The sequence below is a fragment of the Melioribacter sp. Ez-97 genome (assembly GCF_051488665.1).
In the GTDB taxonomy this organism is placed as follows: Bacteria; Bacteroidota; Ignavibacteria; order Ignavibacteriales; family Melioribacteraceae; genus Melioribacter.
The window spans coordinates 1-56351 of record NZ_JBPSEG010000016.1 but is presented as its reverse complement, the minus strand read 5'-3'; the positions used below and the strand labels follow the sequence as shown (position 1 = coordinate 56351).

The window sequence follows — 56351 nt, the reverse complement described above, 5'->3', positions numbered from 1 at the left end:
AACAAGACTCGAAGCAATAGAATCGGCAAGTTGTGATTTGCTTTCAAATTTTTTCTTTGACATATTAAAACCAAGTCTATGCTTCATAAAAGAATATTACTCAAGTTGTGATTTGCTTTCAAATTTTTTCTTTGACATATTAAAACCAAGTTTGTTGTTAAAATTTCTATTGTAAATATAGTTGTGATTTGCTTTCAAATTTTTTCTTTGACATATTAAAACCAAGCAAAACTGATGCACAAAAATCAAGAGACGGTTGTGATTTGCTTTCAAATTTTTTCTTTGACATATTAAAACCAAGAAATCCGGAATGGAAAAGTTTTTGGAGCGCGTTGTGATTTGCTTTCAAATTTTTTCTTTGACATATTAAAACCAAGAAAGATAAAGACAGGTATTCGAAAGGTTATGTTGTGATTTGCTTTCAAATTTTTTCTTTGACATATTAAAACCAAGAACCAATATGCAACGGGCTTTCTGTATTTAGTTGTGATTTGCTTTCAAATTTTTTCTTTGACATATTAAAACCAAGGTCTTGCTTATCAAGTGCTGCCGCTTGTTGTGATTTGCTTTCAAATTTTTTCTTTGACATATTAAAACCAAGGGGCTGATTATCTATGGATGACCAAAGGTCGTTGTGATTTGCTTTCAAATTTTTTCTTTGACATATTAAAACCAAGACTCCGTCAATGCGCCAGATACAGTTTTGAGTTGTGATTTGCTTTCAAATTTTTTCTTTGACATATTAAAACCAAGTAATTATCGTTTCAATGATCATATTATTGGTTGTGATTTGCTTTCAAATTTTTTCTTTGACATATTAAAACCAAGGTACCCCGAGCTAACTCGTTGTTATTCAATGAGTTAGCATGATTTTAGGATTAAAAAAATCAGACGGGAAACAGGAATGTCATTAAGCCCTCTCCATTTACAAAAAGAGAGGGCTTTTTTAAAACAATTCGAGCTGATGAGGTTCCACAAAACCGCTTTCTTTCTTTTTCCCATAAAATATTTCCATCATTCCGAATTGTTTGTCCGTAATTTTAAGTATTCCCACATGTCCTTTGGGCGGAAGTATCTTTTTAATACGTTTAATATGAACATTCATATTTTCCCTGCTGGGACAATGGCGAATATAGATCGAAAATTGAAACATCGTAAATCCGTCTTTCAACAATTCCTTTCTGAATCTGGCGTATGCTTTCTTTTCGGGCGCGGTTTCAGTGGGCAAATCAAAAAAAACAAGAATCCACATGACTCTGTATTCGTTAAATCTCATTAACTGCCCCCCATTAATACAGCGAGGGTTCTGTAATAAATCATATGCGTTTTTGCTTTGTTCATATCCTCCGATTTTTATTAAAGAATTATATTTCAAGTTCGGGATAAGCAATCTTTCTAGCCTTTCCTTCAAAACAACGCGCTAGAGAAGAGGAAGTTCTCTGCGCCGCAATCATAAGCGGGCTTCTTTTTCCTCCGATAATTACATCCAAAGTTCCGATATCCAGCAATTGCTTTTTTATTGAGCTATCCAATTCATAAAAATTTTCGCCGTTACTCACAATCGAATAAACCACATTGTCGACGAACGGTCTGAAAGGCTCCATAACATCGTCGGCCAAACAATATGCGTTATATTTATTGGAGTGATGAATTCCTAAAGTCGGCAGCATACCCGATCCCACAACAGCCCTGGCTATAATGGCGCGAAGAATTGCATAACCATAGTTAAGCAAATTATTCGGAGGCTCACCGTATCGGTCTCTTATAAAATCCGGTATCATCGGGAAAAAGTTTTTCCAGTAGTAAGCAGCCGCTCTCCCCTCGTAATTATCGGGATCGCCGGATCTTACTTTTTTAGACCATGTAATCATATTATTAATTTTGACGTTTCTCTTTTTCAGTATCACAGCTTGATTGCGGATTTTTGCCGCTATTGTCTGAGCCCAGAGTTGCTTTTTAAGAGGAAGAGACGATTCAATTTGCGCTTTGATTATCTTTGTTTGTTCGTTATTTCCTTCCAGCGGCATAAACAAACCGCTGGGCATATGGGACTTATTACAGGTTACAATGGCGGCGTTGTTTTCCAAAAGAGAATCGAGCAACCCGTGAGTTAAAGTAATTTGACGGTGATCAAGCACAATAATGCCTATATCCTCTATGGGGATTGTACGAGAAAAGGAATCCGCCGCCTTCATTCGCTTTTCGAGCCACCCGTTATCTATATCGGAAGCAGCTGCGGTTCCGTAATTTTTGCTTTCGCTTTCCTCTAAATTTTCTTTATATCTTATCGTTAACTGATTATTCTTCATTGAAAGATATGCCGGATTGCCAATATATAACGTTCTTTTTATCATTTTCTGACTCACATTAATGGTTTTATATTACCCAATCTGTCGACCTGGATTTTTATGCAACAATCCGCAATATTAAATTTACCGTCCATTGTTTTGGGCGATTTATCATGCCAATCAATTTCTCCTTTTATTTTTTCTTTCGGATTAGAAGGTATAATAGCGCTTGCAATACGATGCTGAATGAATTGACAGACGCTTTTTGAACTGCTTACCATTCTGTAAATTCTTTCAGAAATTTTCTTCTTGTTATCCCAGTCTATAGGCGAAGGATGGTTTGCTTTAATTTTGTCTTGCTCCTCTTCAGTAGGGACGTAAACCAAATCATTTGGAGACAGAATAATAGTTTTAAATCCCTCTTTTATCTCCGCGATTGATTTTCCTTCAATCAATCTTTCTATTGCCTTGTGAGTTGCCAACGAATACATTTCAGGACGTTCTTTTGTCATTTCGTTTTCGTAAATAATAAAATAGGCTATAGCTCCCTTATCAACTTCCACGTATTTATTTCCGAATTTATCGTCGGGAGATTTCTTTTCATAAATAGTTACTTTTTCAATTCTCTTGCCCGCCTTCTTTGTTAAAGCTTCTAACCCTTCTCCGGAGAAAGCCTCTGTAGCGTTGTCATTATAACGAGAGAGGTGTTCGTGCAATAAATCGGCTAAAGGCGATTTTCCCTCTTTAGCATATGGAATTTTATTTATTTTGTCATGGGTGAATGATTTATCCAGCGATACTCTTTTAGCGGCATATTCAACAAATTCAGCAATTTCAATATTCTCAAATTCATAATTATCTAGTATGTATACAGTTTTATATTCATTTTTCCCGTTCTTTTTAATCTTGCCGGTGTCAACCTTTTTAGAGTTCTTCTTCAAGTATTTTTTAACCTCTGTCAAAAGTCTTCCCGAATCTTCTATATCGCCGCCAATTTTATCAATGATATTTTTAATTAATCCCCGCGCCAATCTATCATATACATAACCGGCTAATCTTCTTTTTTCAGGATCGCGTTCAACTTTCATTCTTTCTATTTGAACTTTGAAAGCTTCCAAAACAGACACGTTCCGTTTTTCTTTTATCCATATAATACCTTGAGGTTCTTTAAACATTGATTTTCGCACAGCCAGCCATCTTCCGTTTCCGTCTTTTATTTGTTTTTCTTTTATTTTTACGGGTTTTCCGTTTTTTATTTCCCATTTCTCATATTTGTTATAAGGTTTTGTAACAATCGGAGTGTTTTCTTTAAATGAAATCACGCATGATTCGAGCGAATCTTTTACGTCCCGGGCAAAATTATTCCACGGCGGTTTAAAATCTCTTATTTTTCTTTTGCATAAGGTCAATCTGTATTTTCTGATTTCTTCATTTGTATCAGAGGCATTAAGCGTGTTTAAATAACGAATATGCTCCCGGGTTGTGGCGGCTATTACTATTGCGTCCAAAGCATGATGTCTGTGATCCAGACGTTTTATGCCGTTTTTTTCTAATTTTTCATTAACGCTTAATTTAAAACCGAATTTTTTATTTCCGTATTCGTCTTCATATTCATAGATTAATTTTTGCCCAAGTATTTTTTCCAATCTTTCAAATCTCGGTTTTAACAATTTTTTCCATACGTCGTTCAATCCCCAATTATCTTTAAGCTCCGAAGTAATGGAGCCGACCGTAAAAATCATATTATTTGAGTCTGCCAAAACAGGACGTAAGAGCTCCCCTAATTTTTTCCCGATATAACGAGTGTCGTTTATTTGTCTTTCGATAAAATCATCGGGAACTTCAGTCGCCAGCAGATTTTTTCTTTTAGCGCGATTGTTTTTAAATGTATCGTCTACAAAATGCTTATATTCATCGTAGGTAAAAATCTTAATATCTTTTCCTTCGTAAGAACAATAACCGTTACTGGCGCTTATAAAGTTTGCGGCAAGTTCATTTCCTTTTGCCTTGTTGACAATACGTTCCGCAATAATCAAATTGCTCATTGCGTCGTTTTTCATTTTTGAACGGGGAATAATGTGCTCAATTTCATATTCGTTTCCGTCGAAAAGTTTGCTAAGAGGAATTATTTTACCCGTATAAGGAGAACGACAATTTTGATTCAGCCAAAGAATATATTTTTTCAATTGTTGTTCGGTAGGTATTTTTTCGGATTTAACTTTGCCGTTCCAGTCTTGTTCATTAACAGAAGCCTGGTCTTTCCACAAACGGAAGCGTTCGATGTCTTTCGGATTGTCAGGATTCGGTTTTACCGTAAATCCCGAAATAATTTTATTGCCTTCTTCGTCATAATGTTCAAACGCTGTTTCGTTAAGCAGCTCGGTTAATATTTTTTTTGCTTTTAATTTTTCGTCAAAATTATTTTTTTGCGCTTTGCTTATTAATTCGCGCTGTTTAGAATTATTTTTTAGTTCTCTGCCCAGTTCCACATGAATTTCGTCTATCCTACCGTATTTATCCCACACTTCTTTTACCAACGAACATGTTTCGCGCATTACCGATTCTACCAAAGGATTGCGCAACTCGCCCGGTTTAAGCATTTTTTGTACCGCCTTTCCATATTCTTTTAGAGAGTCGCATCGAATTTCTTCTTTTTCCGAATGTCTGCCGTATAACAAATAAGCCGCCTGATAAGTGTTCAAACCCTTAATAAGCTCTTCGAACGATTTTTTCTTAATAAAACTTTTTAATATTTGTTTCGGGATTGCTTCGTCGGATACACTTTGGATTTTATTTTCGCTAAAATTTACCGTTCTTAATCTTTCTAATATATGATCGGCCGTATCCAACGCGCTCTCTATCGAATGTAAAAATCCTTCCTTCTCTTTTTTTATTTTAAGTTTTACTTCTTTTGCGCTTTCTTCTTTTAGCCGATTAACAATAGATTGAGGATGACTCCAGTATTTGCCGACACGCATAAACATCAACATTTTACGAACTGCCAATGCGGAATATGAACCGTATTCTTTTTTTAAAGCAGGTAATTTAGAAAGAGCCTCCGCTAATTTTTGGGCTTCATCTGAAGATAATTTAAAAGTTTCGTAATTATCATTTCGGACGTAATTACCTTTGTTATCCGATAAAGACCATCCGAGGGAACTCAATATGCCTTTTCTTACTTTTTCTTTATCGGCTAAATCATGCGAATAATCCGCATGCCACAACTTGAATAGCAACGTTTCGTCTTCTATTTTATAATTCCCGTCAAATTCTAGGTTTTTAAAGAGTTTTTTGTAACGATGTTTTGTCTCGTTGCCTTTTAATATATCTCTGTTTCTGAAAAGGTTTATATAATGCGAATATTCTTTAGATTTTCTATCAATCTTTATGGGTTTGGATTCGTTACACTCATTAATGACCAACAGCAAGTCTTTTTCCGTAACATTTTCTTTATTATTCATCAAATCAAACAATTTCTCTTTTACATTGTCTTTTATGTACGATTTTGTTTCGTCCACTTCCAGAACTCTTCTGCCTTTTTCGTCCGTATATTCTTTTCTTATTAATCTTATATTATGAATATCCTGCCAAATGCGAAATTCCTGGAATACCGGAGACGATTTAGGAATACATTTTAATCCGTAGGTTTCGCCGTCTATTCCTTTTCTTTTTTCATATTGACATTCTCCAATAAGATTTTTTTGCGACTTTAATTCCCTTTGGAAATAGATAATATCTTTACTTATAATATGAAACAAATCTTTAGAAATAAGTTCTTTAGCTTTATGCAAATTGTACTTTGACTGTGTCGGATAAAAGCTCTCAATTATTTTTTTAATCAGGTCTTTATTGTTATTCAATTTTCTCAATTCTTCGTTGAGTTCGCACTGTTTGTTCCAGATAGCCTCCAATTCTTTTTCATATCGCCAACGGTACACGGGATATTGACGAATCTTATAATCTTTGCCTTCTCTGTGCGCGTTGACCAGTTCGTCAAAAAAGAATTCTCCCGGATGCTTGGATGATATTTTATTATCGAGAGCCGTAGTGCACAAAGCCCAGTCGTTTTCCGTAGGTTGTTGCGGAGTATTTTGCTTAAATTTTCCGTTTTCAATTTTCTGCGTTACTATAAAGGCAAATTCGTTTCCCTCCCATTGAGGCTTTTCTTTTCTTTCTACTTCATAGGGCATAATAGATTTATCTTCGAGATATATCTTAAATTTTTTCAGTCCTTTTCTTCCTGTTTCGCTCGTCTCCTCGATTCTGCTTACTTTAGTTATCGAAACAAATTTTATTTCACACTTATCTTTTTTAAATTCGTCTTTAACTTTGAATTCACAAAAGTCGCCTTTGTCCTCTATAATTAATCTTTGTTTGAATTCCGAGCGATCGATAAGCGATGAATCCTCCAAGTCTTTCCTGCCGCTCTTAAATCCTCTCCTTTGATTAAATAAGTACAGTATTCTAACAATTTCATCTTTTGTAAGTTTTTTTGACAATCCTTTTTTTCTTAGATAATACACGACCCAATCTTCGGGCAACAGTTTAATATCATTATTTCTCTTTTTACCTTTATGCGTATATCTGTAGTTTATTTCTTCAATTATTTCATTTAGTTCTTCTTCTTTGTAGCCGAAACTTTTATAAAATTCACGATAACTGTCATCGGAAATCGGGGCATAATCGCTTATTCGAAAGACAAATGCCCCTTGTTCCCTAATTATTTCTTTTATTTTTTTTGTATTATCAAGCGGAAAATCTTCCGGCAGCCAATTCATTATTTTAAATAACCTAATCAACTTGGTTCTTCTTAACTTGTAACGGTGTTTTAATCTTCTGCTTCCTCTTTTTTGTCTGCGTGCGGCGGCTTTTGTTACAACAGGAGCGCCCTCTTCAAATTTCTGAAGATAGTCAGCCTCCGTTGGAATAATTCTGCTTGTACACCATTCAATACTTCCTTCTTTGCCATAATCCTCAAAATGCTCCGGCAAATTCAGCAAAGCGGCTCCGATTGAATTTGTGCCGATATCGAGTCCCAATACTTTTTTCATTGTTCCCTCTATTTTTTTAAATCATTTTTTACGATATTTACAGCGAAGCAAATCACAATAAGGATGATTCCGTAGGAAGCTTTGCTTCATAAGTTTGCCCCTTGTACTTAACAGGGGGCATTTTTATTTCCCGCCTATTTATTAGCCCTAACATTTCAATAATATTAGTTAAAATAATGACATCATTTTTAAAAGTAAATCTTAATTGTCATAAATTGCGGCAGTTCCTGGCAGCCATAAGTATAAGTCTGTTCACTCAATGTTCTACATTGAAATGGCAATAAACGGTTCCGGAGAGCAGCCTCGAAATGTTTAATCGTTGTCGTAATCGCGGAAGGGGTCCGGTTCGCCCGGCTTGACAATTCCGTTTGCAATTTTAACGGCAATTATCAACGCTATCAAGAATAATACTGTTTCCATGTAATTCATTTTAATATCTGTCGGCAATCCAAGCGGGTATAACTATCGGGCGAATAATAGCAAACTTTTCCCGAAACGTCAAATATAATTCGTTTAATCTTTCATAATGCTTTTTACCAAACTCCAAACAAAGACGGTTTTATATCCGCATATCGCTCCCTCAATTTTATATTTCGATTTAATAATATATTTTTGTTGCAAACAAATATCGGATAAAATGAGACCGTTAAAAATAGAACTGCATAAACAGGATTATCTGGAAATCGAGTGGGACGACGGAAAAGTTTACAAATACCCTTTGAAATTTTTGAGAGACGAATCGCCCGACGCCGGAAATAAAGGCGAAACGATTTTATGGAAACATTACGCTCCTCCTCCCAAAGGACCGGAAAAACCCGGCATGTACGAAATCGAAAGCATTACGCCTGTCGGTAATTACGCAATTCAATTAAAATGGAAAGACGGATACGATTACGGTATCTACTCGTGGGAAGTATTGCGTAAGTTCGGCGAATATCTCGAATTGAAAGACAATCTGCATCAGGATTTTGACAATCACTGACTATTTAGAAGTCTTTCGTATTCCCTCTTGATAATATTGCGCGCCTCATCGACGTGCCTTTCTTCCTGACGGATTCCCGAAACTACGAGTCGTATTGTGAATTTGTCGTTCAAAACCGTGTGGGTAAGAAATAATTCGCCGGTGGAATTTATTCTCTCCAGTAAAAGTTTGTTGAATTTATTCAATTCATCTTCTTTTAAGCCGGATGGAACCGCTCTGAAACAAACGGTACTGAACGGAGATGGCGCCAGCAATTCGAATCCGGGCGACTCTCTTATCCAGTCGGCAAAAGATTGAGCCAGACGAATATGCTTTCTCAAAATTTCCTTCAATCCTTCGACGCCGAAATATCTGATTACGAACCAGAGTTTAAGAGCGCGGAATCGTCTGCCCAGCTGTATTCCGTAATCCATCAGATTTTCAACTTCGTCATCGACTTCGGTTTTGAGATATTCCGGCACAAGTGAAAACGCCCTTTTCAATATTTCGGGACGTTTTGTATAAAACACGCTCAGGTCTATCGGAACGAAAAGCCATTTATGAGGATTCGACACAATCGAATCGGCGTTTTCGATTCCTTTAAAATGCTTCTTCATTTCGGGCAGCATGGCTGTTACACCGGCATAAGCGGCGTCGACATGGAGCCACAAATCGCGCTTACGGCAAATCGAACTTATTTCGTCGACCGGATCGACGCTCGTTGTCGAAGTCGTTCCGATTGTGGCAACGACGCAAAAAGGCTCAATCCCCTTCCCGATATCTTCATTAATCGCTTTTTCAAGTTCCGCCGGAATCATTCTGAATTCGGAATCGACTTTGATTTTACGAACGCCTTCAATTCCGACGCCGAGAGCTATTGCGGCTTTTTCTATCGAAGAATGCGCCTGTTCTGAACAGTATAATCCGAGAGGCGGCAGCGAACTCATTCCTTTCGTTCTCGATTCGGGAAATTTATAATCCCGCGCCGCGGCAATACCGTGAAAAGAACTAATCGAAGCCGTATCGTAAATTATCCCTTTAAAATTGTCGGGCAAACCGAGCATCGAACGATACCATTCGAGCGTCTTGGCTTCCACTTCGGTCAAAGAAGGAGAAGATTTCCAGACCATGCCGTTCGAATTGAATGTGGAACTTACGATATCCGCAAGAATTCCGGGCGCGCTTGCCGTCGAAGCAAAATACGCCATGAATTTGGGATGCTGCCAGTGCGTAATTCCGGGCATAACAATTCGATCGACGTCTTCAAGAATTTTTTCAAATTCTTCGCCCTGTTCGGGCGGCGAACCGGGGATTAGTTTTTTAATATCTCCCGGTTTGACGTCGGGCAGCACCCGATACGTTTCAATATTTTTTAAGTAACGTTCCGCCCACTCGATTACCTGTTTGCCGGCGGCGGAAAATTCTTCCGGAGTCATATCGGAAATTCTTTTGGGCATTTTAAAACCTCGCTTTAGTAAGCCAGTTGGAAATTATTCTCGCCAGTTCAATTCTTCTGTCCGCAAACGAATGTCCGCAATCGAGAGTCATTTCTTCGAGTTCTGCGGCGCCCGCCATCTGCAGCGACGCAATCAAAGGCAGATGATGAATTTCAAGCGGCGCGGTAGCGTCGTATTTTGCGCCTATTATCAATAATCTTTTTTGCGATAACTTGCTCGAATATTTCAACAAATTCCATTTGTCCGCATTGGAAATCAACTCGTTGAGCAATTTTTCGGCGCTTGTATTATTTACAATCTTAGCCGCATCTTTAATTTTATCCGCGCTGTAATCGAAAATTTCCTTATTGATTTTCAATAATTCGCCGAACGCTCCGGCGTTAAATCCCGCCATCGAAACTACATTTTTAATTTCATCGTGAAAAACCGAATAATAGAGAGAAGCAAATCCTCCCATGCTGTGACCCGCAAGTATTATCTTACTTGTATCTGTTCTGAATTTTGCGTAGTCTTTATTCGATTTGACGAAAGCTATTGCGGCATCCAGATCGTCCGGCAGGTTTTCCCAGGAATAATCGCCCTGACTTCCCCAGCAGCCTCTGTAATGAAAAACGAGGACATTAAATCCCTGTCTTCGGAATACATGCGCAAGATCGAAATTGACTTCGTTGCCCGGAAATCCGTGAAGCAACATTATTAACGGATGTGGTCCTTTGCCTGCCGCAATAAAATACGTCCCCAGCAGTCTGGAACCTTTACTTTCGAAAGAGACCGGAATCATCGAAGAAGGATATTCCGGATCGTAATGCCTCGGGTCGTTTATTACCAGATCGAAATTCATAACAATCTTTCTGTAATTATTTTATTACTAATATAATAATTGAAAAGGAAATAAACGGGTTCGATTGGCGACGGCTCGATTAAATACCGTCCCCTCCGTCTTATAAAAGAATGCAGCGCATAGAGTCTCTTTGCTCTCTTTCATCAACGGATTTATAAAAATTATTAAACTCCAATTTCCATTTATTTTTTATCTTTGCACTTAAGTTTTTCACAAGGAACGGAATAAAATGAAATTCAGCAAATCGTTTTTGCCCACATTGAAAGAAACGCCTGCCGAGGCGGTTATACCGAGTCATATTTTGATGATACGCGCGGGACTTGTAAGACAGTTATCCGCCGGAATCTATACGTGGCTGCCTCTCGGCTACAAAGCGCTAAGAAAAGTGATGGACATTATCCGCGAAGAAATGAATGCAATCGGCGGACAGGAGTTCCATTATCCGGCGCTGAATCCGAAAGAAATCTGGGAACAGACCGGCAGAGTTGAAGCTTTCGGCGATATTATGTTTCATATTAAAAACAGAGAGTACGTACTTGCGCCCACTCACGAAGAAATTGTTGCATGGCATGCAAAAGGAGCGGTAACGTCTTATAAAGAACTGCCTCAAATATGGTATCAGATTCAGACGAAATTCCGTAACGAGCCCCGTCCCCGCAGCGGAGTTATCCGCGGCAGGCAATTTATAATGAAAGATTCCTATTCGCTCGACCGTTCTTTTGAAGACCTCGACAAATCGTATGAAATGCACGACAAAGCATACAGAAAAATATTCGACCGGTGCGGACTCAAATACTTTGTCGTCGGCGCGTCGAGCGGAGCGATGGGCGGAAGCAAATCCGAAGAATTTATGGTCAGAAGCGACGCCGGAGAAGACACCGTCGCTTATTGTGAAAAATGCGGATACGCTGCAAATGTGGAAGTGGCTCAATCGATTGCCGCTCCCGCAAAACGGCACGAAGAATCGAAGGAAATTTATGAAATTCATACGCCCGGCGTTAAATCGATCGACGAACTGTGCGAATTTCTGAAAATCGACGAGCGCGAAACCGCCAAATCGAGAATTTACATCTGCGACGGAAAACCCGTTTTGGTTTTAATGCTCGGCAACGACGAAGTTAACGAGACGAAACTTCAGGCGGCGATCGGCGGAAACGTTCGTCCGGCGCACCCTGAAGAACTCAAAGATATAACCGGAGCCGACGCGGGTTCAATCGGTCCGGTAGGATTTGAACACAGAATAATTGCGGATAATCTTCTTAAAGACGCGAATAATTTATACAGCGGAGCAAATAAAAACGATTATCACATCGGAGGCATAGATCTGAAACGCGACGTTCCCCAAATAGAATATTTCGATCTGCGTACGGTCGAAAGCGGCGAGAAATGCGTTCGATGCAATTCCACACTCGAAGTCTTCAAAGCCATCGAACTGGGTCATATATTCAAACTCGGAACAAAATATTCCGAGGCGCTAGGCGTGAATTATTTGGACGAAAACGGTAAAGAACATCCCGTTGTAATGGGAAGTTACGGCATCGGAGTCGAACGGGTTCTGGCTTGTTTCCTCGAACAAAACTACGACGAACGCGGAATAATCTGGAAAAAACCTCTGGCTCCTTTCGACATTCATTTAATAGGACTGAACATGAAAAATCAGACCGTGTCGGAAACTTCCGAGCGATTGTACAAAGAACTGTCGGATGCTGACTACGAGGTGCTCTTCGACGACAGAACCGACGCCAGCGCAGGATTCAAATTCAACGACGCAGATTTGCTGGGCATGCCCGTTCAATTAATCGTTGGCGAGAAGAATTTGAAACAAGGCAATGTGGAATTGAAAATAAGAAGCACAGGCGAAAAAATTATTGCGCCGATAGCGGAGCTGAAGAATAAATTAAACGAGATAATAAATTCGTAATTTTACGGCGGGAAGTTTTTTCTTCCCGCCATTTCTTCCCTGTTGACGAATGAAACCCAAATTATATATAGTTTCCACTCCAATCGGTAATTACGAGGATATAACCCTGCGGGCATTGAGAATACTGCGCGAATGCAATTTTATAATATGCGAAGAATATAAAGAAGCGCGCCGTCTCCTTTCGCATTATGACATTCAAAAAGATCTTTACGCGCTCAACGAACATAACGAGAATGAAACTTCTTACGAGTTAATCGAAAAAATCCGGAATTCAAAATCGGCTGCGCTGATATCCGATTGCGGCACGCCGCTCTTTTCCGATCCCGGAACGTTGCTGGTTCAACTGGCGGTTAAACGCGGCATTGAAGTAATTCCGGTTCCCGGAAGCAGTTCGCTTATGGCGGCTCTTGCCGGCGCCGGACTGGAATTAAAAAGTTTCTACTACGCCGGGTGGATTTCTCCGAAAAAAGATTTGCGCCGCCGCGATTTAATGAGATTGAAAGAAATAAAAGAATTGATAGTTCTGATGGAAACTCCTTACCGCCTGATTAAAATACTGGAAGATATAACAAGGCATTTCGGAAATTCCAAACCGGTTGTATTGGCTTATAATTTAACTCAAAAAGACGAAGAATTTATAAGAGGCTCAGCCGAAGAGGCGCTGAACGTAGCGAGATCGCGTAATCTCAAAGGCGAATTTGTTCTGATTGTCGACAACAGAAGATAAATTCTTGAATAGGTGTCCGATTTTTCATATGATTGCAGTTAATGAAATGAGAACTTTCGCACTATTGCGGACGTTTATTTAGTATAAAAAACGGAGAGATAAAAATGTTAATGGTTCAGGACGTCGATTTAACGCCGAATCCGCAAGCGCTTAAATTCATATTGAATGAAAAACTGCTTCAGAAAGAAACGCGCAGCTTCCAGAGCAAAGAGGAAGCCGCCAACGACCCGCTGGCAAAAGGGATATTCGAAATACCGGGAGTAGTTTCGGTTTTTTATATGGATAAATTCATCACTATCGAAAAAGAACCGGCGGCTTCGTGGGGACAAATCCAGAAACCGCTCGTTGAATTCATAAAGAACTTCGACAAATCTTTGATTCCGCCGGAATCGGAATTGCCCGAAGTCAGTTCGGAAGAAGAAACCGAATTACTTAAAAAAATTAACGACGTAATCAATACGCGCGTGCGCCCTGCGCTTGCAGGCGACGGCGGAGGATTGGAAATAAGAGGATTGGAAGGTTATACGCTCAAAATTCGTTACCAGGGCGCTTGCGGCAGCTGCCCGAGCGCAATACGAGGCACTTTGATTGCAATCGAAAACTTACTCAAACGAGAAGTCAATCCCGCAATCGAAGTCGTTTCCGACTGATAAATTTCAAATACAGAATTAATAAAAAGTCCCGCTTTAGCGGGATTTTTTATGCCATTCAATTTTGCCCGAGATTTGACTCGCCTCTGTAACGTTATCGAATTACATAACTACCACTTAGTCGGATCCGGAAAGATACGACGCCTTAACCAAAAGCATATAGTGAAACTAATGAAGTAACTGTCCTTCTGAGGAGTCCCGCTGATAGCGGGACGACGAAGAATCTGCATTGCAGATTTTCGAGATTCTTCACCCGCCGATGGCGGGTTCAGAAAGACAGCGTGGAATATTATCTTCATTAATGTTGGCGGATTCGGAAAGACTGTATTCTTTGCGCTCTTCGCGCGCTCAGCGGTTTAAATTGAGTTTGCCCCCCCCGCATTTTGCGGGGTAGCAAAGACGGTCGTCTTTTCAGAGTTTGCTTTTTTCAGTAGCTGGCGCAGTATAGATTTCTTTTCGCTATTTGTCATTACGAGTCCCGCTGTAAGCGGGCGAAGTAATCTCTGCTTAAATTAATATGAGTTTGCTTCGTCGTTCGCTTTGCTCGCTCCTTGCAAAGACTAAGTTTTTTTTAGAGTTTGCTTCCCCCGCATTTTGCGGGGTAGCAAAGACGAGTTTGTATTTGAAACAAGGGAATACAGGGGCCCGGCACTGAGCGCACGAACCCCTGTATAACTGCAACAAACCCATTCATACTCTATCATTTTACCATCATCAGTTTTATGCTCTTGTTATATTTGTTCGCTTTTATCGTGCATATATAAACTCCGCTCGACAAATCTTTTCCGTTCAACTCTACTTCATAATATCCCGAATCTCTTATCTCGTTTACCAGCTCCTTTACCTCTTTGCCCGTTACGTCATATAACTTTATCGTCACGTGTCCTCTCTCCGGCAATTGATATTTTATTGTGGTTGCCGGATTAAACGGATTCGGATATGCGCCGATCGAATACTCCGCAGGCTTTCCCGATAAACCCGACTTATAAAGCGGCTCGGCGCCGTAGACCGATACGTAATCCGGATCGGAATACGTGCCTTCCACCGAATAATAGCCCCTGACATCGTAGTAGATTATGTCGTCAGTGTAACCCGACGTCAATACGTAATCGCGGTCGGTATATTGTCCCGTTCCTCTGCTTACCGTTGCAATTAATTGTTCGCTACCCATTACTCCGTTATGCTTTACTTTTCTCCATATTTGATATTGAGTTACGTTCGCATTCGGATTATCCGTCCAGTATATTACTATGGGTTGTCCCACCTGCGTTCCGAAATGGATATACTCGCCGTTGTTTGTCGGCTTGCCTCTGTAATTTGCTTTTATTGCTTCGTGCTGACTAATCGAAAACGCATGGCTGAGCGAAGTCGATCCGTCGCTCCAATTAAGGAAAGTATAGTTAATGCCGTTTATGTGGTAATAATATTCAGCCTCGGCTGTTATTGTGTTGCCTTCCACGACCTGAAATTGGGACGTGGGAGAACTGTATTGAACCCCGTTGACTTTAATCGTGCCTCCGTTGCCCACGCTCGTGAAATTATTCTCGAAGGTTACGTTGCAAACCTTCTTAAGATCTGCCATTAATGTTGCACCGTTATCATTATCCTTCACTGCATATGAATAATTACGGGAAGTAGCACCCGCAATTTTAATATTATGGATAAACCAGTAACTGTTATTTGACCCATTTGTGTTCCAAATCCTATTATAACCTTGAGCATCTTCTTGGTCAATCGCTTCAACTGCTATACTTTCATTTAAGGATTTGATAACACTTGAGCCTGATTGTACTAGTAAGCCATCTACTTTAATTATGCCTGAGGAAAAGTTATTTGCTACATATAACTTATATTTTACATAAAAAGTATTTGTAAGAGATGCTGTTTTCACAAAACCTTCTTGTTCGTTAAAAAGCTCATATAATTCCATTGTCCAAGTATATGTCCCGGAAGATAAATTAAAATATTCCGGGAAAGATCCTCTATTAGTACCTTTTACATTTGAATAATAAACCTGCGTACCTGTAATAAGTTTTGCATAAGCTGCGTAAGTAATATTAGGGGGATAAGAACTTATCATCCAAGTCCAAATTAAGTTTATTCTTACCGTTGAATTTGTATCGGGGCATATGTAAACATCTCCGTTGTTAGGTTCAAAACTAATTAGTTGTGAGTATAAATTATTGGAAGAAGCTACAATTAATAATGTAACAAACATAGAAAAAATAACCTTTTTCATATTTCATCCCTGTTTAAAAAGATTAAAAAATTATATACCTTTATTTTGCAAATAAAAATGCCTTAACCAATTAAGGCTTAGGTGAGCAGCCTGATTTTATTTGCATTCTTTGAGAGGGTGCCGCAATCACCCTCTCTTAATTTATTTACTCACGCCTCCTACTTTAGTTTGCCGTGTAATATGTAATTTTTACCATTGAAATAATCAATTCCAATAAAAAAAACGTTGTCCCTGACTATCACTCCTCTCTCTATTGTTAAATTTGTTTTATATATAACCACACAGTCCTTTCCATTAAAATGATAAATCCCATTATTACCTCCTATAAAAAAATCATTTCTGCTTCTCCCGCAAATTATATTACCGTTTATTCCTTTACCACTATTATCCATCCAAAGCGTTAATTTCTTATCTGAATACTTATAAATTTGCGAAGAATGGGAAATAAATATTTCATTGCCGAGTCTTACCACAAATGTCCACCCTCCCAAGGATGAAAATATTTCCTTTAATTCTTTACCATCCCAACAGTATACTTTTGCTATAAATCCTTTTGGATCAAACACCATTCCTCCAATTATCAGAATATTTGAGCCGGGTTCAACTGCAACTACAGTAAATACAACATCCGTTTGAGGAATGTTTATAAAACTCCACTCAATTCCGTTAAATTTCATAATTAGTGCTTTACTATGATATGAATTAATCCTCATGAATCCGCCTACAGCATAAATATTATCTCTTGAAATTCCATCCATATAATTGATTACCATATTATCGTAACTTGATTCAATTGCATATTCTCCGAATTGGTACCATGATCTTCCATTGTATTTCCAAATAGTATTGTTCGCATTACCCAACCACACTTCGTTTGGTAACAGCCCAAATACAGCAAAAGGATCTACTTTTCTCGGAATCGAATCGGTTTCCCATTTAATTCCATCATAATGCCATATACTTGTTGCAGACCAGCTGCTTGAACCGACCGCCCAGACATTATTCGGAGAACTTCCCCAAATTCTTCCCAGGTATAATGATTCATAACCCGGATTAATTTCATCCACCTCCCATACATAATCCCTTCTTCCCGGTTCGGGTTCGGTTATTCCTTCTCCGCAGGAATTTACAAGTAGCATTACTACAATAAGAAATGATTTTATCAGGTTTTTCATCGGATTGCCCCCGTTTTACCCTCGTATTAAACTAATTAACTTTACTTTGACAAGATAATAACAATTAGAAAAAAAAAAATCAACTCTCTCATTTAAATTTAATGCTTTTTTATTCTTTGTCATTTGGTCTGCAGTCCATCCGGCGTTTCGGTTCTCAAGAATTGAGATTCTTCACCCGCCGTTGGCGGGTTCAGAAAGACAGCGTGGAATATTATCTTCATTAATGTTGGCGGATTCGGAAAGACTGTGTCCTTTGCGCTTTTCGAGCGCTCAGCGGTTTAAATTGAGTTTGCTTCCCCCGCATTTTGCGGGGTCGCAAAGACGGTCGTCTTTTCAGAGTTTGCTTTTTTCAGTAGCTGGCGCAGTATAGATTTCTTTTCGCTATTTGTCATTACGAGTCCCGCTGTAAGCGGGCGAAGTAATCTCTGCTTAAATTAATATGAGTTTGCTTCGTCGCTCGCTTTGCTCGCTCCTCGCAAAGACAGGGACATTCCCGGTTCGGGTGTGCGGGTGTGCGGGGGTTTGGGAGTTCTTAGTGCGGGAGCGCTGAAGTGCGGGCGTTAGGAGCGCTGGGGCTCAATGTTCTTTGTAAAAAAAGCGCATTTTATACGTCAAAACTATCGGCTATTGTCTATCAAAAAAAAGAATTTCTGATCACTAATCCCTAACCCCTAATCCCTAATCCCTAATTACACAACACCCTTGAACTCCAAAACCAAGAACGTTGAACCCAAAAACTACGCGAGCAAATCTTCATCCCGATAGAGAATTAAAATAGCCGCCTGAGGAACCACGACTAATTTTTCGCCGTCGATTTCGACTTCTACCGCTTCTTTTCTTAGAAAGACAGCATAGTCACCCTCGCGAGCCTGAAGCGGAAAGTATTTTATCGGCTTGCGTTCTTTCCAGGGTTCGTCGTCTTCAACCGGAACGCCCATCGGATAACCCGGACCGACTTTTATTACGTATCCGCCCTGCACTTTTTCTTTTTCGTGCACACCAGGCGGCAAATAAAGACCGCTATTAGTCTTCGAAGCGCTCTCTTCCGGTTTTATTAAAACGCGATCCCCTACAATTATTATTTTCGATGTATCAATCAATTCGATTATTTTTTTATTTTAACTACGTAAAAATACCAAATAAACCGCTGTTCATCAATTACGGAGAATCAATATGAAAGATTTGTGGGACAAAAGATTTTCATCGGAAGAATATATTTACGGAATAGAACCGAATGAATTTTTTAAAAGCCAACTGGACAAACTTACGCCGGGCAGACTATTATTGCCGGGCGAAGGCGAAGGAAGAAACGCCGTCTATGCCGCTAGCCTGGGATGGAAAGTAGATGCGGTCGACTTCAGTCAATCCGGCAAATTAAAAGCGGAACGACTCGCCGCTGAAAAAAAAGTAACAGTAAATTATATGGTTTGCGATTTGAGCGATTATCAACCCGAACCGGAATCGTACGACGCCGTCGGACTCTTCTTTCTTCATTTCGAAGAAGATTTAAGAAAGGAAATTCATAAAAAGGCTGTCGACGCTTTGAAAAAAGGGGGCAGATTGATAATGGAAGCTTTTGAGAAGGATCAACTTAACTACGATTCGGGGGGTCCGAAAAATTTATCCGCCCTCTATTCCCTGGAAGATATAGCCGAGGATTTCATCGATCTCGACTTCGAATATTTCGCCAAAGAAATTGTCGTACTCAACGAGGGCAAAGGACATCAGGGAAAAGCCTCGGTAATACGTTTTACCGGAATTAAAGTTTGAACCGGTCAGGAATTGACCGGTTCAGCTTTCGACTTTTTCAAATTGTTTAGATATTCGGCGGCGCTCAAAGCCGCGACAGTTCCGTCTCCTACCGCCGTTGTAACCTGACGAAATCTTTTGGCAATCGAGTCGCCCGCGGCAAAAACGCCTTTTATATTTGTCGACATATTTTTATCGACTACAATTTCGCCGTAGTCGTTCAATTCGAGCACGCCTTTGAACATTTCGGTGTTCGGCACGTATCCGATAAAAATAAAAACTCCGTCGATTTCCATTTCTGAAATTTCGCCTGTACGTTGATTTCTGATTTTGACGGCATTCAATCTTTCGTCGCCTATAAACTCCTCGATTTTCGACTCCATAATAAAATTGATTCCGGGATTATTACGCGCTTCTTCCACATAATGCTCGAATGCCTGGAAATGGTCGAATTGATGCACGACAGTAACAGACGATGCGTACTTTGTAAGCGCAACGGCTTCCTCCAGTGCGGAATTTCCTCCGCCGACAACGATAATTTTTTTATCCTGAAAAAAGTCGCCGTCGCACGTGGCGCAATACGAAATTCCCATCCCTTTGAATTTATCTTCTCCCGGAACGCCAAGAGTTCTCGAACGTCCTCCCGTAGCAATAATCAATGCATCGGAAGTATAAACTTCTCCGTTGGTTAACCCGACGGACTTTACTTCGCCTTCGAGTTTAATGTCGTTTATTTTAACATTCGATTTAATTTTGGCTCCGAATTTAAGAGCCTGGTTTTTCATGTTTCTCGCCAGTTGATAACCGCTTATCGAATCGACTCCCGGATAATTGGCTATCTCGTGCGTCAATACCATTTGTCCGCCGACAGCTCCTTCGTTCAGAATTAGAGTGTTAACTTTTGCTCTCGACAAATAGATTCCGGCGGTCAGTCCCGCCGCTCCCGCTCCTATAACAATAACGTCGAAATGATTTTCCATCTTGATGCTCCGGGAAAATTAATTAATCGTTTTTACCGAAATGCTCGTCTAATATAGCGGTAATTTGATCTCTTGTTTGAATGCTGCTTGTAGCTTTAACTACTTTACCGTTTTTATAATAAACCACGAACGGCAAGCCCGCAAAGTTTCTGCATTCGGGTAAATCTCTTATAACGCTGGCGTCGGGAAGATCGAATTCCATATCTGCAAATTTAACGTGCGGATATTCGTTTTCGAGTTCTTCCATTACTTCATAAACAGGTATGCACATCGGACCCATTCGTCCGCAGCAAATCATAACGTTTTCATTTTCCTGCAACAATTTGGAATGTTCGTCTTTCGAAAGAACATGAGTAAGATTTGTGTGAAGCATGATATTCCTCTTATAATTTATTAATTTGTACAGCTAATCTGATGATTTTTTTCTCGAAAGGATTCAAACCGGTGATTTTATAATTATTCATCTTTAGATTTGTATTTTGTTTTTTAACATTAACACAAAATGAAAAATAAATACGACTTCATAATAGTAGGCGCAGGACTGGCGGGGCTCTATTCCGCATTAAAAGCTTCGGAACACGGAAGAGTTGCGCTTTTGACAAAAACGACAATCGAAATCAGCAACTCGTACCTTGCTCAGGGCGGCATTGCGGCGGCTTTAAGCGAAGACGACTCGCCCGAACTTCATTTTGAAGACACATTAAAAGCCGGAGCGGGACTTTGCAACGAAACCGCCGTTGAAATATTGGTCAACGAAGGAATCGACCGAGTTAAAGAATTAATTTCAGCGGGCATGAAATTCGACTCCGAAAACGGTAAAATCAGTTTCGGATTGGAAGGCGGACACTCGCGCAAAAGAGTTCTTCACGCAGGAGGCGACGCAACGGGCAAAGAGGTCGTCAATTTTATTCTTAATTTTATTTATGACAACAACAATATTACGATTTTAGAAAACACTCTCGTTTATAAACTTCACGTTGTTGACGGCGAATGCCTCGGAGTTTTTGCGTACAATCACAGCGACAAAAAAAGTTTTTATTTGAGCGGCAAGTCGGTAATCCTTGCCACGGGCGGTTATTCCGCAATCTATTCGTTTTCAACAAATCCGCACACATCCACCGGAGAAGGAATTAACCTTGCATACGAAGCGGGCGCAGAAATAGAAAGTATGGAATTCATACAGTTTCATCCCACTTCGTTTTATACCGGCAGCGACGAGACTTTTTTGATAAGCGAAGCGGTCAGAGGCGAAGGCGCTTATATCGTCAATCACGAAGGCATTCGTTTTTTGCAGGACCTGGACAAATCCGAACTTGCAACAAGAGATATTGTTTCCGAAGCTATCTATGAAGAATTAAAAAGAACGAAAAAAAAGAGCGTTTTTCTTTTGATGAATCATCTCGACGCCGGTAAAATAAAAAAAAGATTTTCGCACATTTATAACGAGGCTTTGAAATACGGCGTCGATATTACGAAAGATCCCGTTCCGATTGCACCTGCGGCTCATTACACTATCGGCGGTATAAAAACCGACGTCAACGGAAGAACAAACATCAATCGTCTCTACGCAGTCGGCGAAACCGCTTCTACGGGAGTTCACGGCGCAAACAGGCTTGCAAGCAATTCGCTGCTCGAATGTCTCGTGTTCGGCAAACGCGCCGTCGATTTTGCGGTTCAAAACGACAAAGAATTAAAAGACAGTGCGGAACCCGGAACAATCGACTTTGAAATCGACGAAAACAATTCCGAAATATTTATCGATATCAAAAATAAAACAGCCGACTTATTGTGGAACAATGCCGGAATAGTACGTTCCAGAGCTGTCTTAAATTCCGCATTGAAAGAAATTTCAAAAATCGGCAACGAATACGACAAAACGCCGGACGAATATTACGGCAGCAGAATCGCCGGTTTGTTAAATCTTGCAAGCATGATATTAAATGCCGCGCTATTAAGAGAAGAGAGCAGAGGCTGCCACAAACGTTCAGATTTTCCCGACCCGGACGGGAAATTCAAAGTTACGATTATTCATAAAAAGGGGTCAGAACCCGAACTGAGGAAGTTTTAGAAATGAAAAAAACCGACAGAAAAAGCATCGATCGAATCATTCAAGCCGCTTTAAAAGAAGATATCGGCAAAGGCGATGTAACTACAAAAGCAATTATACCCGCGAGTCAAAAAGGAACCGCAGCTATTTATGCCAAAGAGCCGGGCGTAGTTGCCGGTCTTTTCGTTGCAAAAGAAGTTTTCAAAAAACTCGACGGCAATTCAAAGTGGAAAAATTACGCAGCCGAAGGCGACGCCGTAACAAAGGGACAAAAAATCGCCGAGGTTACAGGCAATCTGCGGGCATTACTTTCAGGAGAGAGAACGGCTTTGAATTTCCTTCAACGGATTTCGGGAATAGCTACCGCTACGCGTAAATTTATTGAAACCCTCGCCGATACAAACGTAAAAATACTCGACACGAGAAAGACGGCTCCCGGACTGAGACTCCTCGACAAATACGGAGTGAATGCGGGCGGAGGAACAAATCACCGTTTCGGACTTTATGATATGGTGTTGATAAAAGACAATCATATTGAAGCCGCCGGAGGCATTAAAAACGCCGTTAACCGCGTACGAAAAAAATACGGCGAAAAATACAAAGTGGAAGTAGAAACGACTAATTTGATCGAAGTGCAAGAAGCTATCGACGCCGGCGCCGATATTATAATGCTCGACAATATGACAATTTCTCAAATGAAAAAAGCCGTTAAACTGATAAAGGGCAAATGCAAAACGGAAGCGTCCGGCAACGTTGATTTAAAACGCATTAAAAAAATCGCCTCTACAGGCGTCGATTTCATTTCCGTCGGGTCGCTTACTCATTCGGTTAAAGCGCTCGACCTTAGCATGAAAATATCAAACAAAAAACGGGTTTGAAAATGAAAGAGATTATAAATGAAATCACACGACTGAAAAAAGAAAAGAACGCCGTTATACTCGCTCACAACTATCAAATACCCGAGATACAGGATATAGCGGATTTCGTGGGCGATTCACTGGGACTTTCGCAGCAGGCGGCAAAGACCGATGCCGATGTAATCGTATTTTGCGGAGTTCACTTTATGGCGGAAACCGCTTCGATTATATCGCCCGACAAAAAAGTTTTGATTCCCGATCCGGAAGCCGGCTGCTCTCTGGCTTCTACTATCGACGCAGAACAATTGAGAGCCTGGAAGAAAGAGCATCCAGACGCGGTCGTTGTATCCTATGTGAATACAACCGCCGAAGTCAAAGCCGAAAGCGACTACTGCGTAACGTCGTCGAATGCCGTGAAAGTAGTAGAATCGATTCCAAAAGAGAAAAAGATACTCTTTCTGCCCGACCGCTTTTTGGGAATGTATGTAAGCTCGGTTACCGGCAGAAAAATGGAAATCTGGAACGGAGCCTGCCACGTTCACGAAAAAATAGGCGACGTAAATTTCGACGACGCGCGCGCCAAACATCCGAACGCCGAATTTTTGATTCATCCCGAATGCGGCTGTTCGACTTCGTGCATGCTGAAATCCCAGCTCTATTTCGACTGCAAAAACATTCATATATTTTCTACCGAAGGGATGATCAACTACGTTAAAGAAACCGACGCGGATGAATTCGTTATTGCCACTGAAGTCGGCATTCTTCACCGGTTGAAAAAAATCAAACCGCAATCGGATTATTATCCGATAAGCGACGAGTCGGTTTGCGAGTACATGAAAATGATAACTCTCGAGAAATTATACGAGTCGCTCCTTCACGATAAATACGAAGTAAAAGTGCCCGAGGAGATTGCTCAAAAAGCCCGCATCCCGATCGACAGAATGTTATCAATAGTTTAATAAAATGAAAATTATCGTCGGCTCAAAAAATCCCGTTAAAATAGAAGCGGCGCGAGAAGTATTTTCGATTTACTTCAACAATCAGAAAGTGGAATCGTACGACGCTCCCTCGGGCGTCAGTCCGCAGCCCGTCGGCGACGAAACTTTCCGCGGAGCTTACAACCGGGCGTTTCATCTTTATAGTCTTTTTAACGATAAATCCGAAAGAGCCGATTTTTATGTGGGAATCGAAGGCGGAATAACAAAGCTGTACGGCAAATGGTTTGCGTTCGGCTGTATGTGTATTCTCGATTCAAATAAAAGAGATTCTTACGGACTCTCTCCTTTTTTCGAACTGCCGGATTCAATCACGCAAAAACTTCTCGACGGCATCGAGCTAGGAACGGTTATGGACGAATTGACAAGCCGTGAAAACACAAAACAAAAAGAAGGCGCAATCGGATTTTTTACGCGCGGAGTAATGAACAGAAAAGAATTATACGCAGAAGGTCTTAAGACCGCTATAATACCCTTTTTGCACGAAAAACTTTTTTTCTCTGGCAAGTAACTTTTCACGCCTCTAACGAGTCTAAACAATCGCATACTAAAAACTTTTTAACGGAAGTATTATGAAAAAGTCGATTTTCATTTTCATTCTTTTGTCATTCGTTGCAGTCCTTGCACAGGAAGAAAACGACACAAGCTACTGCGACAGCCGGGCTTTCAATATCGGTTTTAATAACAGCGGCATCAGCTTCGGAAATTCGAAGCATTGGAACGGCATACGTTTTAATACGTCTGACTGCGATTTGGGTACAATTAACGGATTGAATTTTACATTCTGGAAACCAGGCGAGAGTATTACGGGAACCGTCAACGGAATATCAATAGGATTGGCTCCCGCAGCTTCTAAATTAAACGGAATAACATTCGGACTAGCCGCCGCGGTGGCAGAAGAAGGTTTGAGAGGAATTAATTTGAGCGGTATTGCGGTAGCTTCAAACGGTTATATTGAAGGCATTAATTTCGGCGGAATTGCGCTGGCGGCAAACGGCAGCATAACCGGCGTCAATATCGGCGGACTTGCGGCAGTAGCCAACGGCAGTCTAAACGGATTCAATTTTGCATTGCTGGCGCTCGTCAGCCAAAGCGAAATAAACGGCATAAACTTTGGCGGTCTTGCAACGGTGTCGCAGGAAGAGATGCGGGGACTTAACGTCGGGGGTTTGGCGTTAGTTTCTCAGGAATCGATTAAAGGAATCTCCGTATCGGCATTGGCGCTCGTTTCCCAGGAAGATATTTGCGGATTTAATTTCGGCGGAGTTGCAATTGTAAGCCAGGGCTCAGTCTACGGACTTAATCAATCCCTCCTTGCAATAGTAAGCAAAGAAGACGTGGCGGGAATAAACATCGTGGGATATAAAACAGAAGCGGAATCATTTACCGGTTTGAACGTTTCTCCGGGATGGCTCGACGTCGACAATCTAAAAGGAGTTTCAATTGCGGCGTACAATAAAGTTTATGACCGTCAGAACGGATTAACAATCGGCATTTTTAACGTAGCGGAAAATCTCAACGGCGTACAGATCGGATTAATAAACATAGCCAAAAACAATTCTGTCTGGACGAAAGTTCTGCCTCTGATTAATATGCATTTCGACTGAAAACAAACCGGAAGCAAACGCGTCTGCTTCCGGTTTGTTCAAGTCTAATGGTAATTGAGCGTGCTTCCGCCGATAAATTCTCTCAAAACAGAATCGCCCGGAATAGACGAATCGTCCTCGACAGGTTCGATCGATTCGAGCATTTTTCTAACGCGGGAAGCCCGTTCGTAAGCGTCGACGCGCAGCGGATCTCCTTCGTATTTCTTTTCCCATTCCCGGAAATTATCTAGAAGTTTGGGACGATAAAGAGGCACCTCGAACGGCATCGACGTATTGACAATATAATCGGCGGTGTTGCAATACGGAAGAATGTTTCTCTTTTCGGAAGAGCGAACGTAATGCCAGTGGAGAAGTGTTTGCTCGGGATTATAAGCGCGATGAACCGAATCCCTCAGCATCCTCCTTATCAATCTTAAATCCGTCCATCGAATATATTTACCGTCGGGCATTTTCATCTGAAGGAGCGGCTCGAGGTACAATTTAAACTTCTGCGAAGCCGGAATTCCCTTTGCAAATTCAGGGTAAAGCCCGTGCAAACTGTCGATTAAAAGCACTTCGTCTATTTCAATTTTGATCGGCGTTCTGTCGAGATATCGTTTGCCTTCTTTGAAATCGTAATAGGGAATTTTTACTTCCTGACCTTCGGCAAGTTTTATTAAATGCTCGTTGATCAATTCGAGGTCGAGCGCCTGCGGCGTTTCGAAATCATAGTCCCCGAATTCATCTTTCGGATGAAGTTCGAGATCGAAGAAATAATTATCGACGATAAGAGGAACGAACTTCATTCCCATTTTGTTGAGACGCTGCTCGAGCTTAAGCGTAGTGGTCGTTTTTCCAGAAGATGAAGGTCCGCTTACAAAAACCATTTTGAGTTCGGCGCTTCTTTCTTTAATCATTTCCGCGGCTGTATCGAGTTGTGTCTCGTAAGCAGTTTCAGCTTCGTGGACAATATGGGGGAATTCGCCGTTGCGGATTCTTTCGTTAGCAGCTTCGACAGTATGAAGATTGTGTGAAACCGCCCAGTCGAGCGAACGCCAGACTTTAGCCCACGGAATGAACTCGGACGGTTTGGAAAAATGTTTGGAGTCGGCGCGTCTTCTTCTTGCCGCTTCTTCTCTGTATAAAATAAATTCCTTTGCTACTTTTGCGTGTCCGTTTTCAATCAATACTTTTTCCACAATATCCTGAATTTCTTCCACGTGCGGTTTATAACCTTCTTCGAATTTTTCTTCCATCACTTTCACAACTTCTTTGGCAAGGAACTGAGCTCTTTCTTTATCCCTTCCGCCTACGGCAACAGCCGCTCTGTAAATTACATTTGCGATTCTATCGGGATTAAACGGAACGACCGCTCCGCTTCTTTTAATCACGTATTTGAATTTGCTCATGCAAACCTCTTTTTCTTTTTAAATGCAAAAATACTATTTCTTCGGATATCCTACCGTCTGCGATAGAATTATTTTCTGTTCCGGTTTGAGTTTTAGCAGCGAACTCAATTTATCTCTTTCAATCATTCCTCTTACCACAACGGCGAGTCCTTCCGAAGAGCAATAGAGATAAACATTCTGGGCTATAAAACCGCAATCTGCCGAAGTAAACATTGTTTTCATTTCCTCGTCTTCGATGCGGCTTAATTTAGAAAAATCGGATACGTATACAAGATTCAGAGGGGCGACCGACACGAAGTCCTGTACGCCGCAATAACTTCGATAATCGCCTTCCAATATTTTCTTCAATGCATGAGATTGAGCGTCGTAAACATAAACGCCGTTTTTGTCAAAGAGATAGATTGTATATTCCTGCCAATTCATTGCGGAAGGCGCCGTGCGTTTGCCGCTTTCCTGCCGGTTAATTCCGTAAGCAGCCCACAATAAATTCGACACCTGTTGAACCGACAGCGAAAGCGTGTCGAAATTTCTGTTCGACGCACGGTTCTTTAATGCGGTCATTAATGGAACTCCGCCTTTTGTGTCCGGCTCGGGCAGTTTAATGGCGCCGTTATCCTGCCCCGTAGTTAAACCGGCAAAGAGAAATAAAAAAACCATAAACATACTTTTCATCTTATCCCCCGTTTTTCTTACAAATATAAGATATATATCCTCAGGGAAAAAGCAAGTATGTTTATGGTTAATAAGGCAGGTAAAATTAAACTGCTGCAATTCCGAAAGCGGTTTCGAATGAACGCCCCGGTTCCAGAATAATCAAACCTTCGCCGTTATTGAAAGCGTTGACGTTGGAAGTCATCGGCTCGATGGCAATTGTTCTTCTGTCCGGCGGAGTATAAATAACCAGATAATTATATTTTGCCCTGCCTGCTTCCTGCCATATTTTTATGCGCAAATCTTCCCTTTCGTTAATAAGGAAGGTATTAACAAAACCGTTCTCGGGAATCAAAGTAAAACAATTATCGAAAAAAGTATCGCCCAAGTTTTTCAGCGCTCTGAACTCGCCGTATTTGATGCGCGATGCAGGCATTCTGTTTTCGTCGGTTAAAATCATTTCGTCCGAGTCGAGTTGAAGTTTTAGATTGTCGATCTTTTCATTCAGATCGAAATAAGGATGCCAACCGTCCGCTACGGGTATTCCGGTATCAGATAAATTTTCAATCTTTGTGACGCATGAATATCCTTTCCCTTTTTCAATCCGATGAACGATCGTGATATTAAAATCGAACGGGTAGCCTTCGTTTTCTTTCCTGTACTCGTATACGAGAACAATTTCCGCGAAGTTACCGTCGTTCTTAGTCTCTGCGACTTCGAAGGGTTTATCGAAAAGCAAGCCGTGCGAAGAGTTGCCTTCTTCCGGGTAATTGACAGGCAATTGATATTCGCTTCCGTTGAAAACATATTTGCCGCGGTCGACCCTTCCGACATAAGGACACATTTTCGCGTTGGTAAATAAATCGTCCCGGCTTTCAAGCGAAGACGGATTAAAACGCCGCAATACCTGATAGACCTTTTTACCGTTCGAAAGATAGAGTTCGTATAACCTGCCGCCCAATTCGGGAATAACGGAAAAGCCTTCGCGGGTTGCGTCGTCTACAATCGCGCAAACCGACAGCGATGTTCCGTTATTCTTTCCGGACGGTAAATTAGATTGAGGAATTTCTTCCCGGGTGATAATAAAGTTATTATTACTCATGACAATAGACCGTATTTATTTTGTTAATAATATCTTTCCGATACCGAAACGTTGTGCGCCCGCAGAGGCAGGTTCGTTAACGATCTGAAGGAAGACCAAATTTTTGATGTTATCTTTTAATGGTTTTGACGTGCGTATGCCTTCTCTTTCGAGAGGCAAAAAACGCGGATATGAATTTGGCAAAAGCAATGCATCCGACAATTTAAAATCGGCAAGCTGTATTATGTATTCCTTCTTTCCGCGGCTTAGAATTATTTCATATGAATAAACCGATCCGTCGTTTGCAAGCAAATTCACTTTTATCGTATTTCCGGTTGTATCGCCGGAACTTCCGTAAAGTATTAAATAATTATAATCCGCCGGGTCGCCGGTATATTGTTCTATATTATTCTGGAAGCCGAAACTGCGGGAAGGGTTCTCCGAATAAGTAACATTAATGTTTAAATAGGTAAACGGGATTCCGGTTTTATAATCGAGTGAATACCTCATATCCCTTGAAAAATGAGGGAAGACCAGATCTTTACGGTCTCTGAGCGGATCGAATAAAATCGCAATGTCGTTATCGGTAATATCGAGCGTCCAGAGATTCGAAGGATCGAAATCCCAGTCTTCGGGAATTTTACTGCCGCCGCCGGGAAAAACTCGCTTGCCGTCGCGGGTTGTAATTACAACGCAATATTCGATCAATCCCGGACGGAATAAATTATCTTTTTTTGAGAGACGGTATTCATACGCCGAAATTTTTTCCAGCTCGAATTTCTGAAATCCCCGCCACCACAATCTGCGCGCGTACAGCTCCGCCTTGATTATCTCTTTTTCCGAAGCTACCGTAAATTTAAAACCGGGAGCTCTCCCGGCGTTTAAAACGGGTTCCGTGCGGTTATAAACAATTAACTTGTCTTCTCTCAGTTGAGGCAAAAACAGTCCCTCAAGAAAATTGCCGGAGTCTGAAAGATGAGCCGACAGTATTTCTTTCGTTATCGCATTATTCGACAATAAATAGACTCCGGGTTCGACGACAAACTTTTGCGCTGAGTCGGGAAGCTTATAATTTCCGTCTGCCGAATAGAGTTTAATATTTTGTCCGAACAGAGAAGCATTAAATTTTATTTCGTGTTTTTTGAAGTAGAGTCGAGCCGCTTCTCTATCAAGGCTAGTCTGTTCGAACGGATCTTTTATCCAAACAGCGTCGGGATAAACCTCAAGCTTCCACAAACCGTTGTCAATTTTATCCAGAAAATACGCGCCCGTCCCTTCATAATCTACAGCGGGCGATTTACCGGCTCCGGCAATATGCTTTAATTTTTCCGGAGCGGCGGGATAAACATCAGTACTGTTGGAATAATAAAACGCAGTGTCGCAATTCATCAACGCAAGATCTGCTTTACGATCAATCAGGAAAACGTCGAATTTATTATTTGCCGGATATCTGCCGAATGATTTTTTATGAGGCAATAATTCGAACGCCCTGGCGGCAATCATCATACCGATGGCTTTATTGGGCGTGTACAGCAGATTTACGAAATGAGTTTGATATTCGGTATTGCTCCATGCGATTTGCGCGGGGTCGTAACTGAATACGGCGGCAAACTGCATACCGGCTTCTCTGAAACTACGCGCCATTGCAAGGTACATATACGAATAGCCGATATCGGCGGCGTCGAATTCATAAACCATTTTTGCTTTTCGGTCAAAACCTTCGATTGATTCCGAAGGTATTTTATATTCGTCTACGTTAAAAAGATAATTTCCTTTTAAGATTTTATTGTGTACCAGTCCCGTCGGATACCATTGAAAAGAAACTCCCTCCGCATTTGAATTGCATACAGCCTGAGCCTGAACGTCGCTCCAGGTTTCGCTTATGTTATAAAATACCGGTTTGGAAAAGCCCTCGTTTCTCAAAACATCATACATTTCATTGATGTATCGAGTAACCAATTCCGGATCGTCCGGGTGATGCGGTTCGTTTACGATTTCAACGGCAATAATCGAAGGTTCGTCTTTATAAGAAATTCCTGTATATCCGTTAATGCGGTTAATCACCTGTTTGAGATAATTTTTCTGAGCCGCTCTCGCTTTTGGATTTGTAATCAATTCAACTTTCGAATAGACTTGCGAAAAGCCCGGTGTTTCCACGTCCGGCATAGGCCATCTTGTGCCCCACCAGGCTATCGGGGTTAATATGATTTTAATGCCGCTTTCTTTTAATTTCATCAAGAGATAATCGAACAATTCCATGTGCTCGTTATTCAAAAGATTGCCTTCCCGGTCGGAAATTTCCCTGTCCCACATATGAATTCGATAAGCCTTGACGCCCAGGCGCGCAAGGTGTTTAACGTCGATATCGATCGCGCTTTTAATATCGATACCGAGATCTTTAAGCGCTTTATACGAAAATGCAAACGGAGCCGTATAGTTAACGCCGAACAACCTTACTTCCTCATGACTGTCGTTCCAGCGCAAAACGCCTTTCGAATCGACATAAACGCCTTCATCCTGGGAATAGATATTATTAAACGTTGCCATCAACAGAAATAAAGCAGGAAGGTATTTTTTCATTTTAAAAGCATCAGTTTTTTTGTAATGGTTTTATTGTTAGCGGTGAGTTTCAGAAAATAAACTCCCGAAGAAACCCGGTTGCCGTAATTATCGACGCCGCGCCAAACGACGCTGTAACGTCCGGGCGCTTTGGAATTTTCTTCGAAAGATTTTATCAGCTCGCCGTAAACGTTGTAAATTTCGATATTGACATCAGCGCTGCGGGAAAGCGAAAATTCAATCGTAGTAGAAGGATTGAACGGATTGGGATAGTTTTGATAGAGAACAATATCTTTAGGTATTTCGTTAATTTCGTTATTCAAACCAGTTATTATTCTATTGTCGTTAAAAAATTTCCAATGGAGCGTGGTGTCGTTTTCCGGGAAATAAAAATATCTGTCCTCAATACCGGACTCCCGGCCGCCGAAAGAACTTCCATCGACATAAAATTTATAATTAATTTTCACCCCCTTTTCAATCTTGTCTTTAGGGAAATAAATTACTCCGGAATAAAACGGGGTTTCGTCAGAGCTGTAGATTTCACGTTCGAGCTTGAGTTTGTTGACGTTCCATGAAAGAACACCCCCGGATTGAACGGAATCGCCTCTTACCGCGACAGTGTGATTTTTGTTCGGATCGAATAGATTGTTTATTACCAACCCGGCAAGATTAACGCGAAACATCACGCCTATCGAATCTTCTTTGTGTTGAATCGGATTATAATATTGGTCGGTCCAATCGGGAGTGGAATTAAAAAATTGAACAGGCAAAATAGTGTCGTTGCCGCCCGCTATGAAAAGCCTTATATTTCTGCCGCTTCCGTCGTAAGCCGATACAGGTCCTTCAAAGCCTGCGCGCAAACGCGTCGGTTTTGCGAGCGTGTGGCCTGTCCAGATTTTGAATTCGAGAGTGTCGTCCTCATAAATCTGAAAAGTCGTCTGCCAGTAGTCGCCGTCGATATTTTTCAATATCAATTCTGATTGACTGTCCCACGAAATTCTCTTGCCGTCGGGAAGAAGACTCGAACTTTTGCCTTTTACTTCCCCGCGCAATTGGACAACGCCGTTTGTTTTCAAAGTGTCCGCGAGCGTTGATGTATTAACCGTAACAGTTACATTAACAACAGGCAAATCTTCTTCCGGCAGAAAAGCATTTATCGATTCGAGAGCTTCCGCTTCCAAATTTGAGTTTGTAAATCCGAAGACGGTCAAATTTTCCCACGACGAGCCGATTGGAGGCACCGATATATATGCCGGTTCCCAGTAAAAAAATCCGGTGGCTTTGCCGTTGCGCGTTTCTTTGATAATCTTCTTAAGAAAAATCAAAAAGTCCTTTTGACCTCTCGGCGTAGCGGGAAAGCCTTTCAAAATGCCGTCGTCTGACCCAAATATGTTTCCGTGTCCGTCGTTTTGATATTGAACCGTCCAGGGGTAAGCGGTTTCCGCAACGATTATTTCCTTTTTAAACCTTACAGCCAGATCGTTCAAATTATATTCGAGCTGCTCCAGCGTTCCGTGCCACCATGGATAAAACGAAAGCCCGATTACGTCGTATTCAACGTTATGTTTGTTTAACTGGTTGTAGAAATAAACCGAGGCGCTGTTGTTTCCGCCTTTATCTATATGAATCATTATTTTGATTCGCGAAGAGTCGACTTCTTTAACCGCCCGGATTCCTTCTTTCAATAGATCCGTAAATTTAATCCATTGAGTAGTTTCGTTAAGCCCCTCGCCGTAAAGCTTTCCGTCGGGCCATAGCATTCCGCCGGTTATTTCATTGCCAATCTGCACCATATCGGGCAGAGCGTTATGATTTTTAAGAGAGTTCAATACAAATTTAGTATACCCGTAAACGCTGTCTTTCAGATTTTCAAAAGGTAAATTTTTCCATGCGGCAGGTTTATTTTGCTTGCCGGGATCAGCCCACCAGTCTGAATAATGGAAGTCCAGTAAAAATTTAAATCCCGCAGCTTTAATTCTTTTGGCAAATTCGAGCGTCTTTTCGAGTCCGCAATAACCGTCGGAAGGAGTATGCCACAGTCTGAGCCGAACGTAATTAACTCCTTTTTCTTTCAGAATATCAAGCAGGTCTCTGACTTCGCCGTTTAATTTATATTTCCCGCCCAGGTCTTCAATTTGAGGAGTGAACGAAATGTCCACTCCTCTTATAAATTCATCCTCGTTTTGAGCAAACAGTATTATTGATATAAAGAACACAAAACATAATCTCGGAAAAAATTTCATATTATCTTACCAGCATCATTTTCTTAACCTGATTGAATTTGCCCGCCGAGATCTTAAGCAGATAAATGCCCGACGCTACGTTCTGTCCGAATTCGTTTTTCGAATTCCATGCAATACTGTGTTTGCCCGCTGTTTGTTGACCGTCGAATAACGTAACGACTTTTTGTCCGAGAATGTTAAAGATTTCCAGTTTAACGCGTTCGGGCTGTGGAAGGGCATATGTAATAACCGTTGTGGGATTAAACGGATTCGGATAATTCTGGTAGAGCTCGTAAGAAGAAGGGATCTCTTCGGTTTCTTTGATATCGGTAACCGGTCCGAGATCGGGATGTTCTTCTACCGTTAAATTCGAAGGCATCCATTCCATTTGTGCCAGTTCGAAAGTGCTGGGCCACTCAATCGGATTGGTAGAAGTAGGCAAAATATATTGATAATATCTTCTGCCTTTCTGAACTCCGCCTCCGTTCCAGATTTCACCCTGCGGTGAAGTATAAACAATACGGTAACATACCTGATAGAATGTCGGCGGCGTCAGGTCAATCTCTCCCGTATAAATCATATCGCCGTCGGTGTCTTCGAGCATTATACGGTTATCTGCTCCGTACATTGTCAGTCCCTGCGTAATCGGAATGAGAGAACCGTCAAACTGAATATATGCCGTATCAATTCCCGGACGGAAGAGAGGATTTGTCGGATTTGTATTAACGTCCGTAGCCGGCGTCATATCGATTTTAAAGATTAATTTAAGCGGGGTCATAATCACGCCGTTGGGATGGATGCTGTTGAAGAACTGATATTCGGCGCCGAAATCGCCCGGCACTATCTGTTCTGTTTGATCGGTATAAGTATATTTTCTGTCGGCTCCTCCGGTAACGCCCGGCTCTTCCCAGCCGTTATTAAGCATCAAGCCCGGAATAAAATTCGGACTTGCAGTATCCACTCTGGAAGAATCCCAAGCGATATAATATTTGTAACTCAACACTTCGTTCGGATATAGAGTAAACGGTTCGAGTAAATTCCATTCTTCAAGGTCGGAATTGTAAGTCATTTTCAGAACAGTCGGGTCGGTATCGAAATCGAACGGATCGGCAGCCCATCCTTTAGGACCTGTAACGCCGACTTTGTCGCCCAATGCTCTGTTGAAAAGTCCTGCTCTCTCGAGAGCGTCGAGTCTTAAACGGAACAGTACATTTGCGGTTACTTTTTCGCCCTGGGGTTTGATATCATTGAAGTAATACCAGTGTATAGTGGTATCGCTTGAATTATTTATCAAATTTTCTGAAAAAGTAAACCACCGGTTGTCCGTACTTTCCCATGTTTCCGGCGAGACAATCACAAATTTGAATTGTTGAGTTGTTCCGGGAGTAACGTCTGACTTTGCTACATAAGCCGTTCCGGACCAAAAGCTTCCGCCGTTAACGCTGTTTACTTCTCTGTTTAAAGTACAAATTTTAATCCACGGATTATCCGTTCCCAGAGGAGCGCCTCCTCTAACTTCGACAACCTGTGTTTCAGGATCGAAATTAGCTCCGCCCATATTTACGCGGAAATAGACAGCAATCGAATCTTCTTTAATTTCGTAGGGACGCCAGAACTGATCAACCTCGTCTTCCCAACCGTTGAAAAATTCAACCGGAAGCGTTGTATCGCTAGCACCGACTACAAGCCCCCTGTTGCCGCCGGCGTCGATTGCGGCTTTAATAGGGCCTTCCCATCCCGACCAGTGAAAAGTCGGATTTTCAAGGTCGAAATAGGTAACGAATTTATATTTAATAACGTCGCCGGGTTTTGCCTGGAATTCGGCTTCCCAGTAATCTCCTCCGACATTGACCGCACGAATACCGGTTGTATTGTTCCACGTAATGGCCGGTTCCGTACCGAGTTGCGATTCGCCGCAGACCAAAACCATGTGATTAGGTCCAAGAGTATCGAGACATGTGGAAGTATTTATTCTCAGTTTTACATTTACTGTTTGTGCAAAAATATTTCCGGCGAATAAACCCGCCAGTAGCACAAACGCAAAAAAAGAAACAGATTTTGTAAGTTTGTTGCTCATAGCCTCTCCATGCTGTTTGTTAGATAATTCTCCTTTTTTTAAGAGATTAGAATTTTATTATTACGGAAAACCTGTTTGTATTTCCAAGGTGTTTCATTGTCTGATATGCATAATCGGTTGTAATCAAAACGCTGTCCCACAGATTTATGTTTGCAATGCTAATACCGAAAGACAGTCCGAATTCATTATTGTCGAGGAACAAATCTCTGTAGCCGGCTCTTATTTGAAGCTTTTCGTTAAGAAAAGCCGCTTCTGCGCCGAGGTTTACGCTCTGCGCATTATCATTCGGATTAACTCCGTCGGCAGCTAATGTTAATCTGAAATCTTCCGTATCGAAAACTTCTCCCGACAACCCTATTCTCATTATTAACGGCAAGTCGAATTCGTCCGTATTCAATTTACCTACGATGCTTTGATTATTGCCTTCCTGGTCGGGAGCAATATCCACACGTACGTTTAAATCTTCGCCGAACATTCTCATTTTCGTTCCGAAATTGGAAATGACGGCTGCAAGTCTGATTCCCGCAAAAGGCGTTTCGTAAATAGTTCCGATATCGAAGGCAATTCCTGCGGCGGATGAGTTATAAATTGTTTCTCTTATATACTTGAAAGTGCCGCCGATTGAAAAACGGTCAGTAAGATATCTGCTGTATGTAATGCCGACGGCAAAACTGGAAGCAGTAAAAGTTTCTCCCGTTCCCATTGGAGCCGCGGGAGTAGTAACGTCCATTTCGTCGGTTTGAAGAATTGTCGTACTGATTCCAAGAGTTCCGAAATTACCCAGCGGAAGAACGATACCTGCGAAATCGAAATTGATTCCCGGCAGCCATGGTGAATGGTCGATCATGAGAGAGTTTTTATCGAGAGTAGAGATTACCGAAGGATTCCAGTAAAGAGCCGACGGGTCGCCCGCCATCGAAACAAAAGCGCTTCCGAATCCGGTGGCTCTCGCTCCTACCGGAATTCTTAAGAAAGCAGCAGCCGCAGTTCCAATCTTATTTACGCCTTCGGCAAAAGAAAGCGTGTTCAAACTGGATAGAATCAAAACAAAAAGTATAATCTTCTTTTTCATAATTATAAATTCTTATTTAATTATGGCAAATGTTCCTGTTTTTTGACCGATGCCCGGCGCGTCAATATGATAGACATAGATACCGTAAGCGATTTCAAATTTCTCGTCGCTCATCACATCCCATATTTCAGTGCCGTTTTCGAAAATCGATTCGTGTTCGATAGTCTTTACGAGCGCGCCGCTCACGTTAAAAATTCTAATCGTGCAGTTAGCGGGCAGATTTATAAAATGAATTTCTCTCGGGCCTCTGCCGCTCGTATAAGTATTTCGCGGTTCCCATGTTTCGGCGGCTATATAAGGATTCGGAACGACTCTTATTCTGTCGAGTTCGTCGCGCGCTTTTTCTTCCGAAACAGAGGAGCCTTTCATTTTAAACCGATAGACGTCGTACGATAAGAACGGTTTGTTAAGAAAGATGTTTGCCGTGTCGCCCGATTCGGGATTCCGCTGTCCCTTCAAATTTAGCACGAACTGCCATGTAAATCTCGATTTGCCGGATTTGTCTGTTTCAAAGAAATAGATTGCGTCGGCTCTTCCGCTAACGGGGTCGATGCTCAATCTGCCGTCGTTTCCGTCGCGTTCGCTGAAAACAAATTCGATCTCTTTGTCTTCGGTTACATTAACAACCTTAAAATTTACGGGGACGGACGGAAAATGCCTACCGAAAAGCGTGGTGTCTTTCGAAAAAGCAAGTCCCGGCTCGCCGATAATGATTTTATAGTCGCTCGGTTTTTGGATTCCTTTAATTGTAAGATATAACACGGGTTCGAAATTGAATTGATATACCCCATCGTCATTCCAGCCGGTTTTGAGATTATTTATCGATATATCCTGCACATTATTAAATGAAAGTTGAAATCCGTCGATAACAGGCAATTCGTCTTCGAATTCCGTTCTCGGATCGTCTACAAGCAAGTAGACGCCCCCGGTTACATCTTTAAGAGAAAACGAAGAAGTCTTGGCTACATCTCTGTTTTCTATTTTAAGAATAGTATCCTTAAACGTAATTTCATATTCATGACCATTTTTAATACTCAACGGGTCAATAACGTTGATATTAACGCTTCCGGTCGCCCCTCCTTCGGAATGTTCGAAATATTCGACTTCGGGAGGCAGATAACCCGCGGCTGAAGCAGTCGGACGAACAATAGCCACATTTTTACTGTGCGTTATCGTCCCGTCGTTATAAACATTTACCTGGATAGGCGTTTCGGTCGGAGGAATACGAGCGGGTTCGTATCCGAAATCGTATGCCGTAACGGCATAGAAATATCTTTGTCCGTTTACGACGTCTCTGTCAACATAAACGTGTTTTAAACCGGTATCGTTGCCGAGGTCGAATTTAACGCCGTTAATATCGATCGGATGAAGCCCCGTTATTCCGTCTTTCAAATCGAACTGCGCAATGGGACGCAATAAAGTTTTAACGCCGTAAGCGTCTGTAATTACCTTTGCATCCTGAAAAGCCGCGTCAGTAGCTCTGTAAATACGATAACCCTCGAAGTCGTGCCCGTTGCCGCCGATTTTGTTTATATAACGGTCGAACGATTTCTCGGCTTCGTCGTCCCAGTAAAGAGTAACCTGACCATCGCCGGCAACGGCTGTCAAGGTAACCTGAAGCGGAGCTTGAGCAAACTGATAATCGGCTGCATATGCCGTAGTAGCTTGCCGTTGTTTTTTAATTACGCTTTCGATGTCGGCGTCCTTAGTATTTCCGCCGCCCGCTATGGCAACCGAGACTGCCATTCTTTGGCGTTGACCGGGCAAAATCGGGAAATATCCCGACGATACGTAAGTTTGAAATTCGCCGACCTGCCTTACAAGATTGATACGACCGGGCGTCATCAGCAAATCCCACATTCCTTTATCCGGTGCGGTATTGAAATTGAGGGTTCCGTCGGGAATTTGAAGCGCGGATGTAATGCCGATTAAATCGGTCTCGCTTACGTCCGTTTTATCGATACTCGGTTCGCCGGGGAATTCTGTGCCGGCTCCGCTGGAAGGTTTACCGTCGCCTTCCCCTTCGTCCCCGCTGCCCCGGACTCCGTCGAGTCCGTTATCGTCAAGAAACGAATCCCAGTCGTTATCGTTATCGAAACCGTCGTCCCGCGATTCGTCGATCATCGGAGCCACATTAAAATAATTCCATTCCGCATTCAAACCCGCTACTGCAAATCCTCTTTTAACCGTGTCTCCGGGATTAAAAATCAAGTAATTTATGTAACGAACCGGGTTCGTAGTTTGAGTAATTTCATTGATATGATAAAGATGAAGGGTTTCTTTTTCGTCTATCAGTCCGTCGAAATCTTCGTCGAGTCCGTTAGCCAGAGTATCTTCGAAAACAGTAATGCCTTCAGGCGGCAGATAATATTCTTTTCCGAGACTCTTTACCGTTCCGCCGTTTGCCGGGTACGTCGTAATTATTCTGTTATACGTATTCGGTTCGATAAGAACAATTTTATCGCCGGGTCTTATAAACCTTGCTTGAAAATCTTCCGCGGTAAAATGAGGAATTCTGTTTTCCGAATCCGGAATCAATGTAACCAAATCGGGATGTTCGTCGGAATCGCCGTCGTCGTCAATTCCGTTTACCTGATTGCCGGGAGTTTCGATATACTTGAGAGAGGCAACGCCTACCGGATTGGCGCCAAAAGCTTCCGTTCCGATTCTGTCGGCGTCGGTTAAAAATGTAGTAGCCGTTTGCAAATCGACGTAAGGATAATCGTCCGGCGCATCGCCTCCTACCCAGTCGGCTACGAACAGACAGAACGATGTTTTTTCGATTGTTTTTGTTCCGTCGTTTTTAATGTCGTGAATGAAAAAAAGAACATCGTTTATCAGCACCTGAGACCAGGCCAGAGTCCTAACATCCATCAACAGTCCCAAGCCTCCGCGAGACGGGTCTGTAGTATCGGGCGTATAAGGCTGACGCTTGTAAAGGTCGTCGGAAGTCACATAATAAAATTCCTGGTCTGCATTAAAAATATTTTTACCGAAGAAGCCGTTCCAGGAGCCGACCCAGCCGGGATCAATCGGGTCTGAGCGTTTATCCCGCCAACCGCCTTGTACCGCAGAAGGCCATGAGTTCGGATCGTCGCTTCTTGCAATTTCCGTTTGTTGCGGATTAACAAAACCGGGCACAGGTTCAATATTCCACGAATTACCCGTAACCGGGTCTGTCCTGCCTGTAGGAATTTCAACCAGATAAATTTTTTCGCCGGTATTGCCAATAACCTCGCCGCCGAGAAATATTTCAACCAGGGCAATGTAAATTCTGTTCGTATTCTTGGGCCATTCGTAATCGATATAGTCGGGACGGTTGGACGGGTCGCCGCTGTATCCCGAATTAAAAATAGTAGCCCTTATATTATTCCCGTCGACATTAGAATTCCTCCGGTAATTTACGTCGGCTCTGAAATCGGACGGCTTGTGTTGCAACACCTGTCCTTCGGAAATAAAAACGAAACCAAAGATTAACAACAGAAAGTATTTTGCTTTGATCATAAAACACTCTATAAAATTTTTAAAATGAAATTTTTGTTCCTACGTAAAGGCTGCGCGGTTCGCTATAGAAATTCGGATATACGAACCAATCCGGGTCATAATCGCGAACTTGCAGTTGTTCTATAGTAAAATCGGGTTTACCCGTGTCTCCGAAAACCAAAACGGGATTTTTTGCGTCAAAGAGATTAAACACCTTTACAAAAAATTGCACGTCGGAATTAAGAACCTTAATATTTTTTCTGACTTCCAGATCGACTCTGGCAATCAACGGTTTTCTGCGACTGTTGCTCGCCAGACCCGCCAACACATTTCTTCCGCTATAAGCGCCTGCAATAAATGTAGGAGTATACGGCTGACCCGTATGAAGCGACGAAATAATACTGGCTCCCCAGGTTTCGCCTCCTACGTAAACATTGGCGTTCAAAGTATGAGTTTGATCCCAATCGAGCGGAGTTAAAACTTTTGTAGGCTCGGCTCCGTTTAATTGCGAAAAGAATTCCTGGTCGGGCGAGGAATTTGTACCTTCGGCTATCTGAAATGTATAATCAACGCCGAACGAATAATTGTTTGTAAATCTTTTGTTCACTGCCAGAGTTATGCCTCTGACGTTGGCAAAATCCCGGTTGATTCTTTTTGAATACGAAATACCTGCAAGAAAAGTCGGAATCGGCTGGCTCGACGAAATCCAGTCGCGTATATCGCGATAAAAAGCCGTAATGTCTATTGCAAAATCTTCAAAGAATTGTTGCTGAAGCCCTAATTCATAAATCGTAGTCCGTTGAGGTTTTAAGTCGGGATTTCCAAACGGTCCCTGAATTCCCTGAGCCGAAGTCAACTTATACTGGTCGCCGATATAGAGTTGTCCGTATTCGGGAATTTGCTGAAAGATTCCGTATGAAAATCTGATAATTCCTTTGTCGGTAATCGGATAAGCAATGCCGAGCCGCGGACTCAATTGAGTTTTAACTGTCGTTTCTCTATACCAAAAACTTTCTTTTTCTTCGAGCGTAAATTTATTTGCTTCGGTCTGTTCGTCGAGACCTATTTTTCCGTCGTTGTTTATATCCTTATAAATATGCTCGAGTTTGAATGGATTATAAATATTAGGATCGGAAGGATCGACGGGAATTTTGCCGTTGGGATTAAAGAGATCGAATCTCAATCCGATATTAATAATGAGACTTTCAAATTCGATTTTGTCCTGAATATAAGCGCTGAATTTATCGGGTGTTCTTTCAAAACGGTCGTGCTGAGGCGAGTCGATTGTTTGTATAGCAGGCACAAACGGTTGAATTTGCTGTCCGTGTTCGTCAACAGCGGGAATCAAATTGATATTTTCATAAAACACTTTGTCTGTTTGATACTCAACGCCGAATTTAACCAAATTGATTTTATCAATCTGGCTTGTAAAATCCCATTTAAGAATAACGCTCCTGGTATTCCGCTGGAATCTGTTCAGATTCGTTCCCGCCCGGAGGAAGTGATAACCCGGAACGTTCAAAGAATCGGGATGAACATAACGCGGATCAAACGGGTCTTCATAAAGTCTCGATTTATAATCGTTGTATTTATAAGCTACGGTAAACTCCTGAAAAGTGTTTTGATGAATCAGGTGCGTTAAATTTGCAAAGAGAGTATAACCTGTGGACTTGCCGCCCATTGTACCGTAAGGATTAAGTCTGTAAACGTGGTCGTAGAACCGATTTTTTTCCGAGCTGCCGAAAGCGTCAATTTTCAATTTAAGATTATCGAACATTTGCCAGCTTAAAGACCCCTGTCCGCTCCATCTGTCGCTCGAATTCATCGACACGTATGAACTGTCGCCCGGATTTTCCACCAGTTGACCGTTCTCGAATTTAAATCTGCCCTGAGGAGAATAGATATTTCTTCCGTAAATATAGCCGCCGTCGTAATATTTTCTGAGAGCAAAGAAATAATGAACGTCGTCATCAAATAGCGGTCCGCCTGCCGAAGCCTGAAGATTGAAATTTGCCGTCGGATTAAAATCGTCGATATTCCAAAAGATGTCGGTATGATTACTCAAATAGTGGCCCGTCCAGACTTCGAAATTGCTCTGAAATTTGGAGCCTCCGGTTTTCGTAATAATATTCACTACGCCGCTCATAGCGTTTCCGTATTCGGCGTTGAAAGTGCCGCTGATAACCTGAAGTTCCTGAACGGATTCCGTTTCCACCTGAAGAGCCTGGGAGCGTGAAAAATCGTCGGTTATACTGATACCGTTAATGAGGTACGAAATTTCGCTCGATCTGCCTCCTCGTATATGAATTCCCCCGCCGGCGTCTCTGTTGACTCCGGCTTGCAATGTTATAAGACTGTTGAGATCCTGAAGCGGAAGCTGTCTGATTTCTTCGGAAGTGACACGCGCTTCCGTAGCGGTTAAATCTTTTTTAACAAGGGGAGCCTGAGCCACGACAACAATGTCTTCGCCTATTTTAACATCGCTCGGCGTTAATTCAAAATCGAGGCGCGTAGTAAGGTCGTTCAGCACCTGAACATTTTGCGTAATTACTTTTTGATATCCGATATAAGACGCCGCCACATTGTATTTTCCGGAAGGAACTCTTACAATAACATACTCGCCGTCGATATCGCTCGCCGCTCCGAGATTAGTGCCTTCAATTATTATATTGGCGCCTACGATCGGCTCGCCGGTCGATTTGTCAATTACTTTTCCGGCAATTTTTCCCTGGGCATTGAGTACGAACGGAATTGTTGTTAAAATCAGGAATATTAAAAATGCGCGTTTCATTTTCATATTTTTACTTTTAATAATTTTTCTTTATAAACGTGTATATCGACGTTTCTTTTTAATGAGTCGATAATTTTATTTTTTTCCGAAAGCCACTTCGTTTCCACTAACATGTTCCGGATGTCAGCTTTTAATTCCTCGAAAGGAATCGTCTGCGGTTCTATTTTATCCGTAACCTTAACAAACAAGAACTTTGAATCTTCGAGGAAAGGTCCGTGCCATTGACCCGGCTTTGAATTCCAAAGAGTGTCGGCAAGGTAATCGAGCCGGTCGAGTCCGAAATAACCGGCGTCGCCTCCTTTAACCGCCGTCGCTTTTTGTATTGAATAATTTAGAGCCAATTTTTCAAATGAAATTCCTGCGGTCAATTCATCTTTGATTTTTACGGCTGTGTTTTCGTTATCGACTAAAATTAGGCTTATTCTGATTTGAGGCTTATACTTAAAATAATCCTTGTTTTTTTCGTAATACGACACTAGCGAATCGTCCGGAATTGTAATGTTTTTTTTCAGGTCTTCGGAAATGCGCGAAATGAGGTAGGATTCGAATTCATATTGAACTTCTTTTTTATAAGCATCCGATTGATCGTACTTTTTATTTTTAGCGTAGTCGATAATATATTTTCTATTGACCAAACCTTTTAAAAAATCACGGAGATTTTCTTTCGATCTAATCCACTTCAATTGACGGGCAGGCGTGGAATTTAATTCGCTCAACAATTCATTCATTTTCCATTTTCCGATAGAAGAAGTAAGCACAACGGCGTCATTATCTTTTTCTGTAACTTCCCTTCGTCCTGAGCCATTAAAAAACATGTAAAGCCGGTCAAGCGCTTCTTCGTTGAATTCAACTTTTAGCTTGTCACTGAGTCTGCGGGTGAATTGTTTCAATGAGTCTTCATAAATTCTTTTTCTGGCAAAGGCTTTCAGACTCGAAAGAGATTTAAGATATTCGTTTTCCGTAACGAGCGGATTTCTTTTAATATCGTCGACGCGGATAATACTGTAACCATAGACGGTCTTAACGGGTTTTGAAACTTCGCCGGGTTGAAGCGAAAACGCAACTTTTTCGAACTCCGGGTCTGTTTCGTCGATCGCGATATAACCGAGTAATCCGCCGTTGTTTTTTAGTTCGGCGTCTTTAAAATTTTCTCGCGCTGCCTCCTCAAAAGTTTTTTCGCGTGAAATAATTTGTTTATAAATTTTATTCGCTTTTTCTTTTGTGTCGGCATAGATATGTCTTACCAGAATTTTCGTATTCAGTTTTATGAATAAATCTTTCAGATATTCTTCGGTGATATTTATTTCGGGACTGATTTCGAGTTCGACGAAACGGTTGAGGAGTTTTTGAATTTTAATTCTGTTGAGCTCGTTAATTGCCCCGGGCGTTTTATCATAGTTGCGATTCAAAGCTTCGCGCAAAAGTATTTCATCATTTAAAAGGTTATTGAGGAACTGAAGTCTAACGTCGTAATTATCCTGAAGACCGAAACGGGTAATTTTTTCCTGATAAAGTTTTTTATAAAAGTCTGTAGTAATAATTTTCTTGTCCACGACGGCGAGTGTGTCGTGATAATCTGCCGCTGATTTTCCCACAATCGTTTGATGCTGAGAAAATACGAAAGCAATTAATATAAGAAGCGGGTTTATCATAAAAAATTATTTCCTTTCGAACAAGATTAAGAGCAAAAGCTATTTTACATCCGATTATCCGCAAAACCTTATTACAATCGTTTGCAATATATTTTTTTAACCTCGTTATGTCAATAAAATTCAAAGCGAGGCAATAATTTTTACTTCTTTATTATATCGTTCCCAATGTAAATTTTGTATTCTCTTATTTTGCCTGTATTATCTTTCCCAGTCACAGGCACATATCTCAATCCCGATATTTCCGTTTCCTTTCCGAGATCGACAACCAAATAATGCGGGTATTCTGTATTGCCTTCTTTCGACTCAGTTATCCAACAATTGAATGTTTGTCCGTCGATGGCGTTTTCGGCGGCGCCGTTTTCTTCGACTAATTCTTCGCTGCTGACATATGCAATAGTCCACGATTGATGGCTTAACGGCTCGCCATTAATATCAAACAAATCGAGTTCGGCAATGCCCGTAGAGCGATTTCCGCCATGTGCGTTTAATATTTCGATACAGAAATATCTTCCCTTTGCCGGTTTATTAAAACGAACCGATTCCATATTATTATCATTTTCAAACGCGCCCGCCCGTACAGGCGCCGTATTTGAAACATTGAATTTAACATCGGGACGTTTCGAGAGAGTAAAGTCCTTACCCGGCAGCAGCATATTCAAAATCGGTTCATTAAGACCCTGCAATACCGGTTCTTCCGGACCGAGAATATCCAGAACCAAAATCTCGTTTTTTCCTTTCTTTAACCATGGAGCCGGAATGTACATTGTTTGAGTCGGTCCGATATTCCAGAAACGTCCCAAACAATGTCCGTTAATCCATACGACTCCTTTTCCCCATCTCCTCATATCGAGAAAAGTGTCGCCTTTTTTGTCAATCGAGAATTCGCCGCGCCATACTCCTGGGACGCTAATCTTTTCTTTCGCTTTATCGTACTTAAGGTTGCTCAACATTACGGAGTCATACGAAAAATTATAAATTTTCCATTCTTGGACGTCGATTAAATTATTCCTCTTATCCCTAAAAATTACCGGAGATATCAAACCTTTCCTGTCGTGAACCTCGGGACCGAAATTGATACGTCCCATAGCGTGTACAAAGATATCGAGAACGCTTTCGGTATCTCTCTCGGGTATTTTTATTTCATAATTTTGTTTGCGCCTGTCTAATACGCCGAGCTTTTTATTGTTTAAAAATACCCACGCAAAATCGTGTACGCCTTCAGCTTTGAAAACCGCTTCCTCTCCCGGCGGTAAAACAACGCGGTATAAAATACTACCCCTCGATTGGTCATAAAATTCCATTGTTTTCGGTTCGGAAGATATTTTCGGATCGGGTAAATTTTCGAATAACGGAGCAAACTCGACGAGCTCAAAAGACGGAATTGTAATAACCGGGTTTTGTTCCGGCGGCTCCGGCAGTTCTTCGCCCGGCATTAAATATTTTGAAATCAGATTACGCGTAGCGTAAAATTTTTCCGATGCCCATCCCGCTTCCGTAACCGGAGCGCCGTAATCGTAGCTCGAAACATCGGGTTTGAAAGGTCTGTCCGCCCCCGCCCAGAATCCGAAAGTAGTTCCCCCGTGCGCCATATAAATACTGAAAGAAGCTCCGGTTTTAAGCATATATTCCATATCCTCCAGGTACCGGTCGATTTTACCGAAGGTATGCGGATTTCCCCACGTATCGAACCATCCCGAATAAAACTCGCCGCACATAAGAGGTCCTTCGGGCAGAATTTTCCTCAATGCACGGAAAGCTTCTTCAGGATTGGAGCCGAAATTTACAACCGGAAAAATATCTTTCCTATAACCTTTATCGAGATGGTAAGTCGGATTGCAAGCAAACAACGGCACATTAAAACCGGCATCCAGAATAGCGTCTTTTATAATTCCCATATATTCAGGGTCGTCCGCATAAAAGCCGTGCTCGTTTTCAACCTGAACCATAATAATAGGCCCGCCGTTTGAAATTTGAAGCGGCGCCAGAACACGACCAACTTCCTTTAAATAATTACGAGCGGCATTAACAAATAAAGGGTCTTTCGTTCGCAGTTTTATGTTTTCGTTTTTCAAGAGCCACCAGGGAAGTCCCCCCATTTCCCATTCGGCGCACACATATGGTCCCGGTCTCAGGATGACCCACAATCCTTCCTCTTGCGCGATTTTACAAAATTCCACTACGTCGGCTTCGCCGTCCCATTTGAAATTGCCGGGCGTTCTTTCGTGAAAATTCCAGAAAAGATATGCGCATATTGTATTCATGCCCATGGCTTTCATCATTTTAATCCTGTGGCGCCAGTATTCTTTCGGAATACGCGCAAAATGCAATTCGCCGCATCTGATCTGGAATGGTTTACCGTCTAATAAAAAGTCATGCTTACCAATTTTAAAACTATGATTATTCGGATAAATAAATCCGCTCATCAAAAACAATACGGCAAACAGATACAATAAGTTTTTAAATACAGGCGTAAAATTGCATTTTAAGTCAGTTCTCGTATTAATATGCGTCATGTTATATATTCCTTAATAGTTAATTTTATTTAGTTTTTTTTGAGCGAGGCTCTCGCGTATTACTAATCGAAAAAATCCAGGCTCCATTCATCGCTCCATTGAATACGAATTCCGTCATCGATAAATTCAATCGGCAGCCAGACATATCTTCCGTCGATGGGATTTTCGGGCTTCCAACGGTCGGCCATAAAAATAAATGCATCTTTTTTGTTTCTAACCGGAAGAACAAAAGCGCTCTGGGAATTAAAAGTAATTTCGCTCTCTTTTCCAATGCACGGATTTCCTTTCTCTTCCCATGGTCCGAACAGAGAAGGCGCAACCGCAAAACGCGCCGCATTCGGAGCCCAGCCGGTGCATCCGGATGTAATTAAATAATATATTCCGTTTCTTTTAAAAATGGCGGGAGCTTCCCGGTGCCCGCCGGGAAATAAACGATACCATTTACCCGTAAAAGAAGTATAATCCGGCGATAATTCCGCAATATGCATTGTATAGTTTTCTTCCGATGCATAAATCAAATAAGCTTTACCGTCGTCGTCCACAAAAACCGTCATATCCCGCGACATCTGTCCGAAAGGATAATCCCTTCTAAGATAGTAACCGGCAGCCGCTCTTTCGTTTCCGCTTAGTTTTAACAATGTAGTATCCCCGCCTTCGGGAATTGTAGTATCTTTTTCTGTTGCATTGACAGGCCATTTATTCGGATTGGGTCTGTACGAACGTAAATATTGATACGGTCCGGTAACATTATCCGAGACGGCAACTCCGCAACGAGCAGCCGAATATCCTTGCCCTTTTAATTCGAGATGAAACCACATAACGTATTTTTTCGTCTTTTCATTGAATACAACTTTCGGGCGTTCAATAACGCATCCTTTTGTTATTTCCGAATTTTCGTCAGTGGTATCGACCGAAAGAGCAATGCCCTCGTCCTTCCAATTGTAAAGATCGGTCGACGAGTAACAATGGACTCCTACCTGAGCTTTGTTGCCCTGTCTGCCCGAAATTTTATGTTCGCCGAACCAATAGTAGCTTCCATCCCGAAATAAAATCCCGCCTCCGTGAGCGTTAATATGAATGCCATTGTTATCCAGCCACAAATCTCCCGGATGGAAACTATTATAAACTTTCGCTTCCTGCGCAAACAAACCGCATGCTAACGCGACAGAGAACAAAACCGCAAAGATGAAATTGACTTTTGTATCACTCATATAATTCCCCTTTTGATTTATCTACTTTTTTATAGACACAATTGAAATGTTTGCGTCCTTCAATCCTTGGGACTTAGCCGTCAAGCTGATTCTGCCTTCCTCGTTCAAAGCCTGCAAAACTACGAGAGCAAGACCGTTATAAGTTTTGCGTTTATTCGATTTAGAAGACGAATGATCGAGGGGATTGCCGTTTTCGACTCCGATTATTTTTCCTTTCCCTTTTATTGAAAATTCAATAAGGTTTCCGGCAGTGGGAACAACCTTATTATTTCTATCGACTACTTCGACTTTTATATTTGCGACGCCGCGCTCGGATACGCAAATTGTATCCCGATCGGAGGTCAGTCGAATAGCATAAGGCTCGCCGGCAGTGCGAAGCTCCCGTGTGCAAACCACCTGTCCGTTTTTCATTCCGACGGCTTTAATTACTCCCGGTTCATAAGGAATATCCCACTGGAGATGAAGGTCAGCCGTAGTTGGATTTACAACCGGATTTGCATATCTATTCCACGCGCCGGAATTACCCTGGCGCGGAAATTCGAGACGCTTTTTTCCGTATGACTTCCCGTTCAAAAAAAGTTCTACTTCATTACAATTCGTATAGCAAATCACGGGTATTATTTGTCCCTCTCTTCCTTCCCAATTCCAATGCGGAAAAAGATGTATCATCGGTTTGGTTGTCCACTGGCTTTGATAAAAATAATAACCGTCTTTTTCAAACCCGCATAAATCGAGGACCCCGAAATTCCACGATCTGAAGGGCCAGCGCGCTTCGCCGAGGTAATCTATTCCCGTCCACATAAAATCGCCGATAACGTAATCGTGCATTTTGGTAAACTTCCATAATTGTTCGGCGTCGATCATATCATAATTATAATTGGGATTTACAGTTGCGGGATCGTCTCCCAACGAATAATTCCTGCGAAAGACGCCGTGATTTGATCGATTTTCCGTGCCTATCATTTTCCAATCGGGATGATTCAATTTGTCGATGCTGTAATACAACTCTCGTCTTTCGTGCCACCTGTCTACATAGTTATAACCGACTATATCAAGCGCATTAAGAAAAGATAAAACCGTTGAGCCGCCGTCGGCGGCAATATTATCGCAGGCTTGAGTTACGGGTCTCGTGGGATCTTCGCTATGACATATATACGTTAACTTTTTAAGAGTTTCAGTTCCTTCTTCCGTTTTTTGATCCGGCACTTCATTACCGACGCTCCAGATAACTATCGAAGGATGATTTCTGTCTCTGTGAATCATTGAAATCAAATCCCGCTCGTGCCATTCATCGAAATAGATGTGGTAGCCGTATTTACGTTTCCCGAAGCGCCACTCGTCAAAAGCTTCGTCCATGACGAGAAATCCCATTTTGTCGCATAAGTCGAGAAATTCCGGAGCCGGCGGATTGTGCGCCGCTCTGATTGCATTACAACCCATCATTTTTAATTTCTTGAGTCTGTATTCCCAAACGCCCGTGGGAACAACAGCTCCCACGGCGCCGCCGTCGTGATGAAGACATACGCCGTTCATTTTTATCTGCTTATCGTTTAAGAAAAATCCTTTATTCGCATCGTAAAAAATTTTCCTTATTCCGAAGACTGTATTTAATCCGTCGGATATTTTTCCGTCTTTCAAAATTGATTGTTTCAACGTATACAAATCGGGAGAATCGACCGACCAGAGCATTGGTCGTTGTATCCAAAGTTTATTATTTATCGTCAAAGATTCTCCCGGTTTTGCGGCGAATTTCTTTTCGGCTGAAGCGACAACGTTGCCTTCGTTATCCTCGATAACAATAAATAACTCCGCTTCTACAGAAGAATTGTATTCATTGTCGATTTTGGTTTTAATATCCACGAGAGCTGAGTCAGACGATATTTCAGGCGTCGTTACAAAAACTCCCCAATGCGCCAGATGCAATTTATCTTGCTTTATCAGCCATACATTGCGGTAAATGCCCGAACCTGTATACCAACGCGAATTCGGTTGCTTCGAATTATCGACCCTTACGGCAATTACATTATTACCTTTTTTTAAGTATTTTGTAATGTCATAATAAAAACTCGAATAGCCGTAGGGCCGATTCCCTAAATGCATTCCGTTTACCCAAAGATCGCTGTTCATATAAACGCCGTCAAATTCAATCCATATTATTTTTTTTAGGTCTTCAGCCGATATGTCAAAATGTTTTCTGTACCAGCCGGTACCCGTAGGATAATAGCCTCCGTTGCCCCCGGCAGGCTCATTTTCGTTTATTTTTCCTTCTATGCTCCAATCGTGAGGTAAATCCAGCAATCTCCAATCGGAATCGTTAAAATCGAATTTCTCCGCCCCTTCGACATCTCCCGGATGAAATTTCCAGCCGAAATCGAAAAGCATTCGCTTTCCGTCGCGGTGCAAATCGCCGTCGTAATACTGTCCGTTTGCAGCGGGCGTTAAAGCTAAAAAAATAAACAGCAACAGACACACTGGTTGAGCTCTCATTTTGTTTATTCCGATATTATTTTATGATGTGAAGAAAACAGCGAAAGGATTCAATAATGAATCGGCGGTATTTTAACAATATCTTTCTTAAAAGGCTTAATGGCGCCGTCGCCTATTTCATAAATTTGTCTGTTTGTTTCAGTCATTGCACCGGTCAATTCTTCATAGGGATTATTTGTAATATCCACTACGCCGATATTATAATTTTCGCCGTCGAATCGTCCGTAAAAAGGCTGGTCGATCCATTGGAAATAGTGAATGCCGACCAGTTCGGGGCGCGCGAATCCCTGCTCGACATAATTGCGATAGGCATCCGCTCTGTTCCTTTGACTTAAAACGCCGACAATACCTGTGGCGGGCAAACCTCTGTCGACTGCGCCATGGTGAAATTCGCCAATCATGACCGGCTTGCCGCTTCGTTCGGCTATTTCGGATGTCGGAGGAGGCGTCAATCCGTATCCGTTAATGGAGAAGACATCGAATCTTTCGCCGGCTTTATACAATAAATCGGAACTGATCCAAGCGTAACGCATACCGAGATTCAGATGATTGCTGTCGATTTTTTCTACTGCGTCGCACGGCACGTCGATATATTTTTTTACCATAATTTCGGAAAAAAGATAAAAATCTTTATCGGCTGTTTCCGAAGGATAATCCTTGAATGTCATCTCCTTCAATTCGGAAAAATTTTTCAAATTTAAGTTCCAGTATTTATTAAAGGCAGAGATGTCGGATCGGTATTTTTCTTTTATCCATTTAACGAATTCTTCTTTGGTAGCCGATTGTTGATTTACTGCGAACATTTCAAAGGCAAGATTATGATATCCGAACGCCCAATGCGGTTCGTTTCGCAAAAAATATCCGATCAAATACGGGTCGTTTTTATAATCGGCAAGCTGACGGGCAAACTCTTCCGAATTGACTTCATATTCCTTCGAAAAGACATCGGGAAAATCCCTGTAGAGCAATATATCGGTAGACGGAAAGTTTCGAAGCGGCAATACATAAGGAATTTTAATTTTCTTAGCGTATTCAATATCGGACCAATTGCCGATTGTATTGAACCTGAATTTTTTCAGTAAACCCGCGGTAACGGATTCCCATTCTTTTTCCCAATCTTTGCCGAAAACGCGGATAAGATTGGATACGTAAAAATCCATATATTTCTTTCCGTCGCGGTTATTAAAAAGCGCAGAAGCTTCGGGGTCGTCTTCTCCCGGAAGCCATTCGAACAAATCTTCAATGCCTTCTACGGGACCGGCTGAAGTTTTTCTGATACAATCCACTCCGACGCTTAAAAACGCATAACCTTCCGGGTCAACCAACCACCATCGTTTGCCGTCGTGTTGAGTTCTGAAAAAACCCGTAGCTTTGAATTTTTTTTCTTTCCACCCGCCGTATTTACTCCAACTTTCCGGCAGATTGACTTCCTTCAAATCATTTTTCAATTCGTTTTGTTTACGGATTAATTCCTTTTCATTATTAATTTTGCCTTTCCAATCCTTCAGCGTCCACTGACCGAATTTATCGATTACGGGTTTATTCAAGGGAAGGCATGGTTCCGGCTTTTCATCGCTCAAATAAACGGAGAATAGATTATAAACCGGTTTAAAATAAGGTTCAAAGCAGGGACCGAAACGCAGAACGACTTTGGTTATATCGTCGGGATAGAAGCGGTTGCCGTTAATTGTGCCTTTTAATTGGCGCGGAAAACGCTCGACAAACAGAGTTTGCGCGTCGAGATAGCTTAACGGAAAAACTATTTTTGTTCTTAAACGAGGAAGAATTCCCATTAGAGAAGAAAACCATGGCGCGTTCTTGTCTTTCAATTTCACTTCGCCGCTCTGTAAAATAATCTTTTCCGCGGCGGATTTTCCCGCCTCTTTATAAAACTCAATATTAATCGTTCCGCCATAATCGTTACCGCCCAGAATTTCAATAACAAGATATCTGGCTTTTGCCCAGTCTGGAAAATCTCCTTTTTCCCAGATTACCAATCCGGCGTTGTTTTCGATCGGTTTTACTTCCAAATATTTTTTGCCTGCGTCCGTATTTTCCATAATAAGAGCGCAGTTTAAATTTCTTTCGGCTATTGTATTGAGGTCAAACAATTGAATCCGATTTTTCGAATCATCGTCTTGCGAAAAAAGCGAAACCGTTGAAATAAAGAACAACGCAAGAAAGTAACGGATATTTAACTTCATGGTTTAATTCCTCCCGTGTGATTATAATATTAAGCCTTAACGGCAGCCGCGTTTTGAATAGCGGCAGACCGTTAAGGCATGGAGGCATATGAAGCTGAAAAATTATTTATAACGCCGCTATTACTCGAGTCTGAATCGGGAAACTGAATCTAAATTGCCCATACCCTGAGAATAAGGCATAAAATAAAATTCGTATTCATAAGTTTTATTCGACGGAATACAGAATTGCTCTAACGGTCTTGCCACCCGGCTCCATGTGTTGATTCCGCCGACGCCCATTTGCTTGTGGTCTATGTTAACGGTTATAAAATCGCGCTTTGGCAAATCGTTGATATGTTTTGCCTTTTCAAGGTCTTCGAGTGAATAGTTCCATGCGCTCAGACTGAACGGCTTGGCTCCGACGAATAGAACGCCGTTCCCGCTTTCATCCGTAAATGCAGCCCACCGGACGTCGTTTCTATTGCCGTTTTCCTGCGGGCGCACATAATTTGTCAGGAACGAATCGATCGGGCAGGAATAGACATCGATGTTCGCGCCCGTTTCCCTGTCGACATAATTTTCCCACGGTCCTCTGCCGTACCAGGTCACTTTACCGTATTTTGAAGGAATTCCCAATTCCGCGCCGATTTTAGGAATATTTTCCGGAACATCCCCGACGGGAATAAATTTTTGTTTAACTGCGACCGTACCGTCGCCGTAAATCGTATAAACCGCACTCCAAACAGATTCCCCGAGACCCAAAGCGCCATCAACGGAAATGATCAATTTGTTTTCACCTGACGGAGTAATTTTTACGTCTTTTATCTTTCTATTTTTAGCAGCGTCTTTCCACGGGTTGAGCTCGTCTCTGAATCCCGCTTTATCGTTATCGGTAAGAGCTCGCCAGAAATTCGGCTCCAAAGGAGAATTAATTAATACTTCGCCCTTGTTTTTATATTCGATTACAGAGCCGGTCTTTTTATCGACGGACAATTCGAATTCGCCGCCTTTAACAGTAATCTTATCGTCGGATTGGTCATAAGTAATTTTTTGTGAAGCGGCAATATTTTTTAGCGGAGCAGGAGGCGCAGCCCAAGGCATCTCGAATTGTTTCCAGGCTACTTTAAATCCTTTATCTGCCCAAATAGTCGCGCTTTTCAAATGCAAACTCAAATTCAGCCAATAATCGCATCCGGCGGCAAGTTTGGGTTTTTGAAGCGGCAAATCAATACGCGTCCATTTGCCCGCCGGCGTTTTAAGCGTATCGATTACTCCCGATTGAAGAGTTCTGCCGTTTTCCTTTAATTCCCATCTCAATTCGTAATTGCTCAAGTCGGAATGATTGAACTTGTTAGCTATAATCAGTTCGCCATTATTCAAATCCGTAGGAATAAAATCGACGTATTGATAAATATGCTTTACTTCGAAATATTCCGGCTCGGGTTTTCTGTCGGGTTGAATTATACCGTTAATGCAAAAGTTTGCGTCGTTAACCGCATCGCCCATATCGCCGCCGTATGCCCAGAACATTTTTCCGTTCTTGTCTTTTTTAAACAAGCCCTGGTCAACCCAGTCCCAGATAAATCCTCCGATAATATTTTTGTGCCTGTTAATAATGTCCCAATAGATTTCCAGATTGCCTGCGGAGTTACCCATAGCGTGAGCGTATTCGCACATGATGACCGGTCTTGTAGTCGATACGGCAATCCGCTCGAGCTGTTCCGGCGTAGGATACATATAACTGTCCATATCGGCTACTTCGTTCATGTGTTGATAATGAATCGGTCTGGAAGGATCTACGGCGCGAATATAAGAAGCCATTATTTCGAAATTTTCTCCGTGACCGGCTTCGTTTCCGAGCGACCAGATAATAACCGAAGGATGATTTTTATTTGTTTCCACCATTCTTTTGGCTCTTTCGAGAACGGCATTTGTCCAGAGCGGGTCGCTGCCGGGCAGTAAATTACGACGGAATGAAATGCCGTGCGTTTCCAGATTGGCTTCGTCAATTACATACAATCCGTATTTGTCGCACAATTCGTAATAACGCGGGTCGTGAGGATAATGAGAAAACCTGACTGCGTTCATGTTGCTTTGCTTCATTAAAATAATATCTTTTTCAATCCACTTATAATCGACCGCTCTGCCGTGATACGGGTCGTGGTCGTGAATGTTTGTGCCTTTTAATTTTACGGGAACGCCGTTTACGAGAAGCATACCGTCTTTTATTTCAACCGTCCGGAAGCCGGTTGTCGATTTTGCAGTTTCGATAATCTTTCCGGAATTGTCTTTCAAAACCAGAACGACGGTATACAAATTCGGAGTTTCAGCCGTCCATTTTTCCGGATTGTTAATTTTAGTTTTTAATTCTGCGACAGTAAGCATCCCCGACGGGATTCCGGTTTCCGTAAATGCCTCGGCAACGGGATTGTCGTTAATCAATTTGCCGTTTTTATCGTACAGAAAAGCTTCAACTTTCACAGGCGGAATATTTTCTTTGCTTGTATTGCGCACTTTAGCCGTAATATGAAGAAGCCCGTCTTCATAGCGGTCGTCCAAACTCGCTCTAATAAAGAAATCGAGCAGATGAACTTTCGGAGCCGAATAGAGATAAACGCTCCTGAAGATGCCGCTGAATCGCCACATATCCTGGTCTTCAAGATAAGAGCCGTCGGACCAGCGATAGACTTCGACCGCCAGCTGATTTTTTCCCTTTTGTATATAAGGCGTAATATCGAACTCGGCGGGAGTCATACTTCCCTGGCTGTAGCCTACTTTTTTGCCGTTAACCCAGATATAAAAAGCGCTTTTTACTCCGCCGAAGTGGATATAAACATTTCGTCCGTCCCAATTCGAAGGAACTTCGAAGACGGTTTTATACGAACCGACGGGATTATAGCCTTCGGGTATCAGCGGAGGATTTACAGGACGTTCGGGGTGAAACGGATATTTTTCATTTAGATAGATAGCCGTGCCGAAACCTTCCATCTGCCAGCTTGCCGGCACATTGATGTCAGCCCAGCCGCTAATATCGTAATCGACTTTATAAAAGTCGACGGGACGCTCAGAAGGATTTTTTGACCAATGGAATTTCCATTTGCCGTCGAGCGATTTGTAGTAAGGCGAGTTGCTTTCCATGCCGTTGTCCGCCAGAGCAGTCTGCGCATCCGGATAATGAATAAAAGAGAGATGCGCGGGTTCCTTATTAATTCCGATTACAAGGGGATTTTCCCAGTCGGGCAATGTGCCCAACGCATATTGAGCCGTTGATTGAATCCGGAGTCCAATCAGCAGCGCTGCCGTTAGTAATAATGTTTTTTTCATGATGATTTATCTTTTTGTTAGTGGATGTTCATTAATAAAATTGAAGACTATAAATAATTTATTTTATCAGGAGCATTTTTTTCGTTATTATTTTTTATTCGTAATATTTTAA

General features: G+C 41.8%; 35 protein-coding genes and 1 CRISPR repeat array. Of the genes, 10 read left to right on the top strand and 25 right to left on the bottom strand.

Going from position 1 to position 56351, the window contains the following annotated elements; all coding sequences use genetic code 11:
* Window positions 1-29: 29 nt before the first annotated feature.
* Window positions 30-828: a CRISPR direct-repeat array (repeat unit 46 nt; unit sequence GTTGTGATTTGCTTTCAAATTTTTTCTTTGACATATTAAAACCAAG).
* Window positions 829-946: 118 nt separating this feature from the next.
* From cas2 to cas9, 3 genes are all read right to left on the bottom strand, one after another.
* Window positions 947-1276 carry a CRISPR-associated endonuclease Cas2 gene (cas2, locus tag ACSSWA_RS13860; RefSeq protein ID WP_437357148.1) on the bottom strand — a complete coding sequence of 110 codons (330 nt, stop codon included), beginning with the start codon at window positions 1274-1276 and terminating at the stop codon, window positions 947-949.
* 88 nt (window positions 1277-1364) lie between these two features.
* Window positions 1365-2354 carry a type II CRISPR-associated endonuclease Cas1 gene (cas1, locus tag ACSSWA_RS13855; RefSeq protein WP_437357147.1) on the bottom strand — a complete coding sequence of 330 codons (990 nt, stop codon included), beginning with the start codon at window positions 2352-2354 and terminating at the stop codon, window positions 1365-1367.
* An 8-nt stretch (window positions 2355-2362) separates the two neighbouring features.
* Window positions 2363-7339, bottom strand: a complete 4977-nt coding sequence (gene cas9, locus ACSSWA_RS13850) for a type II CRISPR RNA-guided endonuclease Cas9 (protein ID WP_437357146.1) — start codon at window positions 7337-7339, stop codon at window positions 2363-2365.
* A 637-nt stretch (window positions 7340-7976) separates the two neighbouring features.
* On the opposite strand from cas9, the gene ACSSWA_RS13845 reads away from it, so the two are divergent.
* A complete protein-coding gene (locus ACSSWA_RS13845) occupies window positions 7977-8321 on the top strand; it encodes a gamma-butyrobetaine hydroxylase-like domain-containing protein (RefSeq protein WP_437357145.1) in 345 nt (114 codons plus the stop codon).
* Here ACSSWA_RS13845 and ACSSWA_RS13840 read toward each other — a convergent pair.
* Window positions 8315-9757 carry a pyridoxal phosphate-dependent decarboxylase family protein gene (locus ACSSWA_RS13840; protein WP_437357144.1) on the bottom strand — a complete coding sequence of 481 codons (1443 nt, stop codon included), beginning with the start codon at window positions 9755-9757 and terminating at the stop codon, window positions 8315-8317. The two genes, ACSSWA_RS13845 and ACSSWA_RS13840, sit on opposite strands and share 7 nt — an antisense overlap.
* Window position 9758: 1 nt before the next feature.
* Window positions 9759-10598: an alpha/beta hydrolase family protein gene (locus ACSSWA_RS13835; protein ID WP_437357143.1), complete on the bottom strand. Its 840-nt coding sequence runs from the start codon at window positions 10596-10598 to the stop codon at window positions 9759-9761.
* A 229-nt stretch (window positions 10599-10827) separates the two neighbouring features.
* Here ACSSWA_RS13835 and ACSSWA_RS13830 point away from each other — a divergent pair, with 229 nt between their 5' ends.
* The 3 genes from ACSSWA_RS13830 (at window position 10828) to ACSSWA_RS13820 (ending at window position 13896) form a co-directional block, all read left to right on the top strand.
* A complete protein-coding gene (locus tag ACSSWA_RS13830; RefSeq protein WP_437357142.1) occupies window positions 10828-12519 on the top strand; it encodes a proline--tRNA ligase in 1692 nt (563 codons plus the stop codon).
* 49 nt (window positions 12520-12568) lie between these two features.
* Window positions 12569-13246 (top strand): 16S rRNA (cytidine(1402)-2'-O)-methyltransferase, encoded by a 678-nt coding sequence (rsmI, locus tag ACSSWA_RS13825; RefSeq protein WP_437357141.1) that lies wholly within the window; start codon window positions 12569-12571, stop codon window positions 13244-13246.
* A 104-nt stretch (window positions 13247-13350) separates the two neighbouring features.
* Window positions 13351-13896, top strand: a complete 546-nt coding sequence (locus tag ACSSWA_RS13820) for a NifU family protein (RefSeq protein WP_437357140.1) — start codon at window positions 13351-13353, stop codon at window positions 13894-13896.
* A gap of 700 nt (window positions 13897-14596) precedes the next feature.
* Here ACSSWA_RS13820 and ACSSWA_RS13815 read toward each other — a convergent pair.
* The 3 genes from ACSSWA_RS13815 to ACSSWA_RS13805 all read right to left on the bottom strand — a co-directional run bounded on the left by ACSSWA_RS13815 (window position 14597) and on the right by ACSSWA_RS13805 (window position 18410).
* Window positions 14597-15478 (bottom strand): T9SS type A sorting domain-containing protein, encoded by an 882-nt coding sequence (locus ACSSWA_RS13815; protein WP_437357139.1) that lies wholly within the window; start codon window positions 15476-15478, stop codon window positions 14597-14599.
* Between the two features lie 815 nt (window positions 15479-16293).
* Window positions 16294-17310: a hypothetical protein gene (locus tag ACSSWA_RS13810; RefSeq protein ID WP_437357138.1), complete on the bottom strand. Its 1017-nt coding sequence runs from the start codon at window positions 17308-17310 to the stop codon at window positions 16294-16296.
* Between the two features lie 737 nt (window positions 17311-18047).
* Complete coding sequence (locus ACSSWA_RS13805) at window positions 18048-18410, bottom strand: co-chaperone GroES (protein ID WP_014855625.1); 363 nt, start codon at window positions 18408-18410, stop codon at window positions 18048-18050.
* Between the two features lie 73 nt (window positions 18411-18483).
* On the opposite strand from ACSSWA_RS13805, the gene ACSSWA_RS13800 reads away from it, so the two are divergent.
* Window positions 18484-19080, top strand: coding sequence for a class I SAM-dependent methyltransferase (locus ACSSWA_RS13800; RefSeq protein ID WP_437357137.1), 597 nt, complete (start codon window positions 18484-18486; stop codon window positions 19078-19080).
* Between the two features lie 5 nt (window positions 19081-19085).
* Here the strand turns inward: ACSSWA_RS13800 and trxB are convergent, their stop codons facing one another.
* Both trxB and ACSSWA_RS13790 read right to left on the bottom strand, forming a co-directional pair.
* Window positions 19086-20039: a thioredoxin-disulfide reductase gene (trxB, locus tag ACSSWA_RS13795; protein ID WP_437357136.1), complete on the bottom strand. Its 954-nt coding sequence runs from the start codon at window positions 20037-20039 to the stop codon at window positions 19086-19088.
* Between the two features lie 22 nt (window positions 20040-20061).
* Window positions 20062-20412 carry a thioredoxin family protein gene (locus ACSSWA_RS13790; RefSeq protein ID WP_437357135.1) on the bottom strand — a complete coding sequence of 117 codons (351 nt, stop codon included), beginning with the start codon at window positions 20410-20412 and terminating at the stop codon, window positions 20062-20064.
* Between the two features lie 129 nt (window positions 20413-20541).
* On the opposite strand from ACSSWA_RS13790, the gene nadB reads away from it, so the two are divergent.
* The 5 genes from nadB to ACSSWA_RS13765 all read left to right on the top strand — a co-directional run bounded on the left by nadB (window position 20542) and on the right by ACSSWA_RS13765 (window position 25545).
* Window positions 20542-22107: an L-aspartate oxidase gene (gene nadB / locus ACSSWA_RS13785; RefSeq protein ID WP_437357134.1), complete on the top strand. Its 1566-nt coding sequence runs from the start codon at window positions 20542-20544 to the stop codon at window positions 22105-22107.
* Between the two features lie 2 nt (window positions 22108-22109).
* Entirely contained in the window at window positions 22110-22964 is an 855-nt protein-coding gene (nadC, locus tag ACSSWA_RS13780) for a carboxylating nicotinate-nucleotide diphosphorylase (RefSeq protein ID WP_437357133.1), read from the top strand.
* A gap of 2 nt (window positions 22965-22966) precedes the next feature.
* The gene (gene nadA / locus ACSSWA_RS13775) at window positions 22967-23902 is read left to right on the top strand and encodes a quinolinate synthase NadA (RefSeq protein WP_437357132.1); all 936 of its coding nucleotides are present in this window, start codon (window positions 22967-22969) and stop codon (window positions 23900-23902) included.
* A gap of 4 nt (window positions 23903-23906) precedes the next feature.
* On the top strand, window positions 23907-24449 hold the full coding sequence (yjjX, locus tag ACSSWA_RS13770) for an inosine/xanthosine triphosphatase (RefSeq protein ID WP_437357131.1): 543 nt from the start codon (window positions 23907-23909) through the stop codon (window positions 24447-24449).
* Between the two features lie 61 nt (window positions 24450-24510).
* Window positions 24511-25545, top strand: coding sequence for a hypothetical protein (locus ACSSWA_RS13765; protein ID WP_437357130.1), 1035 nt, complete (start codon window positions 24511-24513; stop codon window positions 25543-25545).
* Window positions 25546-25589: 44 nt separating this feature from the next.
* Here ACSSWA_RS13765 and ACSSWA_RS13760 read toward each other — a convergent pair whose 3' ends face one another.
* The 15 genes from ACSSWA_RS13760 to ACSSWA_RS13690 form a co-directional block, all read right to left on the bottom strand.
* The gene (locus ACSSWA_RS13760) at window positions 25590-26933 is read right to left on the bottom strand and encodes an ATP cone domain-containing protein (protein WP_437357129.1); all 1344 of its coding nucleotides are present in this window, start codon (window positions 26931-26933) and stop codon (window positions 25590-25592) included.
* A 33-nt stretch (window positions 26934-26966) separates the two neighbouring features.
* Complete coding sequence (locus ACSSWA_RS13755; protein WP_437357128.1) at window positions 26967-27605, bottom strand: SagB/ThcOx family dehydrogenase; 639 nt, start codon at window positions 27603-27605, stop codon at window positions 26967-26969.
* 85 nt (window positions 27606-27690) lie between these two features.
* Window positions 27691-28686 carry an aldose 1-epimerase gene (locus tag ACSSWA_RS13750; RefSeq protein WP_437357127.1) on the bottom strand — a complete coding sequence of 332 codons (996 nt, stop codon included), beginning with the start codon at window positions 28684-28686 and terminating at the stop codon, window positions 27691-27693.
* 15 nt (window positions 28687-28701) lie between these two features.
* Window positions 28702-31245, bottom strand: a complete 2544-nt coding sequence (locus ACSSWA_RS13745) for a hypothetical protein (RefSeq protein WP_437357126.1) — start codon at window positions 31243-31245, stop codon at window positions 28702-28704.
* Window positions 31242-33440 carry a glycosyl hydrolase 53 family protein gene (locus ACSSWA_RS13740; RefSeq protein ID WP_437357125.1) on the bottom strand — a complete coding sequence of 733 codons (2199 nt, stop codon included), beginning with the start codon at window positions 33438-33440 and terminating at the stop codon, window positions 31242-31244. The genes ACSSWA_RS13745 and ACSSWA_RS13740 overlap by 4 nt, the downstream gene beginning before the upstream one ends.
* A 28-nt stretch (window positions 33441-33468) precedes the next feature.
* The gene (locus ACSSWA_RS13735; protein ID WP_437357124.1) at window positions 33469-35523 is read right to left on the bottom strand and encodes a T9SS type A sorting domain-containing protein; all 2055 of its coding nucleotides are present in this window, start codon (window positions 35521-35523) and stop codon (window positions 33469-33471) included.
* 46 nt (window positions 35524-35569) lie between these two features.
* Window positions 35570-36595 (bottom strand): PorV/PorQ family protein, encoded by a 1026-nt coding sequence (locus tag ACSSWA_RS13730; protein WP_437357123.1) that lies wholly within the window; start codon window positions 36593-36595, stop codon window positions 35570-35572.
* A 12-nt stretch (window positions 36596-36607) separates the two neighbouring features.
* Complete coding sequence (locus ACSSWA_RS13725) at window positions 36608-40099, bottom strand: hypothetical protein (protein ID WP_437357122.1); 3492 nt, start codon at window positions 40097-40099, stop codon at window positions 36608-36610.
* 19 nt (window positions 40100-40118) lie between these two features.
* Window positions 40119-42875, bottom strand: coding sequence for a TonB-dependent receptor (locus ACSSWA_RS13720; RefSeq protein ID WP_437357121.1), 2757 nt, complete (start codon window positions 42873-42875; stop codon window positions 40119-40121).
* Complete coding sequence (locus ACSSWA_RS13715) at window positions 42872-44521, bottom strand: peptidylprolyl isomerase (protein ID WP_437357120.1); 1650 nt, start codon at window positions 44519-44521, stop codon at window positions 42872-42874. Before ACSSWA_RS13715 ends, ACSSWA_RS13720 begins: the two co-directional genes overlap by 4 nt.
* A gap of 140 nt (window positions 44522-44661) precedes the next feature.
* A complete protein-coding gene (locus ACSSWA_RS13710; protein WP_437357119.1) occupies window positions 44662-47034 on the bottom strand; it encodes a beta-galactosidase in 2373 nt (790 codons plus the stop codon).
* A gap of 62 nt (window positions 47035-47096) precedes the next feature.
* Window positions 47097-48245 carry a glycoside hydrolase family 43 protein gene (locus ACSSWA_RS13705; RefSeq protein ID WP_437357118.1) on the bottom strand — a complete coding sequence of 383 codons (1149 nt, stop codon included), beginning with the start codon at window positions 48243-48245 and terminating at the stop codon, window positions 47097-47099.
* Between the two features lie 21 nt (window positions 48246-48266).
* On the bottom strand, window positions 48267-50732 hold the full coding sequence (locus tag ACSSWA_RS13700; RefSeq protein WP_437357117.1) for a glycoside hydrolase family 2 TIM barrel-domain containing protein: 2466 nt from the start codon (window positions 50730-50732) through the stop codon (window positions 48267-48269).
* 50 nt (window positions 50733-50782) lie between these two features.
* Window positions 50783-52936: a hypothetical protein gene (locus ACSSWA_RS13695; protein ID WP_437357116.1), complete on the bottom strand. Its 2154-nt coding sequence runs from the start codon at window positions 52934-52936 to the stop codon at window positions 50783-50785.
* 120 nt (window positions 52937-53056) lie between these two features.
* Entirely contained in the window at window positions 53057-56239 is a 3183-nt protein-coding gene (locus tag ACSSWA_RS13690; RefSeq protein WP_437357115.1) for a glycoside hydrolase family 2 TIM barrel-domain containing protein, read from the bottom strand.
* Between the last annotated feature and the right edge of the window lie 112 nt (window positions 56240-56351).

Coding starts and splice junctions, on each gene's coding strand:
- cas2 (WP_437357148.1), bottom strand. CDS start 1,276: ATGAGATTTAACGAATACAGAGTCATGTGGATTCTTGTTTTTTTTGAT.
- cas1 (WP_437357147.1), bottom strand. CDS start 2,354: ATGATAAAAAGAACGTTATATATTGGCAATCCGGCATATCTTTCAATG.
- cas9 (WP_437357146.1), bottom strand. CDS start 7,339: ATGAAAAAAGTATTGGGACTCGATATCGGCACAAATTCAATCGGAGCC.
- ACSSWA_RS13845 (WP_437357145.1), top strand. CDS start 7,977: ATGAGACCGTTAAAAATAGAACTGCATAAACAGGATTATCTGGAAATC.
- ACSSWA_RS13840 (WP_437357144.1), bottom strand. CDS start 9,757: ATGCCCAAAAGAATTTCCGATATGACTCCGGAAGAATTTTCCGCCGCC.
- ACSSWA_RS13835 (WP_437357143.1), bottom strand. CDS start 10,598: ATGAATTTCGATCTGGTAATAAACGACCCGAGGCATTACGATCCGGAA.
- ACSSWA_RS13830 (WP_437357142.1), top strand. CDS start 10,828: ATGAAATTCAGCAAATCGTTTTTGCCCACATTGAAAGAAACGCCTGCC.
- rsmI (WP_437357141.1), top strand. CDS start 12,569: ATGAAACCCAAATTATATATAGTTTCCACTCCAATCGGTAATTACGAG.
- ACSSWA_RS13820 (WP_437357140.1), top strand. CDS start 13,351: ATGTTAATGGTTCAGGACGTCGATTTAACGCCGAATCCGCAAGCGCTT.
- ACSSWA_RS13815 (WP_437357139.1), bottom strand. CDS start 15,478: ATGGCAGATCTTAAGAAGGTTTGCAACGTAACCTTCGAGAATAATTTC.
- ACSSWA_RS13810 (WP_437357138.1), bottom strand. CDS start 17,310: ATGAAAAACCTGATAAAATCATTTCTTATTGTAGTAATGCTACTTGTA.
- ACSSWA_RS13800 (WP_437357137.1), top strand. CDS start 18,484: ATGAAAGATTTGTGGGACAAAAGATTTTCATCGGAAGAATATATTTAC.
- trxB (WP_437357136.1), bottom strand. CDS start 20,039: ATGGAAAATCATTTCGACGTTATTGTTATAGGAGCGGGAGCGGCGGGA.
- ACSSWA_RS13790 (WP_437357135.1), bottom strand. CDS start 20,412: ATGCTTCACACAAATCTTACTCATGTTCTTTCGAAAGACGAACATTCC.
- nadB (WP_437357134.1), top strand. CDS start 20,542: ATGAAAAATAAATACGACTTCATAATAGTAGGCGCAGGACTGGCGGGG.
- nadC (WP_437357133.1), top strand. CDS start 22,110: ATGAAAAAAACCGACAGAAAAAGCATCGATCGAATCATTCAAGCCGCT.
- nadA (WP_437357132.1), top strand. CDS start 22,967: ATGAAAGAGATTATAAATGAAATCACACGACTGAAAAAAGAAAAGAAC.
- yjjX (WP_437357131.1), top strand. CDS start 23,907: ATGAAAATTATCGTCGGCTCAAAAAATCCCGTTAAAATAGAAGCGGCG.
- ACSSWA_RS13765 (WP_437357130.1), top strand. CDS start 24,511: ATGAAAAAGTCGATTTTCATTTTCATTCTTTTGTCATTCGTTGCAGTC.
- ACSSWA_RS13760 (WP_437357129.1), bottom strand. CDS start 26,933: ATGAGCAAATTCAAATACGTGATTAAAAGAAGCGGAGCGGTCGTTCCG.
- ACSSWA_RS13755 (WP_437357128.1), bottom strand. CDS start 27,605: ATGAAAAGTATGTTTATGGTTTTTTTATTTCTCTTTGCCGGTTTAACT.
- ACSSWA_RS13750 (WP_437357127.1), bottom strand. CDS start 28,686: ATGAGTAATAATAACTTTATTATCACCCGGGAAGAAATTCCTCAATCT.
- ACSSWA_RS13745 (WP_437357126.1), bottom strand. CDS start 31,245: ATGAAAAAATACCTTCCTGCTTTATTTCTGTTGATGGCAACGTTTAAT.
- ACSSWA_RS13735 (WP_437357124.1), bottom strand. CDS start 35,523: ATGAGCAACAAACTTACAAAATCTGTTTCTTTTTTTGCGTTTGTGCTA.
- ACSSWA_RS13730 (WP_437357123.1), bottom strand. CDS start 36,595: ATGAAAAAGAAGATTATACTTTTTGTTTTGATTCTATCCAGTTTGAAC.
- ACSSWA_RS13725 (WP_437357122.1), bottom strand. CDS start 40,099: ATGATCAAAGCAAAATACTTTCTGTTGTTAATCTTTGGTTTCGTTTTT.
- ACSSWA_RS13720 (WP_437357121.1), bottom strand. CDS start 42,875: ATGAAAATGAAACGCGCATTTTTAATATTCCTGATTTTAACAACAATT.
- ACSSWA_RS13715 (WP_437357120.1), bottom strand. CDS start 44,521: ATGATAAACCCGCTTCTTATATTAATTGCTTTCGTATTTTCTCAGCAT.
- ACSSWA_RS13710 (WP_437357119.1), bottom strand. CDS start 47,034: ATGACGCATATTAATACGAGAACTGACTTAAAATGCAATTTTACGCCT.
- ACSSWA_RS13705 (WP_437357118.1), bottom strand. CDS start 48,245: ATGAGTGATACAAAAGTCAATTTCATCTTTGCGGTTTTGTTCTCTGTC.
- ACSSWA_RS13700 (WP_437357117.1), bottom strand. CDS start 50,732: ATGAGAGCTCAACCAGTGTGTCTGTTGCTGTTTATTTTTTTAGCTTTA.
- ACSSWA_RS13695 (WP_437357116.1), bottom strand. CDS start 52,936: ATGAAGTTAAATATCCGTTACTTTCTTGCGTTGTTCTTTATTTCAACG.
- ACSSWA_RS13690 (WP_437357115.1), bottom strand. CDS start 56,239: ATGAAAAAAACATTATTACTAACGGCAGCGCTGCTGATTGGACTCCGG.